54 protein-coding genes and 1 riboswitch are annotated in these 56,042 nt (G+C 66.5%); of the genes, 22 read left to right on the top strand and 32 right to left on the bottom strand.

Annotation, left to right across the window (positions count from 1 at the left end):
• Window positions 1–171: 171 nt before the first annotated feature.
• Entirely contained in the window at window positions 172–1,077 is a 906-nt protein-coding gene (locus tag IP92_RS04580) for a DMT family transporter (RefSeq protein WP_145873376.1), read from the bottom strand.
• 152 nt (window positions 1,078–1,229) lie between these two features.
• Between IP92_RS04580 and IP92_RS04575 the strand changes: the two genes are divergently transcribed.
• Genes IP92_RS04575 through panC form a run of 3 tightly spaced genes read left to right on the top strand, consistent with a single transcriptional unit; the run spans window position 1,230 to window position 3,184 of the window.
• The gene (locus tag IP92_RS04575) at window positions 1,230–1,415 is read left to right on the top strand and encodes a DUF3460 family protein (RefSeq protein WP_229418629.1); all 186 of its coding nucleotides are present in this window, start codon (window positions 1,230–1,232) and stop codon (window positions 1,413–1,415) included.
• 18 nt (window positions 1,416–1,433) lie between these two features.
• The gene (locus tag IP92_RS04570) at window positions 1,434–2,330 is read left to right on the top strand and encodes a segregation and condensation protein A (protein ID WP_371860882.1); all 897 of its coding nucleotides are present in this window, start codon (window positions 1,434–1,436) and stop codon (window positions 2,328–2,330) included.
• Between the two features lie 14 nt (window positions 2,331–2,344).
• Complete coding sequence (panC, locus tag IP92_RS04565) at window positions 2,345–3,184, top strand: pantoate--beta-alanine ligase (protein WP_145873374.1); 840 nt, start codon at window positions 2,345–2,347, stop codon at window positions 3,182–3,184.
• Between the two features lie 188 nt (window positions 3,185–3,372).
• Here the strand turns inward: panC and IP92_RS04560 are convergent, their stop codons facing one another.
• The 17 genes from IP92_RS04560 to IP92_RS04480 all read right to left on the bottom strand — a co-directional run bounded on the left by IP92_RS04560 (window position 3,373) and on the right by IP92_RS04480 (window position 18,217).
• Window positions 3,373–4,581 carry an EAL and HDOD domain-containing protein gene (locus tag IP92_RS04560; RefSeq protein WP_145873373.1) on the bottom strand — a complete coding sequence of 403 codons (1,209 nt, stop codon included), beginning with the start codon at window positions 4,579–4,581 and terminating at the stop codon, window positions 3,373–3,375.
• Window positions 4,582–4,615: 34 nt separating this feature from the next.
• Window positions 4,616–5,233 (bottom strand): protein phosphatase CheZ, encoded by a 618-nt coding sequence (gene cheZ / locus IP92_RS04555; protein WP_229418628.1) that lies wholly within the window; start codon window positions 5,231–5,233, stop codon window positions 4,616–4,618.
• A 51-nt stretch (window positions 5,234–5,284) separates the two neighbouring features.
• The gene (cheY, locus tag IP92_RS04550; protein WP_131144818.1) at window positions 5,285–5,674 is read right to left on the bottom strand and encodes a chemotaxis response regulator CheY; all 390 of its coding nucleotides are present in this window, start codon (window positions 5,672–5,674) and stop codon (window positions 5,285–5,287) included.
• 170 nt (window positions 5,675–5,844) lie between these two features.
• A complete protein-coding gene (locus IP92_RS04545; RefSeq protein ID WP_145873371.1) occupies window positions 5,845–6,915 on the bottom strand; it encodes a protein-glutamate methylesterase/protein-glutamine glutaminase in 1,071 nt (356 codons plus the stop codon).
• A 10-nt stretch (window positions 6,916–6,925) separates the two neighbouring features.
• Entirely contained in the window at window positions 6,926–7,525 is a 600-nt protein-coding gene (cheD, locus tag IP92_RS04540) for a chemoreceptor glutamine deamidase CheD (protein WP_145873370.1), read from the bottom strand.
• 9 nt (window positions 7,526–7,534) lie between these two features.
• Window positions 7,535–8,392: a CheR family methyltransferase gene (locus tag IP92_RS04535; protein WP_145873369.1), complete on the bottom strand. Its 858-nt coding sequence runs from the start codon at window positions 8,390–8,392 to the stop codon at window positions 7,535–7,537.
• Window positions 8,393–8,410: 18 nt separating this feature from the next.
• Window positions 8,411–10,150, bottom strand: a complete 1,740-nt coding sequence (locus IP92_RS04530) for a methyl-accepting chemotaxis protein (RefSeq protein WP_145873368.1) — start codon at window positions 10,148–10,150, stop codon at window positions 8,411–8,413.
• Window positions 10,151–10,287: 137 nt separating this feature from the next.
• Window positions 10,288–10,770: a chemotaxis protein CheW gene (locus IP92_RS04525; protein ID WP_145873367.1), complete on the bottom strand. Its 483-nt coding sequence runs from the start codon at window positions 10,768–10,770 to the stop codon at window positions 10,288–10,290.
• Between the two features lie 27 nt (window positions 10,771–10,797).
• Window positions 10,798–13,017, bottom strand: coding sequence for a chemotaxis protein CheA (gene cheA, locus IP92_RS04520; RefSeq protein ID WP_145873366.1), 2,220 nt, complete (start codon window positions 13,015–13,017; stop codon window positions 10,798–10,800).
• Window positions 13,018–13,057: 40 nt separating this feature from the next.
• Window positions 13,058–13,423 (bottom strand): response regulator, encoded by a 366-nt coding sequence (locus IP92_RS04515; RefSeq protein ID WP_145873365.1) that lies wholly within the window; start codon window positions 13,421–13,423, stop codon window positions 13,058–13,060.
• Window positions 13,424–13,491: 68 nt separating this feature from the next.
• Window positions 13,492–14,040 (bottom strand): chemotaxis protein, encoded by a 549-nt coding sequence (locus IP92_RS04510; protein ID WP_145873364.1) that lies wholly within the window; start codon window positions 14,038–14,040, stop codon window positions 13,492–13,494.
• A 46-nt stretch (window positions 14,041–14,086) separates the two neighbouring features.
• Entirely contained in the window at window positions 14,087–15,010 is a 924-nt protein-coding gene (motB, locus tag IP92_RS04505) for a flagellar motor protein MotB (protein WP_145873363.1), read from the bottom strand.
• Between the two features lie 15 nt (window positions 15,011–15,025).
• Window positions 15,026–15,886, bottom strand: coding sequence for a flagellar motor stator protein MotA (motA, locus tag IP92_RS04500; protein WP_145873362.1), 861 nt, complete (start codon window positions 15,884–15,886; stop codon window positions 15,026–15,028).
• Window positions 15,887–15,978: 92 nt separating this feature from the next.
• Entirely contained in the window at window positions 15,979–16,743 is a 765-nt protein-coding gene (locus IP92_RS04495; protein WP_145873361.1) for an SAM-dependent methyltransferase, read from the bottom strand.
• A 40-nt stretch (window positions 16,744–16,783) separates the two neighbouring features.
• On the bottom strand, window positions 16,784–17,335 hold the full coding sequence (gene flhC, locus IP92_RS04490) for a flagellar transcriptional regulator FlhC (protein ID WP_145873360.1): 552 nt from the start codon (window positions 17,333–17,335) through the stop codon (window positions 16,784–16,786).
• 36 nt (window positions 17,336–17,371) lie between these two features.
• Window positions 17,372–17,689 (bottom strand): flagellar transcriptional regulator FlhD, encoded by a 318-nt coding sequence (flhD, locus tag IP92_RS04485; protein WP_145873359.1) that lies wholly within the window; start codon window positions 17,687–17,689, stop codon window positions 17,372–17,374.
• Window positions 17,690–18,007: 318 nt separating this feature from the next.
• Window positions 18,008–18,217, bottom strand: coding sequence for a hypothetical protein (locus IP92_RS04480; RefSeq protein WP_145873358.1), 210 nt, complete (start codon window positions 18,215–18,217; stop codon window positions 18,008–18,010).
• Between IP92_RS04480 and kynU the strand changes: the two genes are divergently transcribed.
• Genes kynU through IP92_RS04455 form a run of 5 tightly spaced genes read left to right on the top strand, consistent with a single transcriptional unit; the run spans window position 18,216 to window position 23,739 of the window.
• Entirely contained in the window at window positions 18,216–19,460 is a 1,245-nt protein-coding gene (gene kynU / locus IP92_RS04475; RefSeq protein ID WP_145873357.1) for a kynureninase, read from the top strand. The genes IP92_RS04480 and kynU overlap by 2 nt on opposite strands.
• 23 nt (window positions 19,461–19,483) lie before the next feature.
• Window positions 19,484–20,314: a tryptophan 2,3-dioxygenase gene (kynA, locus tag IP92_RS04470; RefSeq protein ID WP_145873356.1), complete on the top strand. Its 831-nt coding sequence runs from the start codon at window positions 19,484–19,486 to the stop codon at window positions 20,312–20,314.
• An 8-nt stretch (window positions 20,315–20,322) separates the two neighbouring features.
• Window positions 20,323–20,994, top strand: a complete 672-nt coding sequence (locus IP92_RS04465; RefSeq protein WP_145873355.1) for a ribonuclease T2 family protein — start codon at window positions 20,323–20,325, stop codon at window positions 20,992–20,994.
• A gap of 50 nt (window positions 20,995–21,044) precedes the next feature.
• Window positions 21,045–23,279: an ATP-binding protein gene (locus tag IP92_RS04460; RefSeq protein WP_145873354.1), complete on the top strand. Its 2,235-nt coding sequence runs from the start codon at window positions 21,045–21,047 to the stop codon at window positions 23,277–23,279.
• A gap of 1 nt (window position 23,280) precedes the next feature.
• Entirely contained in the window at window positions 23,281–23,739 is a 459-nt protein-coding gene (locus IP92_RS04455; protein ID WP_145873353.1) for a response regulator, read from the top strand.
• Between the two features lie 240 nt (window positions 23,740–23,979).
• On the opposite strand, the gene IP92_RS04450 is transcribed toward IP92_RS04455, so the two are convergent.
• Window positions 23,980–25,578 carry a response regulator gene (locus tag IP92_RS04450; protein ID WP_145873352.1) on the bottom strand — a complete coding sequence of 533 codons (1,599 nt, stop codon included), beginning with the start codon at window positions 25,576–25,578 and terminating at the stop codon, window positions 23,980–23,982.
• Between the two features lie 269 nt (window positions 25,579–25,847).
• Between IP92_RS04450 and IP92_RS04445 the strand changes: the two genes are divergently transcribed.
• On the top strand, window positions 25,848–26,447 hold the full coding sequence (locus IP92_RS04445) for a CHRD domain-containing protein (RefSeq protein ID WP_145873351.1): 600 nt from the start codon (window positions 25,848–25,850) through the stop codon (window positions 26,445–26,447).
• A gap of 28 nt (window positions 26,448–26,475) precedes the next feature.
• Here the strand turns inward: IP92_RS04445 and IP92_RS04440 are convergent, their stop codons facing one another.
• Window positions 26,476–27,279, bottom strand: a complete 804-nt coding sequence (locus tag IP92_RS04440) for an SDR family NAD(P)-dependent oxidoreductase (RefSeq protein ID WP_145873350.1) — start codon at window positions 27,277–27,279, stop codon at window positions 26,476–26,478.
• Between the two features lie 160 nt (window positions 27,280–27,439).
• Here IP92_RS04440 and IP92_RS04435 point away from each other — a divergent pair, with 160 nt between their 5' ends.
• Together IP92_RS04435 and IP92_RS04430 are read left to right on the top strand one after the other, a co-directional pair.
• Complete coding sequence (locus IP92_RS04435) at window positions 27,440–28,405, top strand: GlxA family transcriptional regulator (protein ID WP_145873349.1); 966 nt, start codon at window positions 27,440–27,442, stop codon at window positions 28,403–28,405.
• A gap of 326 nt (window positions 28,406–28,731) precedes the next feature.
• Complete coding sequence (locus tag IP92_RS04430; protein ID WP_145873348.1) at window positions 28,732–29,028, top strand: hypothetical protein; 297 nt, start codon at window positions 28,732–28,734, stop codon at window positions 29,026–29,028.
• A gap of 258 nt (window positions 29,029–29,286) precedes the next feature.
• Here IP92_RS04430 and htpG read toward each other — a convergent pair whose 3' ends face one another.
• Together htpG and IP92_RS04420 are read right to left on the bottom strand one after the other, a co-directional pair.
• Window positions 29,287–31,194, bottom strand: coding sequence for a molecular chaperone HtpG (gene htpG, locus IP92_RS04425; protein ID WP_145873347.1), 1,908 nt, complete (start codon window positions 31,192–31,194; stop codon window positions 29,287–29,289).
• 83 nt (window positions 31,195–31,277) lie between these two features.
• Window positions 31,278–32,723, bottom strand: coding sequence for an aminotransferase-like domain-containing protein (locus IP92_RS04420; protein ID WP_145873346.1), 1,446 nt, complete (start codon window positions 32,721–32,723; stop codon window positions 31,278–31,280).
• Window positions 32,724–32,821: 98 nt separating this feature from the next.
• Here IP92_RS04420 and IP92_RS04415 point away from each other — a divergent pair, with 98 nt between their 5' ends.
• The 5 genes from IP92_RS04415 (at window position 32,822) to IP92_RS04395 (ending at window position 38,163) form a co-directional block, all read left to right on the top strand.
• Window positions 32,822–33,799, top strand: a complete 978-nt coding sequence (locus IP92_RS04415; protein ID WP_145873345.1) for a threonine dehydratase — start codon at window positions 32,822–32,824, stop codon at window positions 33,797–33,799.
• On the top strand, window positions 33,796–34,722 hold the full coding sequence (locus tag IP92_RS04410) for a DMT family transporter (protein WP_229418627.1): 927 nt from the start codon (window positions 33,796–33,798) through the stop codon (window positions 34,720–34,722). The genes IP92_RS04415 and IP92_RS04410 overlap by 4 nt, the downstream gene beginning before the upstream one ends.
• Window positions 34,723–34,810: 88 nt before the next feature.
• Window positions 34,811–35,272, top strand: a complete 462-nt coding sequence (locus IP92_RS04405) for a RidA family protein (RefSeq protein ID WP_145873344.1) — start codon at window positions 34,811–34,813, stop codon at window positions 35,270–35,272.
• 117 nt (window positions 35,273–35,389) lie between these two features.
• A complete protein-coding gene (locus tag IP92_RS04400; RefSeq protein ID WP_145873343.1) occupies window positions 35,390–36,583 on the top strand; it encodes an aminotransferase-like domain-containing protein in 1,194 nt (397 codons plus the stop codon).
• Between the two features lie 197 nt (window positions 36,584–36,780).
• Window positions 36,781–38,163: a diguanylate cyclase domain-containing protein gene (locus tag IP92_RS04395; protein WP_145873342.1), complete on the top strand. Its 1,383-nt coding sequence runs from the start codon at window positions 36,781–36,783 to the stop codon at window positions 38,161–38,163.
• A gap of 9 nt (window positions 38,164–38,172) precedes the next feature.
• Here IP92_RS04395 and IP92_RS04390 read toward each other — a convergent pair whose 3' ends face one another.
• Genes IP92_RS04390 through IP92_RS04380 form a run of 3 tightly spaced genes read right to left on the bottom strand, consistent with a single transcriptional unit; the run spans window position 38,173 to window position 42,928 of the window.
• Window positions 38,173–39,735 (bottom strand): FGGY-family carbohydrate kinase, encoded by a 1,563-nt coding sequence (locus IP92_RS04390; protein WP_145873341.1) that lies wholly within the window; start codon window positions 39,733–39,735, stop codon window positions 38,173–38,175.
• 5 nt (window positions 39,736–39,740) lie between these two features.
• Window positions 39,741–41,324: a glycerol-3-phosphate dehydrogenase/oxidase gene (locus IP92_RS04385; protein WP_145873340.1), complete on the bottom strand. Its 1,584-nt coding sequence runs from the start codon at window positions 41,322–41,324 to the stop codon at window positions 39,741–39,743.
• Entirely contained in the window at window positions 41,321–42,928 is a 1,608-nt protein-coding gene (locus IP92_RS04380; RefSeq protein ID WP_145873339.1) for an FAD-binding oxidoreductase, read from the bottom strand. The genes IP92_RS04385 and IP92_RS04380 overlap by 4 nt, the downstream gene beginning before the upstream one ends.
• 82 nt (window positions 42,929–43,010) lie before the next feature.
• Here IP92_RS04380 and IP92_RS04375 point away from each other — a divergent pair, with 82 nt between their 5' ends.
• Window positions 43,011–44,066 carry an AraC family transcriptional regulator gene (locus tag IP92_RS04375; protein ID WP_145873338.1) on the top strand — a complete coding sequence of 352 codons (1,056 nt, stop codon included), beginning with the start codon at window positions 43,011–43,013 and terminating at the stop codon, window positions 44,064–44,066.
• Here the strand turns inward: IP92_RS04375 and IP92_RS04370 are convergent.
• From IP92_RS04370 to IP92_RS04355, 4 genes are all read right to left on the bottom strand, one after another.
• Complete coding sequence (locus tag IP92_RS04370) at window positions 44,041–44,478, bottom strand: hypothetical protein (protein WP_229418626.1); 438 nt, start codon at window positions 44,476–44,478, stop codon at window positions 44,041–44,043. The genes IP92_RS04375 and IP92_RS04370 overlap by 26 nt on opposite strands.
• Before the next feature lie 72 nt (window positions 44,479–44,550).
• Complete coding sequence (locus IP92_RS04365) at window positions 44,551–45,096, bottom strand: SRPBCC family protein (protein ID WP_145873337.1); 546 nt, start codon at window positions 45,094–45,096, stop codon at window positions 44,551–44,553.
• A 99-nt stretch (window positions 45,097–45,195) separates the two neighbouring features.
• Window positions 45,196–45,471: a hypothetical protein gene (locus IP92_RS04360; protein ID WP_145873336.1), complete on the bottom strand. Its 276-nt coding sequence runs from the start codon at window positions 45,469–45,471 to the stop codon at window positions 45,196–45,198.
• A 472-nt stretch (window positions 45,472–45,943) separates the two neighbouring features.
• The gene (locus IP92_RS04355) at window positions 45,944–48,763 is read right to left on the bottom strand and encodes a M16 family metallopeptidase (RefSeq protein ID WP_145873335.1); all 2,820 of its coding nucleotides are present in this window, start codon (window positions 48,761–48,763) and stop codon (window positions 45,944–45,946) included.
• A gap of 99 nt (window positions 48,764–48,862) precedes the next feature.
• A riboswitch (FMN riboswitch) is annotated at window positions 48,863–49,009 on the top strand.
• 122 nt (window positions 49,010–49,131) lie between these two features.
• Between IP92_RS04355 and ribB the strand changes: the two genes are divergently transcribed.
• Window positions 49,132–49,782: a 3,4-dihydroxy-2-butanone-4-phosphate synthase gene (ribB, locus tag IP92_RS04350; protein WP_145873334.1), complete on the top strand. Its 651-nt coding sequence runs from the start codon at window positions 49,132–49,134 to the stop codon at window positions 49,780–49,782.
• 18 nt (window positions 49,783–49,800) lie between these two features.
• On the opposite strand, the gene IP92_RS04345 is transcribed toward ribB, so the two are convergent.
• On the bottom strand, window positions 49,801–51,153 hold the full coding sequence (locus IP92_RS04345; protein ID WP_145873333.1) for an MFS transporter: 1,353 nt from the start codon (window positions 51,151–51,153) through the stop codon (window positions 49,801–49,803).
• Window positions 51,154–51,277: 124 nt separating this feature from the next.
• On the opposite strand from IP92_RS04345, the gene IP92_RS04340 reads away from it, so the two are divergent.
• The 4 genes from IP92_RS04340 to IP92_RS04325 are packed head-to-tail and all read left to right on the top strand — an operon-like array spanning window position 51,278 to window position 54,640.
• Complete coding sequence (locus IP92_RS04340) at window positions 51,278–52,132, top strand: LysR family transcriptional regulator (RefSeq protein WP_145873332.1); 855 nt, start codon at window positions 51,278–51,280, stop codon at window positions 52,130–52,132.
• Between the two features lie 29 nt (window positions 52,133–52,161).
• Window positions 52,162–52,995: an MlaE family ABC transporter permease gene (locus tag IP92_RS04335; protein ID WP_145873331.1), complete on the top strand. Its 834-nt coding sequence runs from the start codon at window positions 52,162–52,164 to the stop codon at window positions 52,993–52,995.
• A 5-nt stretch (window positions 52,996–53,000) separates the two neighbouring features.
• Window positions 53,001–53,963: an MlaD family protein gene (locus IP92_RS04330; RefSeq protein ID WP_145873330.1), complete on the top strand. Its 963-nt coding sequence runs from the start codon at window positions 53,001–53,003 to the stop codon at window positions 53,961–53,963.
• Window positions 53,960–54,640: a hypothetical protein gene (locus IP92_RS04325; RefSeq protein ID WP_145873329.1), complete on the top strand. Its 681-nt coding sequence runs from the start codon at window positions 53,960–53,962 to the stop codon at window positions 54,638–54,640. Before IP92_RS04330 ends, IP92_RS04325 begins: the two co-directional genes overlap by 4 nt.
• Window positions 54,641–54,771: 131 nt before the next feature.
• Here the strand turns inward: IP92_RS04325 and IP92_RS04320 are convergent, their stop codons facing one another.
• Both IP92_RS04320 and IP92_RS04315 read right to left on the bottom strand, forming a co-directional pair.
• On the bottom strand, window positions 54,772–55,623 hold the full coding sequence (locus IP92_RS04320) for an IS3 family transposase (RefSeq protein ID WP_229418681.1): 852 nt from the start codon (window positions 55,621–55,623) through the stop codon (window positions 54,772–54,774).
• Between the two features lie 11 nt (window positions 55,624–55,634).
• Window positions 55,635–56,042: transposase (locus IP92_RS04315; protein WP_206752513.1), on the bottom strand; the 408-nt coding region annotated here is incomplete at its 5' end.

Here is a 56,042-nt window from a genome sequence, read left to right as displayed (position 1 = left end):
ACGGCGGTGATCGGTTTCGGGGGTTTCGGCGGGGCGGATCGATCGCACGCCGTCAGTAATAGCGATGCCGCGGCAAGGGCGGCCAGCATGGTGCGCATGGGACCTCCGGCTTTGGTGACCTTCGATGCCGCAACCATAACAGCAACGCTGCGCCGGGGGCGCACCGCTATTTTATGGTGACCGGCGCGACGATACGACGATGCCGCCGACGATCAATAGAAACGCAATGCCGTGATAAACGTGCGGCGGCTCGCCGAGAAAAGCCGACGATAACAGCGCCGCGAATAACGGCGTCAGATTGCTGAAGAATGCGGCGATCGCGGGGCCGGCCTGTTGCACGCCGGCCCCCCAGCAGCGAAATGCAATGATCGCCGGGCCGATCGCGACGTACGCCAGCGCGGCCATCAACGTGGCATTCCAATGAATGGCGGGCGCCAATACCGCCCACTCGCCGGCCGCGAAAACACCGGACCACACGACGCCGAATCCCACTTGCGCCAATAAAAACGACGCCCAATTCGCCCGCAACGCGCTGGGCTCCGGCGTGCGCGTCAGCAGCCAGCTGTACAGCGACCAGGCGATCGTCGCCAGGATCATGAACAGGTCGCCGGCGACAAGCCGCAATGCCAGCAAGTGCTGCCAGTCGCCCCGCGCCAGCACGACGAGCACGCCGGCGATCGACAGCACGGCGCCGACCACCTGCTTGCGCGACACGGCCGCGCCGAAGAACAGCCAGCCCGTCGCCATCATCCACACGGGCATGCCGGCCGCCACCAATGTGACGTTGATCGGCGTGCTGCTTTGCAGCGCGAGATACTGCAGCGCGTTGTACAGCCCGACGCCGAGCAGCCCCAGCATCGCATAGCGGCGCCAGTACGGCCACAGCCCGCTGCCCGGCCGGAACACGGGCCCGGCGAGCGGCAGCAGGATCAGCAGCGCGATCGCCCAGCGCAGGAAGTTCAGCGTGATCGGCGGGACCAGGTCGTGCACGACCCGCCCGACAATGGCATTGCCGGCCCACAGCAGCGGGGCCAGGGTCAGCAGGAAGGCGGTACGAAGTGTCAGCCGGGAATTCATTGCAAAGAAGCATAACCGATCCGGCAAGACGTCGCAGAAGGACCACAGCGATGCGCCATAGAAATTCCCTGCGGCATGCCGCAGCGCGGTAAAATACGCGCTGGTTTTCACCCTTCTTTCACGATATGAAACTCCTGTTCAAACAACACCGTATGTACGAGTCGGACCACACCCAGTTCATCAAGGGTCTGAAGGAACAGAATCCGCAGATCGAGGCGGGCCAGCAGCAAGGCCGCTCCCTGCTGTGGGACAAGGCACCGCTGTCGCTGGACGAGCAAGCCCGTCTGCGCGAATCCCGCATCAAGCAACAGGCTTACGTCTACCAGACCAAGGGCTGATCCCCAAGGAAGGCACGCATGCTGCCGCAGGACGTGGCGGGCGAAGCGATTGATCCCGCCAGCGCCGCCACGCAGATGCCTGAAGCGCCGGATCCGGCGCAACAGGACGCGACGAGCGCCGAGGCAGCAGCCGACGGCGCCGCTTTCGCACGCCTGTACGGCGAGCCGCTGCTGAAGCTGCCGAACGACCTGTACATTCCGCCGGACGCGCTGGAAATCTTCCTCGACGCATTCGAAGGTCCGCTGGACCTGCTGCTGTACCTGATCCGCAAGCAGAACTTCAACATCCTGGACATCCCGATGGCCCAGGTGACCTTGCAATACCTGAAGTACGTCGAGCAGATCCGCCTGTCGAACCTGGAGCTGGCGGCCGAGTACCTGCTGATGGCGGCGATGCTCATCGAGATCAAGTCGCGCATGCTGCTGCCGCAGCGCCACCACGACATCGAGATCGAAGCCGAGGACCCGCGCGCGGAGCTGGTGCGCCGGCTGCTCGAATACGAGCAGATCAAGCTGGCCGCCTACGACCTGAACGCGCTGCCGCAGGTCGACCGCGATTTCGTCCGCACGCAGATCTTCATCGAGCAGAGCCTGGTACCCGTGTGGCCGGACGTCAGCCCGACGGACTTGCAGGACGCCTGGCGCGGCCTGCTCAAGCGCGCCACGTTGAAGCAGCATCACAAGATCACCCGCGAAGAGCTGTCGGTACGCGAGCACATGACGATCATATTGCGCCGCCTGCAGTCGCAGCGCTTCGTCGAATTCGCGGACCTGTTCGATACCGAAGGCGGCGTGCCGGTGCTGGTCGTGAACTTCGTCGCGATGCTGGAACTGGCGAAAGAAACCCTGATCGAAATAACCCAGGCCGAACCGTTCGCACCGATCTATGTGCGGCTCGCGTATTCGCCCGCCTGAATCAAAAAAATATTATGAAAATCATCTCCTCCATCGAAGAACTGCGCGACCAGCTCTCCGGCCAGCTGCGCACCGCCTTCGTGCCCACGATGGGCAACCTGCACGAAGGCCACCTGTCGCTGATGCGCCTGGCGCGCAAGCATGGCGACCCCGTCGTCGCCTCGATCTTCGTGAACCGCCTGCAGTTCGGCCCGAACGAGGACTTCGACAAATATCCGCGCACGTTCCAGGCGGACGTGGAGAAGCTGGAAAAGGAAGGCGTCTACGTGCTGTTCGCGCCGACCGAGAAGGACATGTACCCGGAGCCGCAGGAATACCGCGTGCAGCCGCCGGACGGGCTCGGCAACATCCTCGAAGGCGAGTTCCGCCCGGGCTTCTTCAATGGCGTGTGCACCGTCGTCACGAAGCTGTTCTCGTGCGTGCAGCCACGCGTGGCTGTGTTCGGCAAGAAGGATTACCAGCAGCTGATGATCGTGCGCAACATGGCGCGCCAGTTCGCGCTGCCGACGCAGATCATCGGCGCCGAAACGTTCCGCGCCGACGATGGCCTGGCGCTGTCGTCGCGCAATATGTACCTGTCCGCCACCGAGCGGGCCGAAGCGCCGGCGCTGTACCAGGCGCTGAACTTCGTCGCCAACGAAATGCGCGCCGGCCACCTGGACGTGTTCCAGCTGGAGCACAAGGCGATGGACGACCTGGCCGCCCGCGGCTGGAAGCCGGACTACATCAGCATCCGCAAGCGCGCCGACCTGCAACCGCCGAACGCCGGCGACCTGGCGCAAGGCGAGCCGCTCGTCGTGCTGGCCGCCGCGAAGCTGGGCACCACGCGTCTGATCGACAACCTGGAAATTTAAGCGAGTCGCCGACGCCAGCAAAACCCAAAGGCAGAGGCCGGGGTCAGACCCACCGGGGCGTAGCAGGGGTTTCGGGGAGCGATGCTCCCCGCCTGCGCAGCGGTGACACCTTGCAAGGCGTCACTCCTGTCTGACCAGGGTTTGCCGTTGGGGTAAATGCTTGCCGCAGCGACCTTCATGCTCAGCTGTTACGCCGTGACGTTCTGCGTCCACGCCAGCGCCGACAGGTGCGCCTTGTTGACGTCTTCCGGCGTCAGGTGCAGCGATGCGGCCAGCGACGAGACCAGCGCGGAGTTCAGCTCGCATGCTTCGGCCAGCGCCAGGTACGGGCCGTATTTGCCGCCCCGGTCCAGCAGCGCGGCGACGACGTCGTCGGACAGCTGGATCGTCTCCAGCACTTCCTTCATCGGGATGCCCAGCAGCCGGTCCAGCAGCGAGAACATGCCGGCCACGAAAATGTTTTCCGCTTCCATCTTGCCCACGGCGCCCTGCCCCAGCAGCTCGGCCAGCCGGCCGCGCACGACGGCCGTTTCCAGCAGCACCGGCGAGTAGCCGCTCGTGCTGGCCGTCGCCAGCAGCAATGTCAGCCAGCGGTGCAGCGGCTGGTAGCCCAGCAGCGTGATGGCTTGCTTCAGCGACTGCACCTTCTCGCGGCCGGCACCGACGCCGACGGAATTGATGTAGCGGAGCAGCTTGTACGACAGCGCCGCGTCGCGCTTCAGCACGCCCTCGATCTTCGGCACGTCCGCATTCGCCTGCACCATCTGCATCAGCTGCAGGATGATCGTCTGCGCGGGGTTCAGGCCCTTGATCTCCGGACCAGGCCGCGGCGTCAGATGCAGCTTGCCGACGAAGGCGTTGATGCCCAGCGCGGCGCAGGCGTCGAAGTCGTACCACGTCGTCACCGGGCGGCCCACCATCGCCACCTGCGACTGCTTCAGCGCCGCATAGGTGCGGGCCTGGGCTGCCACGTCGGCGCCGGAGAAGCGCACCTCGACATAGGACGCGAGCGTCGGCAGCCGGTTGCCGGCGCGGGCGATGTCGCAGTTGCGCAGCAGGATGCCCACGCCGCCGGCGCGCAGCGCCTGCACGGCCGCCATTGTGTCCGGGTTCGCCAGTTCCTTCGTGTGGATCGACAGCACCGTGTGCTCGGGCGGCATGTCGTACAGCGCGTCCGTCGACAGCATCGCCGGCACCGCCTGCAGGAACAGTGTCTTGTCGCGCAGCAGCCAGCCGTTGGCGTCGTTGACGTGGGCGGCGACGAAGCCGACGAGGTCTTCCAGCTCGGCCTGCGTCGGCGTGACGCCCGGATTGTGCTGCCACGTGAGTTCATAGCCGACCACGCGTTGCTGCGGGTCCAGCAAGGGTTCGCGAACGAGGAAATTCGTCTGGTGCATATGAAAAAAGCGGGCTGAGGTGCCCGCTTTGCGATCAGAATCCGAGACTGTCGAGCAGGTCGTCGACCTGGCCCTGGTCGGCGACGATGCCGTCCGCCGTCTTGTCGATCTGCGGGCCGTTCAACAGGCCACTGTCGAGCTCTTTCTTCAGCTGCTCCGGTGCGAAATCGATCAGCGTCTGCACCAGCTGCTTCTCGAGGTTTTGCGCGATGCCGGTGACGCGCTTGATCACCTGGCCCGTCAGGTCCTGGAAATCCTGCGCCATCATGATGTCCATCAGGTGGCCCTTGGTGGCACTGGTGGCCTCGGTGGTCGTCGACAGCGTGGCGATCGTGCGCAGTGCGAGCGCGCGCCAGTCCGCGTCGGACGTGCCCTGGCCATCGAGCAGCGCCTGCCAGGCACCGGACAGGTCCTTGGCATCGCTGCAGATCCGGTCCTGCAACGGACCCGCCTCGTCGGTGGCATTGAGCACCTTCTGCGCCGCGTCTTCGGAAAGGCGCGCCACGTAATCGAGGCGATCGCGGGCGTCCGGGATATCCTCGGCCGCCTTTTCGATCAACTTGTCCAGCCCCAGGCCACGCAGGTTCTCGTGCAGCGCACGGGTCATGTGGCCGATCCGCGCGAGAAATTCCTCGTGCGGATCCTGCGGCATGGAGGTTCCTGCGGCGGCCGCTGCGGCTCCCGCTACTTGCTCGACCATCGATCAGGCTCCGAGCTTTTCAAAGATCTTGTTCAGCTTCTCGTCCAGCGTCGCTGCCGTGAAGGGCTTGACGACGTAGCCGTTGGCGCCCGCCTGCGCGGCGGCGATGATGTTTTCCTTCTTCGCCTCGGCGGTCACCATCAGCACCGGCAGCTTGGCCAGCGCGGGATCGGCACGGATGTTCTGCAGCATGGTCAGGCCATCCATGTTCGGCATGTTCCAGTCGGACACGACGAAGTCGAACTGTTCCGAGCGCAGCTTGGCCAGCGCCATCACGCCGTCCTCGGCTTCGTCCACATTGGCATAACCCAGTTCTTTCAACAGATTCCGGACGATACGACGCATCGTCGAGAAGTCGTCTACAACTAAAAATTTCATCTTTGGATCAGCCATGAATTACTCCGTTGATTCTTTACGCGGTTATAAGTAATGAGAGTCTCGGTCAGTGCGGGGCACCATCAGCTTCGAAGGATAGCATCTTAGTTGTCCGTAGGGAATGAAGCTATCCCAAAACCACTGGTAAAAAGCGTTCTTCGTCGTGTGTTTGATACTTAATCGGACACTTAAACGCGCAAAGCGCGCATACCATGTTGCGCCAGATAACCCAACACCATGCCGGGCAATGCCTGCAGCGAACCGACCTCGTGCGTAGCACCCACGGCAATCGCCTCGCGGGGCATGCCGAATACCACGCAGCTGGCCTCATCCTGGGCAAAATTATACGCCCCGGCCGCCTTCATCTCCAGCATCCCTGCCGCGCCATCCTTGCCCATGCCGGTCAGGATCACGCCCACCGCGTTCTTGCCGGCGAACTGCGCCGCGGAACGGAACAGCACGTCCACGGACGGACGGTGCCGGTTGACGGGCTCGCCCTGGTCCAGCTTCGTCATGTAGTTCGCGCCAGAACGCGCCAGCAGCAGGTGCGAATGGCCGGGGGCGATGTACGCATGGCCCGGCAGCACGCGCTCATTGCCTTGCGCCTCCTGCACCGAAATCTTGCACAACGAATCGAGCCGCTTCGCGAACGAGCGGGTGAACCCTTCCGGCATGTGCTGCGTGATCAGGATGCCCGGGCAGTCGGACGGCATCTGCATCAGGAATTCCCGGATCGCTTCCGTGCCACCGGTCGACGCGCCGACGATGATCAGCTTCTCCGACGACGTCAAAGGATTGCGTAATTGTGGCAGGGGCGCCGCGCCTTCGGCGCCCGCTTGGGGCAGCGTGCGCGCACGGATGCGTGCCTTCGATGCGGCGCGGATCTTGTCGGCGATCAGGTCCGTATATTCGCGCATGCCCGTCTGGATCGAGATCTTCGGTTTCGTCACGAAATCCACGGCGCCCAGCTCCAGTGCCCGCATCGTGATCTCGGAGCCGCGCTCCGTCAGCGAGGATACCATCACCACCGGCATCGGCCGCAGGCGCATCAGTTTTTCCAGGAAGTCGAGCCCGTCCATCTTCGGCATCTCGACGTCCAGGGTCAGCACGTCCGGGTTGTGCTGCTTGATCAGTTCGCGCGCCACCAGCGGGTCCGGGGCCGTGGCCACCACCTCCATGTCCGCCTGGCTGTTGATAATCTCGCTCATGACGCTGCGGATCAGCGCCGAATCGTCTACGACCAATACCTTAATCTTCATACAATCCTCGTCAAAACAGCTCGATCTCGCCGGCCACCGGCTGCACCTTCAGGCGGCTCGCGTATTCGATCTCGCGTTTCGCCAGCGTGTCGTTATGCGACTGCATCAGCTTCTTCACCAGCACCTTGCCGGTGCGGGGGAAGAAATACACCTTGCGCGGGTAGATGTCGTTCAAGTCTTCCGCGACGATGCGGATGCGCTCGTTCTTCAGGAACGACTGCACGAACGCCGCATTGCGCTCCCCCACGTTCATCGCCGTGAAGCCCTTCAGCACGGCACCGCCGCCGAACACCTTGGCTTCCAGGTTGTCGCGTCGCGCGCCCGACTTCAGCAGGCTGTTGATCAGCACTTCCATCGCATAGGTGCCGTAGCGGGCCGAGGCCGACACGGGGCTGTTCTGGTCGGCGCCGCCGTCGGGCAGCATGAAGTGGTTCATCCCGCCCAGGCCGGACACCCGGTCGCGGATGCAGGCCGAGACGCAGGAACCCAGCACCGTCACGATCAGCATGTCCTTCTGGGTGAAGTAGTACTCGCCCGGCAGGATCTTGGCCGCCTCGCAATCGAAGGTGCGGTCGTAATAAACGTTGGTTGCTAAGTGGTCGGTATCCATGGTGTCTCTTTACGCTCGTTGCGGCAGTACCCTGTGCGCCGCGGGATCGAGTTCGTAGACCGTCTTCCCGCGCAGCTTCAAAGCGTCCGACACGTACAGGAAATTCTCGGAATGCCCCGCGAACAGCAGCGCATCCGGTTTCATCAGCGGCACGAAGCGCGACAGGATCTTGCGCTGCGTGGCCTTGTCAAAATAAATCATCACGTTGCGGCAGAAGATCACGTCGAACGGACCACGGATGTCCCAATGGTCGTCCAGCAGGTTCAGCTGCCGGTACGTGATCAGCTGGCGCAATTCGGGGCGCGCCCGTACCATGCCCGCCTTGTCGCCCTTCCCCTTCAGGAAGAAGCGGCGCTGCTGTTCCGGCGTCAGCTTGTCGATCCGGTCGATCGGATAGATGCCGTTGGCCGCCGTGGCCAGCACGTTGGTGTCGATGTCGGTGGCGATGATGTGCACGGGCGGCGTCAACGTGTTGAACGCCTCGCACACCGTGATCGCGATCGAATACGGTTCCTCGCCCGTCGAGCTGGCCGAGCACCAGATGTTGAGCGTCTCGCCGCGGTGCTTCTTCACGTGTTCCGCCAGCAGCGGGAAGTGATGGGCCTCGCGGAAGAACGACGTCAGGTTCGTCGTCAGCGCGTTGGTGAACGATTCCCACTCGGCGGGCATGCGGCCCGCTTCCAGGTCGTCCAGGTATTTCACGAACGACGTGATGCCGGTCGCTCGCAGCCGGCGTGCCAGCCGGCTGTACACCATTTCCTGCTTGCTGTCGGCCAGCGAGATGCCGGCCCGTTTGTAGATCAGTCCCCGGACCCGTTCGAAGTCGCGGCTGTTGAAGTCAAACTCCTTGACGGTGTCTTTGGACATCTTCTCTTCCCGGGTCGATCAGAACTCTTCCCACTCGTCGCCTGCCGGCGCGGTGGCTGCCTTCTTTGCCGGTGCCGGCACCGCCGCCGCCGGGCGCGCGGCCGGCTTCACAGCGGGCTTCGCAGCAGGCTTGGACGCCTTCAGCGCCAGCGCCGTGGCCGGCTTGGCGGCTGCGCGCACCGGTGCCGCCATCGTCGCCACGGCCGCCTGTTCGGCGCCCAGCTTGAAGATCGCCACCGCCTCGGCCAGCTTCTGCGCCTGCTCCTGCATGCTCTCGGCAGCCGCGGCGGCTTCCTCGACGAGCGCGGCGTTCTGCTGCGTCATCTCGTCCATCTGCGTGATCGACTGGTTCACTTCCTCGATGCCCTGGCTCTGCTCGGCCGTCGCGGCCGTGATCTCGCCCATGATGTCGGCCACCTGGCGGATCGACGTCACGATCAGGCCCATCGTCTGGCCGGCCTCGTCGACCAGCTTGCCGCCGGCGTCGACCTTCGTCACGGAGTCGTCGATCAGTGCCTTGATTTCCTTCGCGGCGCTGGCCGAACGCTGTGCCAGGCTGCGCACTTCGGATGCCACGACGGCGAAGCCGCGGCCCTGCTCGCCCGCACGGGCCGCTTCCACTGCCGCGTTCAGCGCCAGGATATTGGTCTGGAAGGCGATGCCGTCGATGACGCCGATGATGTCGACGATCTTCGACGAGCTTTCCTTGATCGAGCCCATCGTGTCGACCACCTGCGACACGACCTGGCCGCCCTTCTCCGCCACCGACGATGCCGACACGGCCAGCTGGTTGGCCTGGCGGGCATTGTCGGCGTTCTGGCGCACGGTCGACGTCAGCGTGCCGATCGAGCCGGCCGTCTCGCCCAGCGAGCCGGCCTGCGATTCGGTGCGCGCGGACAGGTCGGCGTTACCGGAAGCGATCTCGCGCGACGCCAGGGCGATCGTCTCGGTGCCGCTGCGCACCTGGCTGACGGTCGACACGAGGCTGTCGTTCATGTCCTTCAGCGCCTGCAGCAGTTCGCTCGTCTCGTCCTTGCCTTCGACGGTGACGCGCGAGGTCAGCTCGCCGGCCGCCACACGTTGGGCCACCGCGACGGCGCCGGCCAGCGGCACCGTGATCGAGCGGGTCGTGAATATCGCGCAGACGACGCCGACGGCGACGCCGAGCGCGCCCAGCACGAGCGTGATCATCAGCACGCGCGCATCGGCCTGCACCGAGCGTTCCTGCAGCGCCTTCATCGCCGCGTCCTGCATGCCGACCAGGCGGTTCAGCGCCTCCAGCGTACGGGTGTTCAGCGGGTCGATGCGGCCGGAGATGATCTTCGTCGCGCCTTCGGCATTGAACGCCATCACCTGCGCCATCGCATCCTTGAACGCCGTATCGACGTCCTTGTCCAGCGTGGCCAGTTCGGCCAGCACCTTCTTCTCGGCGTCGTCCAGGCCCAGGTTTTCCAGCTTCGTGCGCGCCGCCTCGTAGCGGGTGCGCTGCGCCTTCACCTTGCCTTCTTCCTTCTGCATCAGCTCAACGTCCGACTGCAGGCCGATGTTGCGCATCGCGATACCGGATTCCAGCATCGCGCTCTTCATCTCCGATGCTTCATGGTTCTTGGCGCCGGTGAGCTCGAGGCCCGCCGTCAGTTGCGCCTTGTTGCGATGGTTCAGCCCATTGGCCGACAGCACCAGCGCGACAAGGATCAGCAGGATGATGCCGAACCCCACTCCCAGTCTCGTGCCGATCTTGTAATCCCGAACGTTCATAATGAATCCCGTACCCTCGATGTAATGTAATAGTGTGCCGGCCCGCCCTCTGACGGGGCGTCGGCCGGTAATGCAGGTAAAGCTTTTCAGGTCTATCCCATGCGCCGCGACAGGCACGCGGCACATCGTTCGGTGCCTTATGCGGCAGCCTTGTCCATCAAGCCCATTTCCGGGCTCGACATCAGCTTGTCGATGTCCATCAGGATCAGCATGCGGTCGCCGACGGTGCCCAGGCCGATCATGTATTCGGTCGAGAACACGGTGCCCATTTCCGGCGCCTGCTTGATCTGTTCCGGTTCCAGCGTCGTCACGTCGGACACGCTGTCGACCACCATGCCGACGACGCGGCCGCCGATGTTCAGGATGATCACGACCGTGAACTGGTCGTACACGGGCTCGCCGAGCTGGAACTTGATGCGCATGTCCACCACCGGGATGATGATGCCGCGCAGGTTGATCACGCCCTTGATGAACTCGGGCGCGTTGGCGATGCGGGTCACCGCCTCGTAACCGCGGATCTCCTGCACCTTCAGGATGTCGATCCCGTATTCTTCCTTGCCGAGCGTGAAGGCCAGGTACTCGTGGCCGGCGATGTCGGCATGCTGATTTGCGTCTGCCATAAGTCTTCCTTGTCTAACCTAAAAAATTCAGCCCAGCGTGTTCAGCGTGGACTCGTCCACCAGTTGGCGCGAGGAGCGGATCAGTGCCGCCACGTCCAGGATCAGCGATACGCCGCCGTCGCCCAGGATCGTGGCGCCGGAGATGCCGGCCACCTTGCGGTAATTCGATTCGAGGTTCTTCACCACGACCTGCTGCTGGCCGACCAGTTCGTCCACGAACAGGCAGGCCTTCTTGCCTTCCGTTTCCAGGATCACGCAGATACCTTCCCACGGTTCGCGGAAACGCGGCGCGATGTCGAACATCTGGTACAGCGGGATCAAAGGCAGGTACTCGCCGCGCACCTTGACGACGCGGCCCTTGCCCGAGATCTCGCGCACGTCGGCCTGCACCGGCTGCAGTGATTCGACGACGAAGCCCAGCGGCAGGATGTACACCTCCTCGCCGACGCGGATCGACATGCCGTCCAGGATCGCCAGGGTCAGCGGCAGCGAGATCGAGATCGTCGTGCCGAAGCCCTTCGCCGAACGGATGTCGACGGTGCCGCCCATCGCCGTGATGTTGCGCTTCACGACATCCATGCCGACGCCGCGGCCCGACACGTCGGTCACCTGCTCGGCCGTCGAGAAGCCCGGCGCGAAGATCAGCTGCCACACGTCGGCATCCGCCATCGTGTCCGACACGGGCAGGCCGTTCTGCTTCGCCTTGGCCAGGATGCGCTCGCGGTTCAAGCCGCCGCCATCGTCCGACACCTCGATGATGATGTTGCCGCCCTGGTGCGTCGCCGACAGGAACAGCCGGCCCGCATCCGTCTTGCCCGCGGCGCGGCGCACTTCAGGCATCTCGATGCCATGGTCGATGCTGTTGCGCACCAAGTGCGTCAGCGGATCGACGATGCGTTCGATCAGGCCCTTGTCCAGCTCCGTGGCGGCGCCGTTCGTGATGAAGTCGACCTTCTTGCCCAGCTTGTGCGCGAGGTCGCGCACCATGCGCGGGAAGCGCGAGAACACGAAGTCCATCGGCATCATGCGGATCGACATCACCGCTTCCTGCAGGTCGCGGGTGTTGCGCGTCAGCTGGCTGACCGATGCCAGCAGCTTCTCGTGCAGCATCGGGTCGAGCGTGTCGGCACGCTGCTCGATCATCGCCTGGGTGATCACCAGTTCGCCGACCAGGTTGATCAGCTGGTCGACCTTCTCGATCGACACGCGGATCGACGACGACTCGGCGCCATGGCCCTGCGCGACGCCGGCGGCGGCCTTTTCGACCTCCTTCTTCAGCGCCTTCTTCTCCTCGACGACCGTCTCGGCCGGCGTGTCCTTGATGCCGGCCGCGGCGCGGATCTGCTCCACCGGCTGGAAGAAGCCGTAGCCGCGCGCGTCGTCGCCTGCCTCGGTCGCGTTGGCGCGGATCTCGTCGAGCGGCTGGAAGAAGCCGTAGCCTTCGCCGGACTGCGCGGCGGCCGTCGTTTCCGCCTTCGACAGCGGTTCGAAGAAGCCGTAACCCAGGTCGCTCTCGACCTTGCTGCGTTCGGCGTGTTCCAGTGCCAGCTGCTCGTCGGTTAGCGGCGGCAGGTCGATGATCTTCATCTCGTCCGTGTTCAGCACGAACGAGCAGATGGCCACGATGTCGTCCAGGCTTTCATGCGTGGTGACGACCATCGCATTGCGGTCGGCGTCGATCGGCGTGACGACGACGTGCGCCAGCAGGCCCAGTTCGGCCGCCAGTGCCGTCACTTCGCGGTGCGCCATCTTCGGCAGCTCGAGACGGTAGCGGCGCCCGCCGCTGTGATCGACCGTCTGCTCGTCGGCGGCCGCGCCCTGGAACGCGGGCGCCACGTGGGCGATCGCTTCCACCTGCACGTCCTGCGCGAGGTGCTGCAGCATCATGCGCACGTCGCCGACCGCATCCTGGTCCACCGGCGTGCCCAGGCGATGGCCGTCGAGCTGCATCTTCAGCGCGTCCTTGGCCGCCAGGAAGGCGTCCACGTGGTCGGAGGTCAATGCCATCTCGCCCTTGCGGATCCGGTCCAGCAGGGTCTCGAGGATGTGCGTCACCTCCGTCATGTCGGTCAGGCCGAACGTGCCGGCGCCACCCTTCACCGAATGGGCGGTGCGGAAGATCGCGTTCAGATCCTCCTCGGTGGGTGCGGCGACGTCGACCGCCAGCAGCAGCCTTTCCATTTCAGCCAGCAGCTCCTCGGCTTCATCGAAGAAGACCTGGAAGAACTGGCTAATATCGATCGTCATGGCGCGACTCCGTCGGGTGCTATGCTCTCGGCACGCATGATCAGCCGATGACCTTCTTGACCACCTCGATCAGGCGCTGCGGGTCGAACGGCTTGACCAGCCAGCCGTTGGCGCCGGCGGCGCGGCCCTTGGCCTTCATCTCGTCGGACGATTCGGTGGTCAGCATCAGGATCGGCGTCTTCGCGTAAGCAGGCAGCTCGCGCAGGTGCTTGATCAGCTGCAGGCCGTCCATCTTCGGCATGTTCTGGTCCGTCAGCACCAGGTCCACGGTCTGCTGCTTCGCCTTTTCCAGGCCGTCCTGGCCGTCGACCGCTTCCACCACCTGGTAACCGGCCGCCTTCAGGGAGAAAGCCACCATCTGGCGCAGGGAGCTGGAGTCGTCAACTGCAAGAATCGTTTTAGCCATTTTGTTATCTCACTTATCTAAATTCGGGCACTTTTTTGGGCCCACAGTGTTTTCCTAATAATTCCTAATCAGAACAGCTCGATGTCGCCGCTCTCGAGGTGCTTCTGGCTGACGGCCTTGCGCAACACGTTGCGCAGTTCGAGGCTCTGGATCGCCAGCGCCATGCTGACCTTGCCCAGCAGGTCGACGATCTGGTCGTTGTCGCTGTCCGGATCCATCTCGGCGCCATGAGCGCCCAGGGTGGCAAGGAACTCGCGCAAGCCCGTCACGCGCTTCAGCGTGCGGTCGATCAGCTGGCTCGTCATGTCCTGGAACTGCATGCTGGTGATCGCCGCGTTGACGTACGTGCCGACCTGCTCGTTCATCGCCTCGAGCTTTTCCTTGTCCTCGGCCGACGGCGTGCCGCCATCGAGCAGCAGGCGGATCGTTGCCTGCTGCGCGTTGACGGCGTCGTGGATCGCCATGAAGTTCTGCGACAGCTTCTCGATCGCCTCTTCCAGCAGCAGGTTCGTCTGCAGCAGGTCCGTCTCCACTTCCGTCAGGTGCCGCTTACCGTGATCCGACACGCCGGACAGCAGGCGCTTCACGTGGGAGCCGAGGATTTTTTTTCTGTTCATGTGCATCTCGCGTTGATTCTCGTGGTGCTTGTAGGCGCAGGCGCTGTCAGCGCGGCTTCGCCGCGGCGTCGATCGCGCCTTCCGTGCCGGTACCGACTTCCAGCTTGCCGGCGTCGCGCATCAGGCCCTCTTCCGTCTTCTTGTTCATCACGATGATGGAAATGCGCCGGTTGATCGGGTTGAACGGGTCATTGCGGTCCAGGTACACGGCCGAGCCCAGCCCGACGACGCGCATCACCTTATTGTCGTTCATGCCGCCCTGGACGAGCGCGCGCCGCGACGCGTTCGCGCGGTCCGCCGACAACTCCCAGTTACTGTAGCCCGTTTCCGTGAAATACGGGGTCGCATCCGTATGGCCGGACAGGCCGATCTTGTTCGGCACATCGTTCAGCACCGGCCCGATCTCGCGCAGGATCTCGGCCGTATACGGCGCCAGCTCGGACTTCGCCACCTGGAACATCGGGCGCTTCTGCTCATCCACGATCTGGATCCGCAAGCCTTCGCTGGTGAAGTCCAACAGCAGCTGGTTCTTGAACTTCTGCAGCGCCGCGCTGCTTTCGATCTTCTGCTCGAGCTTTTCCTTCAGCGTCATCAGGCGCTGGCTTTCCTCGCGCTCCAGCTGGGCCTTGGCCGCCGTCAGGTTGTACGTCTTCTTCACGGTCGACTCGTCGCCGGCCTTCACCTGGCCGTCCTTGCGGGTCAGGTCCTTGCCGCCGCCGGGAATCACGGACGAGCTGTCGCCGCTGCCCGAGCCGCCCTGCATCGCCACCTTCAGCGGCGTCTTGAAGTATTCCGAGATGCCGTTCAAGTCGCCCTTCGTCGTCGAACCGAGGAGCCACATCAACAGGAAGAACGCCATCATCGCCGTCACGAAGTCGGCATAGGCGATCTTCCAGGCGCCGCCATGATGGCCGCCGCCGCCCTTCTTGATGCGCTTGACGATAATCGGCCGCAGGCCTTCATCCGCCATGTTCGTTCCCCTGCCTTACTTGGATTTCGACTTCTTGATGTGGTCTTCCAGCTCGGCAAACGTCGGCCGCTCCGTCGAATACAGCACCTTGCGGCCGAATTCCACGGCCAGCGCCGGCGCGTAGCCGTTCAGGCTCGCCAGCAGCGTCACCTTCACGCACTGAAACATCTTGGTCGACTCTTCCAGCTTCTGCTCCAGCAGGCTCGCCAGCGGGCCGACGAAACCGTAGGCCAGCAGGATGCCGAGGAACGTGCCGACCAGCGCGTGCGCGATCAGCATGCCCAGCTCGGACGGCGGAATGCCCACCGATTCCATCGTGTGCACCACGCCCATCACGGCCGCGACGATACCGAACGCCGGCAGGCCGTCGCCCAGCTTGGCGATCACGTGGGCCGGCACGGCGCCCTCGTGGTGGTGCGTCTCCAGCTCGTTGTCCATCAGATTCTCGATCTGGAACGCGTCCATGTTCCCCGACACCATCAGGCGCAGGTAGTCCGTCATGAATTCCACGACGTGATGGTCCTCGAGTACCGTCGGGTACTTCGAGAACAGCGGGCTCTGTTCCGGCGATTCGATATCGCCCTCGATCGACATCAGGCCTTCTTTCCGCACCTTGGAGAGGATGTCGAACAGCAGCGACATCAGCTCCATGTACAGTTCCTTCGTGTAGCGCGATCCCTTCAACAAGGTCGGGAGAGCGGCCAGCGTAGCCTTGATCGATTTGCCGTTATTGCCGACGAAGAAGGCGCCCGCTGCGGCGCCGCCGATCATCAGGAGTTCCAACGGCTGGAACAGTGCGGCCAGGTGTCCCCCTGACAACACAAAGCCCCCGAATACGGAGGCCAGCACAACGACATAACCAATAATTACTAACAAGCCTGCAAACTCCCATAAAGTCGGCAAACACCGAATGATTCCACAGGGAACTACAATAGCGTGAGAAAGCGTGCCCGGCAAGAGAAAGGCATCTAAAACGCCCAAACATAGAGTGGCGGAGCGCCCTCTGTGGTAAGTATGGTCTTGTCTGGCTTGAAACCCGGGATATTAAACTCGTAACTGATAAGCAAACTTCCAACTTTCATTTCGCGCCGCGCCTTGTCAAATAAAGCAAGCATTACCGCCGGTGACAGATAAGCAAACACCACGTCATAGTCGCCGAAATCGATTTCCTCATAATCGCCGCGGATGAATATCGCGCCATTCTTTGTCAATTTGGCACGCAATCTCGAATATAAATATGGCAACGGTGCAAGCTCAATTCCGGCAGATTTGATGTCGGGCCGGACCCGCGCCAGGTACAGCGCAAGGCCGCCCAGCCCACTGCCAACGTCGATCGCGGAGATGCCCTGCCGGTCCGGCAACAGCGCCGCCACGGCGCGCCATACGGAGGGGTTGGACGGAAAATACGGCACCTGCGTGCGGAACGTCGACCAGTACCAGCCCAGCAGTACGACGAACACGGCAAGAAACAGCAGCGGCGGCAGTCCCAGCCCCAGCGCGGCCAGCAGTGCGACGGGAAACAGCAGCTGGATGATGCGCCACCACGGCGCGAGGCCGAGCTTCCACGTGATCAGCATGGCAACAAGCCCCTGCAAAGCGGCCGCGTGCAGCAAGGTCAGGCCGGCGCCAAAGCCTTCCGCCACGTAGGCCAGGGCCGCCGTCGGCAGCAGCGCGGCGCCCTGGGCGCACAGAGCGCGCACGGCCGGCAAACGAAAAAGCCGGGATGGCGTCATGCGCCACCCCGGCTTTTCGTAACGGAACGATCGTCGAAGATCACGCGGCCACGGCTTCTTCTTTGGCTTTTCTGGTCTTGCCGGCACGCGAAGGCATGTGGCACAGGCCGCAGTGGTAGTCGCCGTTCAGGTCCATGCCGTTGACGACGAATTTGCCCTGGCATTTCGTGCAGGGTTTCAGTTCCAGCATCCTGCTGGAGAAGAAGCGCACCAGGGTCCAGGCACGGGTCAGCGACAGCAGCGGCTCTTCGCCGGGCGCGGGCGGCATCTGCTCCAGATACAGCTGGTACGCCTTCATGACGGCCCGGATGCCCGTCGCACCGGCGTGCTGGACGAGGAAATCGTGGATATTGATGAACAGGGAAGCATGGATGTTCGGCTGCCAAGTCAGGAACCAGTCCGTCGAGAACGGCAGCATGCCCTTCGGCGGCGACACGCCCTTCAGCTCCTTGTACAGCTTCAGCAGGCGCTCGCGCGACAGCGACACTTCGGATTCCAGCAATTGCAAGCGCGCACCCAGATTGATCAGCTCGATTGCCAGGCCGATTTCCTGCGCTTCGCTGACGACGCTCTTTTTCCCTGCGTTGCTCATGTTCCCGCTCCCGGATCTATTTTTGTAGTGTAGCGCTCAGACGATTTCTTCGACGCCCTGACCAGCCATCAGGATCGCCGCATGCGATTGCGCCAGCGAGCGGTCCTTGTTGTAGTTGGTCAGCATCGACAGGATCGCGCCATCGTCGAAGCGGAAGCGGGCCAGCATCATGTTGCCGCCTGCCAGTTTCAGGATCTGGGCATTGCTCATGCCTTCGATCAGGTCGGCGATGTCCGCCGAGATGCCCAGGCGGAAGATCGCCGTCACCTTGTCGGCGCGGATCATCTGCTGCGCCAGCATCAGGTAGGAGAGGTTCGCGTCGCGGATCTCGGCCATCATATCGTTCGCAGTCATTTCTGTGCTCCTCAATTCGTTTCCGTTGAGACACATTCTGCTGTAGCGCCCCGAGCACGAGAAGAGGCCGCCGTCTGTATTTGAGGTAGGGAAATGGCGATCGCACCCTGTCGGCGTTTGTCTGACAAACGCAGGGCGATCATAGCGGCGCGCCAGGATTGGCGCGGGTTTGCGGGTTGTAGCGGCTCGCGGAAAACCAGCGGGAGCGAGCCTTTTTGTGATGTCGCGCTGACGCTTTTTAGCGACATCTAACCAGGTAACGGCAGCCTTTTTGGAAACTTTAGGGTCGTCAGCAAAAAATTTTAAAGTTTTTTTCTGTCATCCAAAGCAACGAACAGAGGCGCTTTCCTGGACATCTGAACCGGTTACGGCACCGTCGCCAGGAACTTTAGGGTGATTTTGAAAAAAATTTGCGATTTTTTTCTTGTCGCGGCGGCAAGCAAACAGCCCCCGGGCCGCCGATAACTTTCTGTCATGGCAGCGTGCTACACTTCCGGCCTTCGCCGCCATGGAGAACGAGAGCGACATGACTTATTCCCGCACCGCCTGCCAGGCGCTGGACGCCGCGGACCCGCTGGCCGCCCTGCGCGAACAGTTCGACCTGCCCGCCGGCATCATCTACCTGGACGGCAACTCGCTGGGCGCCCGGCCCAAGGCCGCGCTGACCCGTGCCCAGCACGTCATCACCCAGGAATGGGGCAAGGACTTGATCAAGAGCTGGAACACGGCCGGCTGGGCCGACCTGACGAAACGGCTGGGCGACAAGCTGGCGCCGCTGGTCGGCGCCCTGCCCGGCGAGATCGTCGTGACCGACACGACGTCCGTCAACCTGTTCAAGGCGCTGGCCGCCGCGCTGGCGCTGCAAGCGGACGCACCGGCGCGCAAGGTGATCGTCACCGAGCGCCACAACTTCCCGAGCGACATCTATATGGCCGAGGGCCTGGCCGGCTGGCTGGAGCGCGGCCATACGGTGCGCCTGATCGACACGCCGGACGAGATTCCCGCCGCCATCGGGCTTGACACGGCCGTGCTGATGCTGACGCACGTGAACTATCGCACCGGTTACCAGCACGACATGGCCGCGCTGACCGCCCTCGCCCACCAGCACGGTGCCGTCACCGTGTGGGACCTGGCCCACTCGGCCGGCGCCGTGCCGATGGATCTGCATGGCGCGCAAGCCGACTTCGCCGTCGGCTGCACCTACAAATACCTGAACGGCGGCCCCGGCGCGCCCGCCTTCATCTGGGTGCCCCAGCGGCACCAGGGGACGTTCCACCAGCCGCTGTCGGGCTGGTGGGGCCACGCCAGCCCGTTTTCGATGGCGAGCGCGTTCGCCCCCTGCGACGGCATCGGCCGCGCACTGTGCGGCACCCAGCCGATCGTTGCGCTCTCGCTGGTCGAATGCGGGCTGGACGTGTTCGCGCAGACGGACATGGCGGCGCTGCGGGCGAAATCGCTGGCACTGACGGACCTGTTCATCGCACTGGTCGAGGAACGCTGCGCCGGCCATCCGGTCGAACTGGTGACGCCACGCGCGCACGCGCGGCGCGGCAGCCAGGTCAGCTTCACGCATCCGCATGGCTATGCGGTGATGCAGGCGCTGATCGAACGGGGCGTGATCGGCGATTACCGCGAGCCGCACATCATGCGCTTCGGCTTCACGCCGCTGTACACCAGCTTCACGGACGTGTGGGACGCCGTCGACATCCTGCGGCAGGTGCTGGACGAGCAGGCGTACGATGTGCATGCCGCGCGCAGCGCGGTGACGTAACACGCAACAGCGCAAGGAATACCATGAGCGAAGAAAAAAGCTGGCACGGCGCCCAGATGGATTTCACGAAGTCGATGAGCTATGGCGACTACCTGGGCCTGGACCAGATCCTGTCGGCCCAGCACCCGCTGTCGCCGAACCATAACGAATTGCTGTTCATCGTGCAGCACCAGACCACGGAATTGTGGATGAAGCTGATGCTGCACGAGATGCACGCCGTGCGCGAACACATCCGCCGCGACGACCTGCCGCCCGCATTCAAGATGCTGGCCCGCGTCGCCCGCATCATGGACCAGCTGGTGCACGCGTGGGACGTGCTGGCAACCATGACGCCGCCCGAGTACAGCGCGATCCGGCCGTATCTCGGCGCGTCGTCCGGCTTCCAGTCCTACCAGTACCGCGAGATCGAATTCGTCCTCGGCAACAAGAACCCGAAGCTGCTGACCGTGCACGAGGCCACGCCCGAGACGCATGAAAAGCTGCAGCGGGCACTGCACGAACCCTCGGTGTACGACGAGGCGATCCGGCTGCTGGCCCGCAACGGCCTGCCCGTATCAGAAGCCCGGCTGGCGGTCGATCCCACCCAGCCGACGGCCGCCGACGATTCCGTCAAGGCGGCCTGGCTGGAAGTCTATCGCGACCCGACGCGCCATTGGGCGCTGTACGAACTGGCCGAGAAACTGGTCGACCTGGAAACGGCGTTCCGCTTCTGGCGCTTCCGCCACGTGACCACGGTGGAACGGATCATCGGCTTCAAGACGGGCACCGGCGGCACCGCCGGCGTCAGTTACCTGCGCAAGATGCTCGACGTGGTGCTGTTCCCCGAGCTGTTTGCGCTGCGCACCGAATTATAGGAGTCACCATGCATACGTCCCGCATCCATCTGGCCGCCCTGCTGGCCGCCGCGCTGCTGTGCGGCGCCGCCGAGGCGAAAAAGCCGAAGAACGTCGGCGAACCGGGCGAATTCGATTACTACGCGCTGTCGCTGTCGTGGTCGCCGGCCTATTGCGCGACCAACGGCGGCCGCGACCCGAACCAGTGCGGCAGCGGCCGGCGCCTGGGCTTCGTGCTGCACGGCCTGTGGCCGCAGTATGAGAAGGGCTATCCGGAAAGCTGCTCGCGCGAGGAGCTGCCGGGCGCGGTGCGCCGCAAGTACGAGGACATCTATCCGTCGCCGAAGCTGATCACGCACGAGTGGGCCAAGCACGGCACCTGCTCGGGCCTGGCGCCGGAACAGTACCTGGCGCTGTCGGCGAAACTGAAGGACGGCCTGGCGGTGCCGGCCGCATACCGGGCGCCGGAGCAGCCGGTGCGCGTGACGATCGGCGAATTCCAGCAGGCGTTCCGCGCCGCCAATCCCGGCCTGGCCGAGAATGGCGTGGTGCCGATCTGCACCGGTGCCGGCCGCTTCCTGCGCGAGATCCACGCCTGCTACACGAAGGACGGCAAGTCGCGCACGTGCGCGCCGGCCGAGGTGAAACGGGCGCAGAAAAGCTGCGGCCAACCGTCGTTCCTGCTGCAGAGTGTACGTTGAATCGTGCCGGCGATGCGCAGACGGCCGCGTTTGCCGGTAAAATTCTGTCCATGACACAGGCCAGTCCAACGATCGACCTCAGCAGCTGCGACCGGGAAGCGATCCGCATGCCGGGGAGCATCCAGCCGCACGGTTTCGTGCTGGCGCTCTCCCCGCAAGGTACCGTCGTGCAGGTGAGCGACAACCTGGAGCGGCATCTGGGCAAGCACCCGGAAGCCGCGCTGGGGCGCACCCTGGCGGACGTACTGGGCACTGACACCGCCGCGCAGCTGGAACCGGAATTGACCCGGGTTGGCGCGCGGCCATCGTTTGCCGCCACCGTGCGGGTCGGCGCCAGCAGCTTCGACGTGCTGGTGCACCGCTACGATTCCCTGCTGATGCTTGAATTCGAAGCCGTCGACCGCATCGGCGCGGCCGACTTCCGGCACCTGTATCCGCTGGTCGGCGACTTCCTGCTGCAGCTGAGCGATGCCGAGACGATCGAGAAGATGAGCGCGAAGGCGGCGGACGAGATCCGCGCCGTCACGGGATTCAACCGCGTGCTCGTCTACAAATTCGACGAGGAAGGCCATGGCCACGTGCTGGCCGAAAGCAACGACGGCGTGCTGCCCTCCTACCTCGGCCAGCGCTTCCCCGCGTCGGACATTCCGAAGCAGGCGCGCGAGCTGTACGTGGCGAACCGGATCCGCCTGATCCACGACGCCAATTACGCGCCGGCGCGGCTCGTGCCGCAGAATAACCCGCTGACGGAGGCGCCCAACGACCTGTCGTTCGCGGCGCTGCGCAGCGTCTCGCCCGTGCACCTGCAATACATGCGCAATATGGGCACGCTGGCGTCGATGTCGGTGTCGCTGATCGTCAAGGGCGAGCTGTGGGGGCTGATCTCCTGCCATAACGCCGCACCGCGCCACATCACGTTCGACAAGCGCACCGCCTGCGAGCAGCTGGGCCAGATCCTCGCGCTGCGCATCCAGAGCCGCGAACTGGCCGACGAGCTGCAGTTCCGGCTCGAGGTGCGGCGCATCATGGTGTCCGTGCTGGCCGGCCTCACACAGGGCTCGGACTTCATCGAGAACATGGGCAGCGTGTTCCCCGAGCTGCTGCAATTCGCCCGGGCGAGCGGCGCCGCGATCGTCGTCGACGACCGCATCGTCAGCTACGGCGACACGCCGAACGAGACGCAGCTGCGCGAGCTCGTCGCGTGGCTGCAGCTGAACACCCACGACGACCTGTATTACACCGACAAGCTGCCGGAGCAATACCCGCCGGCGCAGGCGTACCAGCGGACCGCCAGCGGCCTGCTGGCGATGCCGATTTCGCGCATCCACGAGCATTACCTGCTGTGGTTCCGGCCGGAGTTCGTGTACACGATCGACTGGGCCGGCAATCCGCATGCGAAAGACCCGGCGCAGGATGCCCCGCCGGCCCCGCTGACGCCGCGCACGAGCTTTGCATCGTGGCGCGAGACGGTGCATGGCGCCTCGGCACCATGGCACCCGGGCGAGATCGAAATGGCGCTGGAGTTTCGCACGGCGCTGCTCGGCATCGCGCTGGAGCGCGCCGAGCAGATGGCTGAACTGGCCGAGGAACTGGGCCGCGCCAACAAGGAGCTCGAGGCGTTCTCGTATTCCGTGTCGCACGACCTGCGCGCGCCGCTGCGCCACATCGTCGGCTTCTCCGACCTGCTGCTGGAGGCGGCCGGCAACGACACGCTGGAAAAGCGCCAGCGCTTCCTGAAGAACATCAAGGAATCGGCGCGCCTGGCGGGCAAGCTGGTCGACGACCTGCTGAGCTTTTCGCAGATGGGCCGGGCATCGCTGCGGCCCGTGCCGATCGATATGAATGAACTGGTGCAGTCCTGCATCGACAAGCTGGCGATCGACGTCGGCGAACGGCGCGTCGAATGGCACGTCGGCGCCCTGCCGGCGATCACTGCCGACCCCACGTTCATCCAGCTCGCGCTGTACAACCTGCTGTCGAACGCGGTGAAGTTCACGGGCCAGAAGGACCCGGCCGTGATCCGCATCGACGGCCGGCGCGAAGCCACCGAGACCGTCTTCACGGTGGCCGACAACGGCATCGGCTTCAACATGGATTACGTACACAAACTGTTCGGCGTGTTCCAGCGCCTGCACCGGATGGAGGATTTCCACGGTACCGGCATCGGCCTCGCGAACGTGCGCCGCATCGTCGAGCGCCATGGCGGCCGCGTGGCGGCCGAATCGGTGCCTGCGCACGGTGCGACGTTCACCTTCACCATTCCTCACTCATTACCGAACGCCTGACATGCTGAAGCCCATCCTGCTCGTGGAAGACAATCCACACGACCTCGAACTGACCCTGATCGCGCTGGAGAAAAGCCAGCTCGCCAATGAGGTGATCGTCGTGCGCGACGGTGCCGAGGCGCTCGATTACCTGCACTGCCGCGGCGAATACGCGACGCGCCAGAAAGGCAACCCGGCCGTCGTGCTGCTCGACCTGAAGCTGCCGAAGGTGGATGGCCTGGAAGTGCTGCGCGAGATCCGCAACGGCCTCGAGCTGCGCAGCCTGCCGGTGGTGATGCTGACGTCGTCGCGCGAGGAACAGGACCTGGTGCGCAGCTACGCGCTGGGCGTCAACGCCTATGTCGTCAAGCCGGTGGACTTCAAGGAATTCGTGCGCGCGATCTCCGACCTGGGGATCTTCTGGGCCGTGCTGAACGAACCGCCGCCGGGGTCGCAGCGGTATGTAAGGCCGAATAACTAAGTAGCCGGGCCTCAGCTTTCGCCAATCCGGCCGATGATGTTGGCATTTGGGCTCACCTACGCGCGCCGCGATCGCATGCTTTCAACCCAACGGCAGAGGCCGGGGTCAGACCCGGCGGGGCTTTGCCGGGGTCTCGGAGAGCGTGCTCTCCGCCGGCAAAGCGGTGACGGCCTGCAAGCCGTCATTCCTTCCTGACCCCAGGGTTTGCGTTTGGGTTGAACTTATGAGCTAGCCGCCCCGTCACGCGGCCTTCCGCCGCCGCAGCAGATGCCGGATCCGCGCGCTCAGCACATCCGGGTTGTACGGCTTCGGCAACAGGCTGACGCTCGGGTCCATCTTGCCTTCGTGCGTCAGCACCCCTTCCGCATAGCCCGACGTGAACAGGATCTGCGCGTCCGGGCAGTGCCGGCGCACGACGTCGGCCAGTTCCAGGCTGCTCATCCTGCCGGGCATGATCACGTCCGTGAAGAGCAAGTCCACGCGCGTGCCGTTTTCCACCATCCGCGCCGCCTGATCGGCGTCCGCCGCCTGCAGCACGTGGTAGCCCAGCGCCGACAGCAGCTGGGCCGTGGCGTCGCGCACGTCGTCCTCGTCCTCGACGACGAGGATCGTCTCGATGCCGCCGAACAGCGGCGTCACGCCGCTCTCCTCCTCGGGCGCGGTGGCCTGGGCGGCACTGCGGCGCAGGAAGATCTTGACGCTGGTGCCCTCGCCCGGCGTGCTTTTCAGGATGATCTCGCCGCCGGACTGCTTGACGAAGCCATACGCCATCGACAGGCCGAGGCCCGTGCCCTGGCCCGTCGGCTTGGTCGTGAAGAACGGCTCGAACGCGCGCTGCAGCACTTCGGCCGGCATGCCGTTGCCCGTATCGGCCACTTCGATCATCACGTAGTCGCCCGTGCCCACCTCGGCCAGTTGCGGCGCGCCGGCCGGCACGTTGCGGGCACGCAGGGTCAGCGTGCCACCGCCCGGCATCGCATCGCGCGCATTGATCGCCAGGTTCAGGATCACGTTGTGCAGCTGGCTCGGATCGACCGCCGTGCTCCACACGCCAGGCGCGATGTCCGTTTCGATTTGCGCCTGCGGGCCGAGCACGCGGCGCAGCATCTCTTCCATGTCCGTCAGCACGACGGAAGGATCGATGACGACCGCCTGCAACGGCTGCCGGCGCGCGAACGCCAGCAGGTGCGACGCGAGCCGGCCGCCGCGCTCGACGCCGGCCAGCGCCGCGTCGATGCGGCCGCGCGCCATGTCGGACACGCCGCCCATCAGCTTCACCAGCTGCAGGTTGCCGCCGATGATCTGCAGCACGTTGTTGAAGTCGTGCGCAACACCACCAGTAAGCTGGCCGATCGCTTCCATCTTCTGGGCCTGGTGCAGCGCCGCCTGGCTCACCCGCAATTCCTCCTGGCTGCGCGCCAGCGATGCGAACGCCTCGTCGCGCTGGCGCCGCGCCACGCAGGCGGCGCTGTGGTAGCGCAGCCGCGCCACCAGCTCGCGCGGGTCGGGCCATTTCACCAGATAGTCGTTGGCGCCGGCGGCGAACGCCTGCACCTTGATGTCGGCATCGTGCTCGGACGACAGCATGACGATGGGGATGTGTTCCGTGCGGGCGTCGGCGCGCAGGCTGCGCACGACTGCGAAACCATCCGTGCCGGGCATACGCAGGTCGACCAGCACGACGGTCGCGTCGATGCGCAGCGCCAGCTCGACGGCGCGCTCGGCGCAGTGCTCGTAGCAGAGGCTGACGTCGGCATGTGCTTCCAGGCAATGAAGAAGATAATCCTGCGCCAGGGGTTCGTCGTCGATCAGCAGGACGGAACAGGAACTGTGGTGCATAGCGCGTGCGGCGACCCGGTATATTAATGAACTGACAGCAAGATTGCATTCTACATTAGCCCTGCCGGCGCCGCGCATGGCGATTTCAACCGTGCGCACCCTTGACAGCGGGCTGGCAGCGGGCTAACCGCACCGGGACGGCTGTCGGATTTTTTTACACCTGCGGCCGGCTGGCGCGGCCGCCATCATCCAAGTACTTGATTGTGCAATGACTGCGCATGCAGGCGCGCGGCTTGCTTCGGTCTAGTCTCCACCACAAGGAGACAACCATGAAATCTGTGTTGATCAAAGGGGTCGCCACGCTCGCGCTGGCGCTTGCCGGGCTGTCGGCCCAGGCCGGCGTCTACACCGCCACGCTGACGGGGGCCATGGAAGTGCCGCAGAACGATTCGCCCGGCATGGGCAACATCACGGTGAACTTCGACATGGCGGCCCATACCATGACCATCGACGTCACGTTCTCCGGCCTGGAGTATGCCTCGACCGTCGCGCACATTCACTGCTGCACGGCCGATCCGATGTCCGGCACGGCGATGCCCGCCACGCGCACGCCGACCTTGGCAGGGTTCCCGCAGGGGGTCATGGAAGGCACCTACCACCAGGTCTTCGACACGTCGGACGCCAGCTTCTGGAACAACGGCTTCATCAACTCGCACGGCGGCACGACGGCCGGCGCGGAAAGCGCGCTGCTGGCCGGCATGGAAGCCGGCACGGCGTACTTCAACATCCACAGCAGCGGGTACCCGAACGGCGAGATCCGCGGCTTCCTGCAGCCGGTGCCCGAGCCGGCCCAGGTCGCGCTGCTGGCACTGGGCGCGCCGCTGATGCTGTTCGCCGTGCGCCGCCGCCGCGACCGGCCGTTCGCCTGACCGGCCGCGCCCCGGCGCCCAAGCGCGATCAGGCGGCGTTGCGGTAACGGGGCGCCGGCGTCGCGTGGCCGAACTGCTGCGCCAGTGCCTTGCGGGCCGCCTCATAGGCGGTCCACCCTGCGCCGTCCTGCAGCGGCGGGATCGTGACGACCTCACCGAGATCGAGCCCGACCAGCGCGGCATCGACCATCGCGTCCGCCGGCATCACGATGCCGTCGGGCAGGTGCGCGTGCGGCAGGCCGGCCGTGTCCCAGAAGTCCGTCGCCGTCGCGCCGGGCAGCACGGCTTGCGCGCGCACGCCCTTGTCCGCCAGCTCGTGGTGCAGCGACTGCGTCAGCGCCAGCACGTAGGCCTTGCTGGCGCCGTACACGCCGTTCATGATCTCGATGCCGATGCCGACGATCGACGCGATGTTGACGATCGTGCCGCCGCCGCGCGCCACGAATGCCGGTGCCGCGGCATACGCGAGGCGGGTTGGCGCCGTCACGTTAATGTCGATAATCCGCTCCATCCGGTCGACGTCGGTCTCCAAGAGCGGCGTGACGGCGCCGAAGCCGGCATTGTTGACGAGCAGCGTGATGGCCGGGTCGGTGCGCAGGATCTCCTCGACGCGGGCCAGGTCGTCGCGGCGGCCCAGGTCCGCCCGCACGATCGTCACGCCGCGGCCATGCGCCTGCCGCACGCGGCCCGCCACGTCTTGCAGGCGCTCCTCGTTGCGGGCAACGAGGATCAGGTCGTAGCCGCGGGCGGCCAGGCGGTCGGCATAGATCGCGCCGATGCCGGACGATGCGCCGGTGATCAGGGCCGTACCGGGTTGGCGGGACTGGTTCATGTCGTTCTCCTTCAGCGTTGTTGGTGTGAGTGAATTATCGGTCCGGACCACATTGGCCGAAACGACCAAAACCCCTCGTTTTCGGACATCGCGCCAGGCGCTTACCGCACACCCCGCGGCGGCGCTACAATCGCAGCGTTATCCCTCCTCACAGGACATCATGGCCGCCCGCATCGCCCTCGTCGTCTTCCCCGGATTCCAGATCCTCGACTTCGCCGCGCTGACGGTATTCGAACTTGCCAACCTCGTTCACGGCACGCAGCGCTACCAGGTCGAAACGATCTCGCACGGCGGCGGCATCGTCGCCAGTTCGGCCGGCGTGCCGGTGGCCACGCAGCCGTTCGGCCGGCGCGCCTACGACACGCTGTTGATCGCCGGCCCCACGGTCGTCACCCCGCCCGAACCGGAACTCCTTGCCGCGTTGCGCCGCGCCAGCCCGCGCGCCCGGCGCACCGGGTGCCTGTGCACGGGTGCGTTCGTCGCCGCCGCGGCTGGCCTGCTGGCGGGCCGCCGCGTGACGACGCACTGGGCCCTCGGCAATGAGCTGAAGAAGCTGTACCCGGACATCGAACTGGACGACGACAAGATCTACGTGAACGATGGGCCGATGTGGACGTCCGCCGGCATGAGCGCCTGCATCGACCTGGCGCTGGGCCTCGTCGAGGCGGACCTGGGCGTGGAACTGGCGAAGGCGGTGGCGCGCAAGATGGTGATGTACCACCGCCGCACCGGCGGGCAGTCGCAGTTTTCGATGCTGTCGGAGATGGACGGCGGCTCGGACCGCATCCGCAGCGCGCTGCTGTACGCGAAGGAGAACCTGCACCGGCCGCTGTCGGTCGAACAGTTGGCCGAACACGTGCACTGGAGCCCGCGCCACTTCTCGCGAGCATTCCGCGAGCAGACGGGCCACTCGCCGGCCAAGGCGATCGAGAAGCTGCGCCTGGAAGCGGCGCGCGCGCTGATCGAGGACGGCCACGCATCGATCGGCCGGATCGCCACGCAGACGGGATTCGGCGACGAGGAAAGGATGCGGCGCGCCTTCGTACGCACACTGGGCCGGCCGCCGCAGGCGCTGATGCGGGAGGCGCGCATGCGCATTGGGTATGACGTGCCGGGCGCCGCATGAGCGGGCCCCAACAGCAGAGACCGCGTCCCTCTGGGGTCAGACCCCGACAGGACACGAGCTCGTCCGAATGACTGCCGAGCTCGTGTCCTGGGGTCAACCCCGAAAACGGACACAAGCTCATGGGCACAACTGCCGAGCCCGTGTCCTCCTGGGGTCAGACCCCGACAGGACACGAGCTCGACCGGCGCACCGCCGCATCGATCAAGGCCAGGGCATATACGGACGGACGGAACTTCGTACACGGTCGCGGGTTCCGGCCCAGCGACCGGATGTTAGACTGCCAGCGACTGCGTGCGGCAACAGCGCGCGGATGACGGAGCGGATGGATGAGGAAAACACCGCAGCAAAAGAAGAGCGCAAGCTACGCCAAGGACCGGCGCAACGGCGATGGCGAAAACAGCAAGGCGTCGCGCAAGAACATTCCACGATCGAAAGCCCGGTCGATCCGTGCCGACCGTCGCGCCAAGGAAGGATTGCTCGGCAGCCTACGATCAGTTGCGGATGCCGATGCGCTCGAGGGCATCGACAACACGATCAGGGCCGCCAAGCCTCGCGAGTGGCGCAAGCACCCCGACATGCCATTGGGCGAGTGGCTGAAACGACGGCGCAGGCAGAGGCCGTAACGGCTGCGCCCCCGCCACCTCTGCGAGATCGGCTCACCAGCGCCGCAAACCTTGCGGAACATAGGCTTATCAACAGCTGAGGCCGTGTCCGATTCGGCCAATGTCGGGGTCTGCCCCCAACACCGGTTCCCAACACCGGCCCCCAACACCGGCCCCAACACCGAAACGCACCCGATAAAACGGCAGAGGCCGTGTCCACTTTCAGGGTTGACCCCAAGGTGGACACGGCCTCGGCCTTACACCGGAACGATCAGCGGCTTACTTCAGCAGCATCTCATTGACCCGCTTGACGAACGACGCCGGATCGGCCAGCGCGCCGCCCTCGGCCAGCAGCGCCTGGTCGAACAGGATGTGCGACCAATCGGCGAACTTGCCGTCTTCGGCGTTCTCGTACTTCAACCGCGTGACGAGCGGGTGCGACGGGTTGATTTCCAGGATAGGCTTGCTTTCCGGGGCGTTCTGGCCGGCGGCCTTCAGCATGCGCAGCAGGTTGCCGGACAGCTCGTGCTCGTCCGCCACCAGGCAGGCCGGCGAGTCGGTCAGGCGGAACGTCACGCGCACGTCCTTGGCCTTGTCGGCGAGCGCCGTCTTCATCTTCTCGACGAGCTCCTTGTACTGCGCCTCGGTTTCCTCGTGTTCCTTCTTCTCGGCCTCGTCTTCCAGCTTGCCCAGGTCCAGGCCGCCCTTCGCGACGGACACCAGTTCCTTGCCGTCGAACTCGGTCAGGAACGACAGCATCCACTCGTCCACGCGGTCCGTCAGCAGCAGCACTTCGACGCCCTTCTTGCGGAAGATCTCCAGGTGCGGGCTGTTCTTCGCCGCCGTGAAGCTCTCGGCCGTCACGTAGTAGATCTTGTCCTGGCCTTCCTTCATGCGGCCCACGTAGTCGGCCAGCGCCACCGTCTGGTCAGCCGAGTCGTTGTGCGTCGACGCGAAGCGCAGCAGCTTGGCGAGACGGTCCTTGTTGGCGAAGTCCTCGCCGATGCCTTCCTTCAGCACCTGGCCGAACTCGGTCCAGAAGGTCTGGTACTTGTCCTTCTTGTCCTGCTCGTCGGCGTTCGCCAGCTCTTCCAGCATGCCCAGCACGCGCTTGGTCGAACCTTCGCGGATCGCCTTCACGTCGCGCGACTCCTGCAGGATCTCGCGCGACACGTTCAGCGGCAGGTCGGCCGAGTCGATCACGCCTTTCACGAAGCGCAGGTAGGTGGGCATCAGCTGTTCGGCGTCGTCCATGATGAACACGCGCTTCACGTACAGCTTGATGCCGCCGCGCTTGTTGCGGTCCCACAGGTCGAACGGCGCCTTGGCCGGCACGTACAGCAGTTGCGTGTATTCGCTGCGGCCTTCCACGCGGTTGTGCGTGTAGGTCAGCGGCGCGCCGAAGTCGTGCGACACGTGCTTGTAGAATTCCTCGTACTGTTCGGGCGTGATGTCGCTCTTCGAACGGGCCCATAGCGCGCTGGCCTGGTTGATGGTTTCCAGTTCGTCCTTCGTCACCATCTCCTTCTTCTCTTCGTCCCACTCCTCTTTCGCCATCTGGATCGGCAGCGAGATGTGGTCGGAATACTTGGTGATGATGGATTTCAGCTTCCACGCCGACAGCAGCTCGTCCTCGCCTTCGCGCAGGTGCAGGATGATGTCGGTGCCGCGATTGGTCTTCTCGATCGCCTCGACGGAGTAATCGCCCTCGCCGGTGGATTCCCAGCGCACGGCGTCACTTGCTTCAAGCCCCGCGCGGCGGGTCTCGACGGTGATGCGGTCGGCGACGATGAAGCCGGAATAGAAGCCCACGCCGAACTGGCCGATCAGCGCCGCGTCCTTCTGCTGGTCGCCGGACAGCTTGCCGAAGAATTCCTTCGTGCCGGACTTGGCGATCGTGCCCAGGTGGCTGATGACCTCGTCGCGGCTCATGCCGATGCCGTTGTCGGAAATCGTGATCGTGCGCGCGGCCTTGTCGAACGACACGCGGATCTTCAGTTCGTGGTCGTTGCCGTACAGCGCATCGTTATTGATGGCTTCGAAGCGCAGCTTGTCGGCCGCGTCCGATGCGTTCGAGATCAGCTCGCGCAGGAAGATTTCCTTGTTCGAATACAGCGAGTGGATCATCAGCTGCAGCAGCTGTTTCACTTCCGCCTGGAAGCCCAGAGTTTCTTTCTTTTCGGACATTTTTTCCTCGAATAGTCTTATAGCGGTGTTGTTGAGCGGAAAATTTTTCGTCTGCCGGAATATGGGGTTGGCGTATCGCTATTTCAAGAGCCTGCCGACAGCGCTTTCTCAAGGAAGCGCCAGATGGCCGGATCCTGCATTGCGGCCACGTTCAGCCGCATGAACGTCGACGGCAGCTGGCTTGGCGAGAACAGGCTGCCGGGCGCCAGCAGGATGCCCTGCGCCATCGCCCGTTCGGCCAGCGCATTGGTGTCGCGGCCCGTGTCGACCCACACGAACATGCCGGCCGGCGGCGCCACCGGCACGGTCAGGCCGACCCGCTCCATCTGCCGCACGGTGCGGGCGCGCAGGCCGTCCAGCCGCGCGCGCATCCGCTCGGCATGCTTGCGATAGGCACCCTCGGACAGGATGCGGTGCACCGCGCGCTCGCCGATGTCGCTCGTCGTCAAGGTCTGCAGCATCTTGCGGTCGGCCAGCCTGCGCGCCAGCTCGGGCGACGTGGCGATGAAGCCCACCCGCAGGTTGGCCGCCATCGTCTTCGAGAAGCCGGACAGGTAGATCACGCGCTGCAGCTGGTCGAGCGCGGCCAGCCGGGTTGCCGGCTGCACCGTGCTGCCGGGGTGCAGGTCGCAATAGATGTCGTCCTCGACGATCATGAAGTCGTGCTCCGCCGCCAGGCGCAGCACCTGGTAGGCCTTCGCGGCGGACAGCGACGTCGAGCTGGGATTGTGCAGCACCGAGTTGATCACGTACAGCTTCGGCTTGTGCAAGGCCGCCAGTTCGGCCAGCCGCGCCAGGTCCGGGCCGTCCGGCAGCCGCGGCACGCCGATGACCCGTGCGCCCAGCGCAGCGAACGAGCCGAACATCAGGAACCAGGCGGGATCGTCGACGAGGATCGTGTCGCCGGGCCGCGTGAACTCGCGCGCGACGACGTCCAGCGCCTGCGTCACGCCGGCCGTCGTCACGAACTGCTCGGGCGCGGCGCCGATCTCCAGCTCCGCTAGCTTGCGCTGCAGCTGTTCGCGCAGCGGCAGGTAGCCTTGCGGCGTGCCGTAGTTCAGCAGGAAGTCGCCGTTCTGCCGCGCCACCGCGCGCAGCGCATTGGCCACGCTTGACGCATCGAGCCACTCGCTCGGCAGCACGCCCGTGCCGGGCATCTGCTGGTGCGGCATCTGGCAGAACATGTTCCGCACCAGCCAGACGACGTCCAGCGCCTGCGCGTTCTGCCCGTTCTGTGCTTCCTGCACGGCCGGTGCCGGGGCCGCGGCCGGGCCGGGCGCCGTCGCCCGGGCGCGGATGAAAAAGCCGGCGCCGCGCCGCGATTCCAGGTAGCCGCGCGCCACGAGCTTGTCGTACGCCGCGACCACGGTGAACGGCGACACGCCGTGGCTCTCGGCAAAGCGCCGGATCGACGGCATCCGGCTGCCGCTTTTCAGCACGCGCTCGTCGATGCGCGCGGCGACGGTGCGCACGATCTGGTCGGTCAGCGATTCGCCACCACCCCGGCTCAACGTCGGCGTATTGGTCATTTGTCCATCACAGTTATGCAGATCATGCGGGAAAGTGTATAGGCGCTGTACTGGTCACTTGCTCTACGATACACCCATCCCACCACGAAAGCCAAGCCATGACGCGCCTCCCCGACCTTGCCGACATCGAAGCCGCCGCCGCCACCGTGTACCAGGCGATGCCGCCCACCCCGCAATACAACTGGCCCCTGCTGGACGAGGCGCTGAGCACCCGGGCCTGGATCAAGCACGAGAACCATACGCCGATCGGCACGTTCAAGGCCCGCAGCGGGCAGGTGTACGTGCAGCGGCTGGCGCGGCGCCAGCCGGACATCCGCGGCCTCGTGTCGGCCACCCGCGGCAACCATGGCCAGGCGCTGGCGCTGGCCTGCCGCCGCGCCGGCGTGGCGCTGACGATCGTTGTCCCGCATGGCAACAGCGTGGAAAAGAACGCGTCGATGCGCGCGCTCGGCGCGCAGCTGATCGAGCATGGCGACGACTTCCAGGCCGCGCGCGAGCACGCGATCCTGCTGGCCGAACGCGACGCGCTGCAACTGGTGCCCTCGTACGGCCCGGACCTCGTCGCCGGCGTGGCCACCGGCTGGCTCGAACTGCTGCGCGCCTGTCCCGACGTGCGCACGGTGTTCGTGCCGATCGGCCAGGGCTCCGGCATCGCCGGTGCGGCCGCGGCGCGGCAGGCGCTGGACCGCGACGTGCGCATCATCGGCGTCGTCTCCGCGCAGGCACCGGCGGCACTGCTGTCGTGGCAGCAAAAGCGCGTCGTCGAGGCCGCGGTCGGGCCGACGATCGCCGACGGCGTCGCCTGCCGCGTGCTGCCGCAGGAAACCGTCGACGTGCTGGTGGAGCATGTGGATGACGTCGTCGCTGTCACCGAAGCCGAGGTCGCGGCGGCGATCCGGCTGTACTACCGGGCCACCCACAATGTCGCCGAAGGCGCCGCCGCCGCGGCGCTTGCCGCCGCGCTGCAACGCCGGGACGACCCGCGCGTGCGCGGCCGCGTGCTCGGGCTGCCGCTGACGGGATCGAACATCGATACGGCCGTGCTGCGCGGCGTGCTGGCCGAGGACTCGCCATGAGCGCGCCCGCCGTCACGCGCATCCCGACCGTCACGCGCAGCGCGGAGACGGGCGGCATGCTGCTGGGCCTTGCCGGCGTGGCGATCTTCAGCCTGACGTTGCCGTTCACGCGGCTCGCCGTGGCCGGCCTCGATCCGCTGTTCGTCACGGTGGGCCGGGCCGTCGTCGCCGCCTTGCTGGCCGCAGCCTGGCTGTGGTGGCAACGCGCGCCGCTGCCGGCGCGCGCCCAGTTGCCGGCGCTGGCGGGCGTGGCGTTCGGCTGCGTGCTGGGCTTCCCGCTGCTGACGTCGTTCGCGATGCGCACCTTGCCGGCGTCGCACGGCGCCGTCCTCGTCGGCATCCTGCCGCTCGTGACGGCGTTGTGTTCCGCGCTGCGCGGCCACGAGCGCCCGTCGGCCGGCTTCTGGTGCGCCGCCCTGCTGGGCTCGAGCCTCGTGATCGGCTTCGCGCTGTCGCAAAGCGGCGGCACCTTGCACCTGGCCGACGTGCTGATGCTCGGTGCCGTGCTGTGCGCCGGCATGGGCTACGCCGAGGGCGGCCGGCTGGCGCGCACGCTGGGCGGCACGCAGGTGATCGGCTGGGCACTGCTGCTGTCGCTGCCGGTCGCACTGCCGCTGACGATGTGGCAGTGCTGGCAGCACGGCGCCGCGCTCGCCGCCGCCAGTGCCGCCGCATGGGCGGGCTTTGCCTACACCGGTGTGTTCTCGATGTTCGTCGGCTTCGTGTTCTGGTACCGCGGCATGGCGCAGGGCGGCGTCTCCCGCGTCGGCCAGGTGCAGCTGCTGCAGCCGTTCCTGTCGCTGTTCGGCGCCGCGCTGGTGCTGGGCGAGCCGCTGCAGGCAACTCACCTGGGCTTCGCGCTGGCGGTGCTGGCCACCGTGGCGCTGGGCCGCCGGATGGCCGTGCGGCCCGGGAAGGTCTGAGGCGGGCGGAAGGCTCGCTGGCCCGCCCGCCAGGTCGTACAATACCGGTCTTGCCGCAACGGCGGCCGAACCGAATCATGGAGACGAAATGTCCGTTTACGAAAAACTGAAGTCGCTCGATATCACGCTGTCCGCGCCCGCCGCCCCGGTTGCCGCCTACGTCATGTACGTCCAGACGGGCAACCTGGTGTTCATCTCAGGCCACATCGCGAAGAAGCCGGACGGCTCCGTGTGGGCCGGCCAGCTGGGCAAGGACATCGCCACGGTCGAAGGCCAGCAGGCCGCGCGCGCCATCGCGATCGACCTGATCGGCACGCTGCAGGAAGCGTGCGGCGGCGACCTGAATCGCGTCAAGCGCATCGTCAAGGTGATGAGCCTCGTGAACTCGACGCCCGACTACACCGACCAGCACCTCGTCACGAACGGCTGCTCCGAACTGCTGGGCGAAGTGTTCGGCGAGGCCGGCAAGCATGCGCGCTCCGCCTTCGGCGTGGCGCAGATTCCGCGCGGCGCGTGCGTGGAGATCGAACTGATCGCCGAGATCGCATAAGCGCAGCGCCATCCAGATACACGGGCGGTGCCTACCCGGCGCCGCCCTTCATGAGCCGCCACAAGCGCGCTTGTCCGTGGTCGGGCGCCGCCCACCCTATTTCCGAGAGAGAGACGTATGAAAATCGAAAACCCCAACCCGATCCAGTGGCGCTTTTCCGAACGCGCCCAGCAGCTGCAAAGCTCGTTCATCCGCGAGATCCTGAAGATCACGCAGCAGCCGGAGATCATCTCGTTCGCGGGCGGCCTGCCGTCGCCGGCCACCTTCCCGGTGGACGTGATGAAAGCGGCGTTCGACAAGGTGCTGACCACCACGGGCAAGACCGCGCTGCAGTACGGGCCGACGGACGGCTACATGCCGCTGCGCCAGTGGATCGCCGATTCGCTCTCGAAGGACGGCGCGAAGATCGTGCCGGAACAGGTGCTGATGGTGTCCGGCTCGCAGCAGGCGCTGGACCTGCTCGGCAAGGTGCTGATCGACGAAGGCAGCCGCGTGCTGGTCGAGACGCCGAGCTACCTGGGTGCGTTACAGGCGTTCTCCGTGTACCGTCCGGAATTCGCGTCCGTGCAGACGGATGACGACGGCCTCGTGCCCGCGTCGATCGCTCCCGTCGCCGAGGGCGCGCGCCTGCTGTACTCGCTGCCGAACTTCCAGAACCCGACCGGCCGCACACTGTCGATCGCGCGCCGCCAGGAACTGGTGGAGACGTGCGCCCGCATCGGCCTGCCGCTGATCGAGGACGATCCGTACGGCGCGCTGTCGTACAGCGGCGCGCCGATGCCGAAGATGGTCGCGATGAACCCGGACGGCGTCATCTACATGGGTTCGTTCTCGAAGGTGCTGACCCCGGGCATCCGCCTGGGCTACGTCGTCGCCCCGCTGCCGCTGGTGCGCCGCCTCGAGCTGGCCAAGCAGGCGGCCGACCTGCACACCGCGCAGCTGACGCAGATGGTCGTGCACGAAGTGGTCAAGGACGGCTTCCTCGACCAGCACATCCCGACGATCCGCGAACTGTACGGCAACCAGTGCCAGGCGATGCTGGACGCGATGGCCGAGCACTTCCCGGCCGGCGCCACGTGGACCAAGCCGCAGGGCGGGATGTTCATCTGGGTCACGCTGCCGCAGCACATCAACGCGATGGAACTGCTGGACGAAGCGATCAAGCAAAAGGTCGCGTTCGTACCGGGCGCGCCGTTCTACGCGAACGAGCCGGAAACGAACACGCTGCGCCTGTCGTTCGTCACCGTGCCGCCGGAGCGCATCCGCCAGGGCATCGCGATCCTCGGCAAGCTGATCGCCACGCGCATGTAAGCGCCGCCCGCGCCGCGTCTGGCCTTTCCAATGCAAGTCGGAAAGGCTTTTTTCTTATGGGAACTGGAATCGTTACCGGGCGGCGTGGACGGGAGGTAACACTACGTCTCTTTTTGTCCAATGCAAACCTTTTTACAACCCTTTTTATATTTCCTAAAGGTATGATTTCAGCATAGTCATCTTGGAACAATGCCAGCATGGATCTACCTGGAAGTGTAGGCAACGCCGCGCGCGACTCAGGCCCGACCGGCCGGCGCGACGCGGCGATCCTGATCGTCGACGACGCTCCCGACAGCCTGGCCACGCTGCGCGCGCAGCTGGCCGCGCACGGATACCAGACGTTCGTCGCGCAGTCCGGCGAACGCGCGCTGGAGCTGGCACGGCGCGTGCACCCGGACCTGATCCTGCTCGACATCATGATGCCCGGCATGGACGGCTACGAGACGTGCCGCCAGCTGAAAGCGCATCCCGTCACGCAGCGCATCCCCGTGATCTTCGTCAGCGCGCGCACCGAGACGCACGACGTGGTGGCCGGCTTCGACCTGGGCGCCGTCGACTACATCCGCAAGCCGCTGTCGCTGGACGAGGTATGCGCCCGCGTGCGCACGCAGCTGCAGATCCGCGCCAGCAGCGAGACCCAGCAGGAGCAGGCGGAGCGGCTGCGCACGATCGTCGACAACATGGCCGAAGGCCTCTTGATCATCGAGGCGAACGGCCGCATCCAGTTTACCAATCCGGCCTGCGACCAGTACCTGGGCTATGGCGCGAACGAGCTGGCGGGCCGCTACATCGGGGACCTGCTCAATCCCCTCGTCGCTCAAGAGTACCTGGACTATTTCGCGCGCTACGCCGCCAACCCGACGGAGGCGCACAGCCACGGCACGCGCGAGGTGATCATCCGGCACAAGCACGGCCAGTCCGTCTGCATGGACCTGACGCTGACGCCGATGTTCCTGCGCCAGCCGCTGTTCATCGGCCTGCTGCACGACATCACGCACCACAAGCTGTCCGAGGATGCGCTGCAGCGCGCCGCGATGGTCGACCCGCTGACGAAGATCGCCAACCGGCGCCACTTCGACAGCTTCCTGGAGAAGGAATGGCAGCGCGCGCTGCGTACCGGCGCGCCGCTGTCGCTCGTCGTGCTCGACGTCGACCACTTCAAGCTGTACAACGACACGCTGGGCCATGCGGGCGGCGACGTATGCCTGCGGCAGGTCGCGCAGGCGATCGGCACGCATGCGCTGCGCGTGACGGACCTGGCGGCGCGCTACGGCGGCGAGGAATTCGTGCTGCTGTTTGCCGAAACGGACCTGGACGCCGCCGCCAACCTGGCCGAGTCGATCCGCGCCCACATCGAGGAGCTGCGCCTGCCGCACCCGAAGTCGCCGACGTCGGCCTGGATCACCGTCAGCATCGGCGTCGCCACGATGCACCCGACGCAGCTCGACAACATCGAAACGCTGTTCGTCGCAGCCGACCGGGCCATGTATGCGGCCAAGGAAGGCGGCCGCAATCAGGTGCGGGCGACACGGCCGGGCGACGACGGCATCGAGGCGTTGCGCACGCTGGCACACCGTTGACGACTGGGGTCAGCGGCGCTCCGGGTACCCCGTGATCGCCGCGATCTCCTCATACAGCGGCTGCAGCTGCCGGTACATCCGCAGGTACACGCGCCGGTACAACTGCTCGTAGATCCCGCTGTGCGCCGGGTCCGGCGTGAACGCGCGGCCGGGCCGCGTCATCGCCCCGATCGCCGTGGCAAAGTCCGCATGCAGCCCAAGCCCGACGGCCAGCGCGATCGCCGCACCGAGGCCCGACGTTTCGTACACGTGCGGGCGCACGGCCGGCAGGCCGAAGATGTCGGCCGTCAGTTGCATCGCCGCGTCGCTCTGCGAGCCACCGCCGGCCACGCGCAGCTGCGTGATGCGCGTGCCGCTGCGCCGCTCGATGCGCTCCTTGCCCTCGCGCAGCGCGTACGCCAGCCCTTCCAGGATCGCGCGGTACATGTGGGCTCGTGTGTGCACGTCGCCAAAGCCGATCATCGCGCCCTTCGCTTCCGGCCCCGGCACGCGCACGCCTGGGCTCCAGTACGGCTGCAGCATCAGGCCCATCGCGCCGGGCGGCACGGCCTCGACGAGCCGGTCGAACAGCGCTTCCGGCGCCACGCCCCGTTCCTGCGCGCACGCCTCTTCGCGGTCGCCGAACTGCTCCTTGAACCAGTTCACCATCCAGTAGCCGCGGAAGATCTGCACCTCGGTGCTGTACGCGCCCGGCAGCGCGGCCGGATACGGCGGGATGAACGGCGTGACCTCGACGTATTTCGGGGTGGTCGTGTTGATCGTTGCCGTGGTGCCGTACGACAGGCAGCCGATGTGCGGCGCCAGGCCGCCGGCGCCGATCACCTCGCAGGCCTTGTCGGCCGCCGCGGCGACCAGCGGCAGGCCGGCCGGAATGCCGGTCGCCGCGGCCGCCGCCGGCGTCACGGTGCCGATCACGGTGCCGGGCGGCGCCAGCTCGGGCAGCATGTCCGGCCGCAGCGCGAGCGCCTGCCACTTCCAGTCGCGCGACGCCGCCCAGCGGTGGCGGCGGTAGTCGAACGGCACGTAGCCGACCTGCGAACCGGTCGAATCGACGAAGCGGCCGCACAAGCGCCAGTTCAGGAAACCGGACAGCAGCAGGAACTTGTGCGTGCGCCGCCACACGTCCGGCTGGTGCGCGGCGATCCAGTTGATCTCCGCCTCGCGCTGGAAGTAGCGCACGGTGCGGTCCACGCGCGCGAGCCGGAATGCCGCGCGCCACAGTGGCCCCAATGGCGGCACCTGGTCCGTGCGGCGCTGGTCCAGCCACGTGATCGCGGGCCGCAACGGCTTGCCGTCGGCATCGACGTTGACGACGGTGCCCCGCTGCGTCGTCACCGCCACGCCCGCAACACGGGCGCGCAGCGCCGGTTCCGCCTCCCACAGCTGGCGGCAGGCCGTGCAGACGGCTTGCCAGTAGCCTTCCGCATCGTGTTCGGCCCAGCCGGGCTGGATCGCGAAGTATGGTTGCAGCGGCACCTGGCTTTTCGCCAGCAGGTTGCCGGCCAGGTCGAACAGCAGCGCGCGCACGCTCTGCGTGCCGTTATCGATCGCGAGCAAGCAGGATTCCGGCATGGGCATCAGGGAGTGCGGCGGCGTGCCGGCAGGCTGTGGTGGGATGCGCATAATGCCAGATACGCGGCGTGTTCGGACGCCCAGCGCGCATCGCTCCAGCCCAGCTCCGGCTTGCAGATCGCCCGTACCCGCGCCAGCACGTGGGCGCCGCCGCCGTCGCGCAGCAGGATGCCCAGGCGGGTACGGCGCAGCAGCAGGTCGTCCAGGTGCCGCACGGCTTCATGGCGGGCGGCCCAGCGCAGCTCGGCCCACAAGGTGTCGGTGCCGGCGATCGTCTCCAGTTCGTCGTCCGCGGCCGCACCGACCAGGGCCGCCGCGTGCGCGCCATAGCGGCCGGCCAGCCGGCGCGCCTGGCCCGGCGGCAGGCGGCGGTCGCCTGGCGGTGCGACGGGCGCGAACACGGGCCCGGGAGCGAGATCCGCATGCCAGCCGGGCAGCGCGGGACGGGCCGCGCGCAGCACGTCCAGCGCCATCGCGCGGAACGTCGTCAGCTTGCCTCCCGTGACCGTCAGCATGCCGTCGTCGCGCCACAGCGCATGCTCGCGCGCTTCCTTCGACGGGTCGGCGGCGCCGGTGCCCACGCCGGTGCCCGCGATTGGGCGCACGCCGGCAAACGTGGCGATCACGTCGTCTTCGCCGAGCCCCAGCGTGGGGAATTGCCAGCGCAGCGCGGCCAGCAGGTAATCCGCTTCCGCCTGCGTGATCGACGGCTCGCGGGCCAGGTCGCCGGCGTGGTCGAGGTCCGTCGTGCCCACCAGGGTCGCGCCTTCCCACGGGAACGCGAACACGGGCCGGCCGTCGGCCGGGTGCATCAGGCTGACGGCCTGCGCCAGCGGCAGGCGCCACGCCGGCAGCACGAGGTGGCTGCCGCGCAGCGGCCGGATGCGGCGCGGGCCGGGCCGCAGCGCATCGGCCGCGGCGCCGGTGGCGTTGACGATCAGCCGCGCACGTACCGTCGCGCTGCCGCCGCCGGCCTGGTCGCTGAGCAGCGCACGTCCACCATCGGCCTGGGTGACGGCCACGTAGTTCAACGCCGTGCCGCCGAGGCGCTGCGCTTCCTGCAGCACGCGCAGCACGAGACGGGCGTCGTCCGTGCGCGCATCGCGATAGCAGATGCCGCCGCGCAGGCCGGCCGTCGCGATGCCCGGCGCCAGCGTGAGGAACTCGTCGCGCCCGTGCCAATGGCGCGCGCGCTGGCCCGCCATCCGGTCGTACAGCGCAAGGCCCAGCAGCAGCGCGTGCCGGCCCGGCTTGCGCCCCGCATAGGCGCCGAGCGCGAAGCCGAGCGGTTCGACGAGGCCGGGCGCGCCCGCCAGCAAGGCCTCCCGCTCGCGTACCGCTTCGCGCGTCAGCGCAAAGCGCCCTTCCTTCAGGTAGCGCAGGCCGCCGTGCACGAGCTTGGACGAGCGGCTCGACGTGCCCCACGCGAAGTCGCGCCGCTCGACCAGCAACGCCTTCAGGCCGCGGCGCGCCGCTTCCAGCAGCACGCCGGCACCCGTGATGCCGCCGCCGACGACCAGCAAGTCCCACTGCTGCGCCAGCACGCGATCGAGGTCGCGCGGCCCGGGGCTCCAGTGCGCGCCGTTCATCCCCCCTCCTCCATCAGCAGCTTGCCCGGATTGCAGAGGCCCTGCGGATCGAAGTGCGTCAGCACGGCGCGCAGCGCGGCGATGCCGGCCGCGCCTTTCTCCGCTGCCAGCCAGGGCGCGTGATCCGTGCCCACGCCATGCTGGTGGCTGATCGTGCCGCCCCCATCGACGATCGCCCCGCTCGCGGCATCCTTCACCGCGCGCCAGCGCGCCATGTCCGCGTCGAAGTCGCCGGCCAGCCGCCACACGAACGTCGTGTACACGCTGGCCCCTTGCGGATAAACGTGCGATAGATGCGTATAGGCATGCAGCGGTTCGCCTGCGGCGCCCAGCGCCTGCCGCGCCGCCGCTTCGATGGCCGTCATCATGTCCGTCACGCCGCCCCAGCCGACGGCCGTCTCGACGGTGTCGATCGCATAGCCATGCCGCCACGCCGTGTTGCGCAGGTAGACGTTGCGAAAGCGGCCCTGGCGCCATTTGTCGCCCAACCTGCTGCCCACGTGCACGCCTCCATGTGCGCGGCAAGCGGCCAGCGCCTGGCGCAGCGCATGGCGCACCTGCGCGCGGCTGCCGCTGGCACCGACCAGCAGCATGCACTTGCCGGTGCCGCAGCCGCGCAACCGCAACCACGCCTGCAGCAGGCCGACGGCGCGCGCATGGCCGGCCAGCGCCAGCATCGTCTCCGTCTCCACCGCGTTTGACAGCCGCAGCAGCGACAGGCCCGTGGTCCTCTGCGCCTGCGCCAGCGTGCGCGCAGCGCCGATGGCGGCCTCCCAATCCGCGAAGAACACCGCGTGGAATGCCTCCCGCTCCGGCAGCGGGGAAACCCGCACGGTGGCCTCGGTGATCACGCCGATCCGTCCTTCCGAGCCCAGTACGAGTTCACGCAGGTCCGGGCCGGCCGCGGAGGCGGGAAAGGCGGGAATGCGCAGCGTGCCGCCGAACGTTTCCACGGTGCCGCCCGCGAACAGCTGCTCGATGCGGCCGTAGCGCAGCGACTGCTGGCCGGACGAGCGCGTGGCGATCCAGCCGCCCAGGGTAGAGTACTCGAACGATTGCGGATAGTGCCCCAGCACATAGCCGTGCGTGCGCAGCTGCGCCTCCAGGTCCGGGCCCAGCACGCCCGCCCCGAACGTGGCCAGCTGCGCAGTGCTGTCCAGCGCCAGCAGGCGGCGCATGCGCGTCATGTTCACCGCCAGCACGGCGCGGCCGTCGGGCACGGACAAATGGCCCGCCACGCTGGTGCCGCCGCCATGGATAATGAGTGCGATGCCATATGCACGCGCGTAATCGAGCAGCTCGCGCACGTCGCCCGTCCCTTCCGGGTACGCGACGCCGTCCGGCACCGGGCCCACGCGGCCGTAGCGCAGCCGCAGCCAGTCCGGCAGGCTCTGGCCGTGAGCATGGCGCACACGCGTGGCGGCATCGGTGACGACCAGCCGGTGCGGCGGCAGGCGGCTTGCAGGCACCTCGGCACACACCGCTTCGAACGTCGCATCCGGAAATGGCGTCCCTGCCCCCAGCCGGCCGGCGAGAAACGCCAGCGCGCCCTCGTGCAGCACGTGCTCGACCGCCTCGTCGCCCCAGCCGTTCCATCTGCGCATTGCCGCTCCCCGTGCTTGTGAGTCTCGTGATTGCTATACTGCCGCAGCTTACGCCGCCAACCTCCAACGGTCTTGCGCATTCATGACAACCGTCTTGTTCGAACACGCCAGCGCGGCCGGCACGACCCCGCGCGTCGCCGGCTCCTACCTGCAACCGCTGCTGGAAACGGCGGCCGCGCGCGGCGTCGATGCGGCCGCGCTGGCCGCGCAGGCGGGCTTGCCGGCTGGCGCGCTGGCCCCGCTGCCCGATCACTTGCCGGCCGATGCCTATCCCGGCCTGCTGGACGCCGGCGCCGCGCTGACGGGCGATCCGCATTTCGGCCTGCACGTGGGCGAGCGGGTGCGGCCCGGCACCTACACGGTGTACGGCATGATCCTCTTGAGCTGCCGCGATATCGGCCAGGTGTTCGAGCAGACGTTGCGTTACGAAGCGCTGGCGCATGACCTGGGCCGCTCCACGCTGACCGTCGACGGCGCCGAGGCGCACTATCGCTGGCACAGCGCCGGCGCGCCGCACCGCCACCTGATCGACAGCGTATTCGCCGGCATCCGCGTGTTCGGCAACTGGCTGACGGGCGCCGACCTGCCGGCCAACGCGCTGGAGCTGGTCCACGATGGCGGCGATCCCGCCGGCCATGCGGAGTACGTGCGCGTGTTCGGCACGCTGCCCCGCTTCGGCGCCGCCGGCAACGCGGCCCGCTTCGACGCGGCGCTGCTGGCATTGCCGGTGCCGAACGCGGATACGAGCCTGTACCCGCTGCTGCGCCAGCATGCCGATGAACTGCTGCGGTTGCGCCAGGTGCCGGCCGTGACGGCGCAGGTGCGCGCTGCGCTGACGGCGAACCTGGCCCATGGCGGCGCGAAGCTGGCAGCGATCGCCACGCAACTGGCGGTCACGCCGCGCACGCTGCAACGCAAGCTGGCCGACGCCGGCACCAGCTTCCAGCAGGTGCTGGACGGCGTGCGCTTCGACCTCGCGCGCGGCTACCTGGCGCGGCCGGAACTGTCGCTGGTGGATATCGCATTCCTGCTGGGCTATGGCGAACAGAGTGCGTTCAGCCATGCGTTCCGCGACTGGGCCGGCGTCACGCCGGGCGCTTACCGCGAGGCGCTCAGATGTCCTGCGTCGGTATCCTGACCAGCGGGCCGATGCACGCGCGCGTGTTGCGGTCGCGGCACATCAGCAACTGGTCGCCGGATGGATGGAACAGGATGAACGCCGGCATCGCCTGCCCCGGCTGGGTGACCTGGCCGGCGCAATCGCGCTTGCCGTTGTCCTTGACGATGCGGTTGACGGACGCGTAGAAACCGTCCGCGCCCGGCTCGTCGTCGATCTGGAATTCCGCCTCCGCCACTTCCTCGGCACTGGTGATGCGGGCATGGCCGTCGCGCCCGATGCGGTAGATTTCGACGCAGGCGTCATCGAGCTCGAGGCGCCACGCGCCGACGATCGGATGGTCCGCGCGCAGCGGCGCGGCGCTGGCGGAAGAGACGGCGGCAAGGTGGCACGCGGCAAGCGCGGCAACGGCGCAATACGGCAATATCTTCATGATGACTCCCGCAGGCAGAGGGCCCAGTATAGCGCCGTCGCGCCGGCGCCATTTTCCCCTTGCCAGCCGGCGTTACGGCGTTTGCCCGCGCGGCGCCTCGGCCGCTTCCTTCAGGTAGGCCAGGCCCTGTTCGAAATCGGGACCGGCCATCTGGTCGGCGCTGGCGAACACGCCGATGAGCTTCAGCACGAACGGGCTGTCGCCGGACATCGTCCACGTGACGAGCGTGCCCTCGGGCCGCGGCTGCAGCACGAAGCGCACGTCGTTATGGGCCTTGAACGGCTTGACGAAATCCAGCGCGATCGCCAGCGTGGTGGGCGGGCGGCTCGCCACGATCTCCATGCGGCCCTGGCCCACGTCGTCGTTGCCGTTCCACGCGTAGACGGCGCCCGGCCCTTTCGGCGGCCCGCTGAACGTGCGCCGCATCGCCGGATCGAGCCGTTCCCACGGCGACCACACGGGCCACTGGTGAAAGTCGTCCAGGTAGCCGAACACCTTCTCCGGCGGCGCCTTGACCAATGCGCTGCGCTCGACCCGGAACGTCGCGGGTTGCAGCAGCGCGAGGCCGACGACGATGGCGACGATGACGATGAATGCGAGCAGGACCCTCTTCCACATGACGCTCTCCTGACGTTGCGGGACGGGTCAAGGCTAGCACGGGCTGCGCGGCAGTCAAGCCGCGTTCCCACACGTGCGCGCCGCCGTCGTTCCGGCAGCTCATTCGATAAGGTCAAGCAGGCGTACGCCGAGCAGCAGCCGGACAAACAAGTCCGCCACCACATAGGCCCCCAGCAGGCCGGGAATCAGCGCAACCAGCGCCAGCGGGGATTTAGCGCGGAAGAAATACACGGCGCAGCCGGCCGCCAGCAAGCCCGAGGCGATCGTCGCAATGAACACCACCAGGTAGGTCGGCGTGCTCAGCAGGCTGAGCGACAGCGCGAGAAAGCCCGCCGCGACGGCGAGGCCGAGTGTCAGGTATGGCAAGCTGATCATATTTCCCACCTATGACGAAAATATTCAGGTAGTCGATCGCAATACCGCTGTCTTGAGTCGTTGTTTATAAAAGCCGGCGCCGGGCATTCAAACCACGCGAGCTTGTCTTGGACATTTTCGCAGCCGCCAGGGGCGCCCATCGATCAATACATCTTCGTCGATCCAGGTGCCCGACGCAAGCGCCATTGCTGCTCAACCATGCCGCGATGCGACAGGCGTCGGCATTCTCGCACACACCGTTTCGGATGGCGTTTCAATTAATCCGCGACTTTTATCGGACGACGCACGGAGATTTTGATGGCAATACCCGGGAGTATCACGGCCGCGCATGCGGATTATTTGCCACGGCCGATGGCGGCAAATACGAAACACCGGCATGGCCGGCTGTAACGCGACCACTCATTGCGACTACTCATTGCGACCACTCATCGCAACCATTAGCGCAACCATGCGGAGTTCGTTCGACGATTTGCTATTTGGCTTCGGGATACAGCACGACCTGCACGTAGTTTTCAAAGTCGAAATAACGCCGCGCGGCCGCCTGCACGTCCGCCGCCGTCAGCGCGGCAACGCGCTGCTCGTACTCGAGGAACCTGCCGGGCGGGTCGCCATTCAGCCGCGCCGTCTGCAGCTCGCTGAGCCAGTAGCCGTTCTCGCGCAGCGCGCGGCGCTGGTTCGTCAGCCAGTTCTGCTTTACCTTGGCCAGGTCGTCCGCGTCCGGCCCGGCCTCCTGCAGCTTGCGGATCTCCGCGAACGCGGCGGCGATGACCTTGTCCACGTTCTCCGGGCCGCACGGCATGCCCAGGCCCACCGTGTAGTGGGCATACGGCAGCCGCGCGACCGCGCCGCTGGCGCCACCGCCGTAGATCAGGCCGAGCTGCTCGCGCAGCACCTCGGTCAGCTTGAGGTTCAGCACCTCGACGAGCGCCTGCATGCGCATCTGTTCCGCCAACGAGAATTCCGTGGTGCCGGTAAACGTGATCGACACATTGCTCTTGGCTTCCTTGCCGCGGCGGACTTCCTTCCTGACGACGCCGCGCACGGGCCGCACGCCCAGGTCGCGGTAGGCGACCGGAATGTCCGGCGTCGGCAGCGATCCGAGCCAGGTGGCGACGAGCGGCCTGACCTTGACGGGATCGAAGTTGCCGACGAGGAGGAACACCATGCCCTTCGCACTCGCGAAGCGCTCGCGGTAAACCTGCTGCACGCGGTCGAGCTGCACCTTGTCGAAGTCCTCCGGCCGCGGGGCACGGGGCACGCGTGGATTGTCGCCGTACAGCGCGGCGCGGATGGCTTCGGCGAATTCCGCTTCCGGCCGCGCCAGCGCATTGCGCGCCAGGTCGCGCTGGCGGCCAACGAAGGAGTTGAACAGCGCCTCGTCGCGGCGCGGCTGCGTCATCTTCAGCCAGGTCAGTTGCAGCAACGTCTCCAGGTCGGCGCTGCCCGCGCTGCCGCCCACGCCTTCGGTCAGTTCGCCCAGCACGGCGCCAGCCGTGACGCTCTTGCCGGCCAGGACCTTCTGCAAGTCCGCCGGCGCGTAGTTCGCCACGCCCATCTGCGCCGCCAGCGCGCCGGCATAGCGGGCATTGAACACGTCCTCCACGCCGAACAGCGACTGGCCGCCGAAGCGTACGGCGCTCATCAGCACCTGGTCGTTGCGGAAGTCGGTGGGTTTCAGCACCACCTTGACGCCGTTCGACAACGTCAGCTCCGTGGTGCCGAGCACCTTGTCTTCCGTCTCGGCGACGATGCGGCCCGGTGCGGGCGGCTTGTCGACCAGGCTGGTGGCATAGGCCTTGTCCGCGCGCGCCGTCACCGGCACCTTGCGGGCTGTATCGATGGCGGCCAGCAGATCGGCCGCCGCCGGCGCCGGGGTGTCCTTCAGGCTGCCCATCAGGATCACGAGCTTCTTGTCGTCGAACGGAATGGCCTGGCGCACGGCGGCGTTCACCTCGTCCAGCGTGATGCCGGGAATGAGCGCCTGGGCATACGCGTACTCGTTCTCGATGCCCGGCATCGGCTCGCCTTCGAGGAAGTTGCGCACGTACTCCGCCACGAAGGCGCCGGAGTCGGACTTGTCGCGCTCCGCGTACATGCGCTCGTAATTGCGCAGCATGGTGCGCTTGGCCCGTTCCAGTTCCGACGGCGTGAAGCCGAACTGGCGCGCCCGTTCATCCTCCTGCACCAGCGCGTTCACGGCCGGCACGTAGCCGCCCTTGCCCAGCAGCGCCGAGATCGAGAACGAGCGGTGGCCGCGCACCACCTTGCCCATGCCGCTGCCGCCCTGGATGAACGGCGGGTCGGCCTGCTGCGTCAGCTCGATCATCCGCTGGCTCAGCATCATGCCGTACAGCTTCTCGACGAGGTCCTTGCGGTAGCCGCCATACGTCGGGTCTTCCGCGTGCGGCACGATCGGATAGCGGATGTACAGCACGTCCGCGGCGGCCTCGCGGTCGGTGATCACGAGCCCTTCGGATACCTTGCGCTCGGGGATCGCCGCGTACTCGCGCGGGCGCGGATTGTCCGGGTTCTTCAGCTTGCCGAAGTGCGCCTTGATCAGCTTTTCCGCTTCCTGCGGGTCGATGTCGCCCACCGCGATCACCGCCATCAGGTCGGGCCGGTACCAGTCCTGGTAGAAGCGCCGGATCGCTTCCGGCTTGAATGTGCGCAGCACGTCGGCCTTGCCGATCGGCAGGCGCTCGGCATAGCGCGAGCCGTTGAACAGTTTCGGCAACAGCACCTGGTTCATCCTGTCGTTGGCACCGCGGCCGAGCCGCAGCTCTTCCAGGATGATGGGGCGTTCGCTGTCGATGTCGGCGTCGTTGAACGTGATGCCGTGGGCCCAGTCCTCCAGCACCAGGAAGCCCTTCGCCACCGCCTCCTTCGAATCGGTGGGAATCGGCAGCATGTACACCGTCTCGTCGAAGCTCGTGTAGGCGTTCAGGTCCCGGCCGTACTTCACGCCGATCGATTGCAGGTAGGAGATCAGTTCATGGCGCTTGAAATGCGTGGAGCCGTTGAACGCCATGTGCTCGGTGAAGTGCGCCAGGCCGCGCTGGTCGTCGTCCTCGAGGATCGAACCGGCCTTCACGACGAGGCGCAGCTCGAGCCGCTTCTCCGGACGGGCATTCTTCTGGATGTAGTACGTGAGCCCGTTGGGCAGCCGGCCCACCTTCGCGTACGGCGCGACGGGCAGCGTGTCGCCCGGTGCCGGCAGCGGCGCGGCCTCGGCCAGCAGCGCCACGCCGAGCAAGGCCGTTGCGGCAGCGAGTCTGAGGGTGGTGAGCTTCATGGCGCGGGTCCGGACGGTGGAAATGCGCCACGATACACCAGAACCGCAAAGCCCTGCTACAATCGCCCCGCCCGTCGCATGGTGCGACGGGTTCAATCAATACGTCTTCGGGGCGGGGTGAAATTCCCCACCGGCGGTATGGCTTCCACGAAGCCGAGCCCGCGAGCGCCCACCGCATGCGGTGGGGTCAGCAGACCTGGTGCGAGGCCAGGGCCGACGGTATAGTCCGGATGAAAGAAGATGTACGCACCCGTGTGCCCCGGCACCCGGGTTCTCTCGTGCTGGCCACGTGCGGCGTCCTGCCGCCCGTGCCGGCGCGTGCGTAGCGTTTGCCCTGATGCGTTTTTCGCCATGCGAGGAGCGTTTCAATGTCTGTTCAAGAAGTTACCACCCCTATCTGTCCCACCGATCTCGACGCCCGTATCGACGCCGCGCTCGACGCGATGCGCGCCGGCGTGCCGGTGATCCTGCTCGACGACTTCGACCGCGAGAACGAGGCCGACCTGATCGTCGCCGCCGACAAGCTGACCGTCGAGACGATGGCCCTGTTGATCCGCGAATGCAGCGGCATCGTGTGCCTGTGCCTGACGGCGGACCGCGTGCGCGAGCTGCAGCTGCCGCCGATGGCGGCGGAGAACGGCAGCCGCTACGGCACGCCGTTCACCGTGTCGATCGAAGCGCGCCACGGCGTGACGACGGGCGTTTCCGCGGCCGACCGCGTGACGACGATCCGCGCCGCCACCGCGGCCGATGCGCGGCCGGAAGACCTGGTGCGGCCCGGCCACGTGTTTCCGCTGCGCGCGTCGCCCGGCGGCGTGCTCGCGCGTGCCGGCCACACGGAAGGTTCCGTCGACCTCGCGATCATGGCGGGCCTGAACCCGGCCGCCGTGCTGTGCGAGTTGATGAACCCGGACGGCACGATGATGCGCGGCGACGCGATCGATGCGTTCGCCCGCGAACACGGCATGCCGATCCTGACGATCGCCGAGATGATCGAGTGGCGCAAGCGCCACGGCTGAAGGTGCCTGCTTGCCCGATTACTCGGTGACGAGGGCCGGCGCGGCGGCACGCGCCGGCTGCACGTTGTGGAACACGGCCAGCCACGCAATCGCATAGCCGATGGCGAAGGCCGCGTAGGCGATCGTCAGGCGCAGTTCCCACGCCTCGACGGCATGCAGCACGGTTCCCGCGGCGGCCACGCCAAGCAGTGCGCCGACCTGGCGGTTGGCGTTCAGCGCAGCACCGGCGGCGCTCGCATGGGCCTTGCCGCCGGCCTGCATCACCGTCGACGTCATCGCCGGAATCGCGAAGCCGATCGCGAGGAACATCAGGGTGCCGCCCGCAACGACGAGCCACGGCGGCGTGGCGCCCCCCGCCTGCATCAGCAGGAAAGCGGCGAGCGCGCCGCCCCCCATCCCCACCAGCAGCGGCAGGCGTGCGCCCCGTGCCGCGATGACGCGGCCGGACAGCACGTTCGACACGCCCGCCGCCGCCGTCATCGGCAGGATCGCCAGGCCGGTGCCGAGCGCGCCGATGCCATGCGCCTGCTGCAGCAGCAGGCTGACGACGAACAGGTGGCCGAACGAGCCGAAGTTGATCGCCAGCCCCGTCAGCACGCCGGCACGGAACGGCGGCAGCGCATACAGCGCGCGCGGCAGCACCGGCTGCGCGCTGGCCCGTTCGCGCTGCACCAGCAGCACCGCCGCCAGCACGGCGCCGGCCAGCGCCGCGGCGACGGGCAGAGAAGTCCATCCCAGTACCGGCCCTTCGATCAGCGCGAATGCCAGCGCGCCCAGCGCGGCCACGCCATAAAAGTGCGTGACGATGCCCAGCGGCCGGTCGTGCGGCGCGGGCGCCGGGGCCCTGGCCTGCGCCAGCGCGATGCCCAGCACACCCAGCGGAACATTCATCCAGAAGATGCTGCGCCAGCCGAACGTTTCGACGAGCACGCCGCCGGCCAGCGGGCCGATGGTGGCCGCCGCGCTGACGATCGCGGCCCATACGCCGAACATCTTCGCGCGGCGGCGCTCGTCGTCCTCCGCGTGGGTCAGCAGCGCGAGGGAGCTGGGCATGAACAGCGCCGCGCCGCAGCCCTGCAGCAGCCGGGCCCAGACCAGCGCGGCGCCGGAAGGCGCCAGTGCGCACAGCGCGGAACCCAGCACGAACACGGCGAGGCCGCCCTGGTAGGTCTGCTTCGGGCCGAGGCGGTCGGCCAGGCCGCCGCCGGCCAGCAGCAGCGCGGCGAACGTCAGCGTGTAGCCGTCGACGACCCAGACCAGGCCGTCCAGCGGCACCTGCAGGTCGGCGGCGATGTGCGACAGGGCCGTGTTCACGGCCGTCACGTCGATCATCGCCATCACGAAACCGATGGCGAGGGTGAACAGCAACATGGGCACTCCTGTGAAGATAACAATGACGGGAAGGCATCGTAGCCCCCTTGCCTGATGCGGTAAAGACGCATATCATCAGCGCCGTGATGCAAAAATGCATCATGGTCCGTATCGGGGAGGCAGGATGGATTGGGACGACGCCAGGATCTTCCTGGGGATCTACCGCGCCGGCACGCTGCGCGGCGCCGCGGCTCGCCTTGGCATCGACCAGGCGACGGCGGGCCGTCGCCTGGCGGCGCTGGAGACGGCGCTGCACGCGAAGCTGTTCCTGCGCACGCCCGGCGGCTATGTGCCGACGCCGGCCGGCGAGGCGGCGGCCCGCTCGGCCGAGAAGATGGAGCAGGCGGCGCACCAGCTCGAGCGCGAGATGCAGGGCATCGACCACCGGCTGTCCGGCGTCGTGCGGCTCGCGACGACCGACACGATGGCGCAGCATTTCGTGCTGGACGCGCTGCGCCTCCTGCATGAACGGCACCCGGACATCCGCGTGGTGCTCCACACAACGACAACCGTATCCAACCTGACCCGGCGCGAGGCCGATTTGGCCGTGCGCACGCTGAAACCCACCGACCCGGACCTTGTCTCGCGCCACCTGGCCAACCGCGCCTCCGGGCTGTACGCCAGCACCGCCTACCTGCAGCGGTGCGGCATGCCGGACGGTGGCCTGGCCGGGCACGACCTGCTGATCTACCACGCTTCGGTGGCGCCGCGCCAGGCGAGCCACGTGGCCGGCATGCCGGTGGCCGGTGCGCGCGTCGCGCTGGAGGTCAACACGGGGCTGATGCTGCTGGAGGCGGCGCGCCTGGGCATCGGCATCGCCGAGCTGCCGATCCATATGGCCGAGCAGGACCCGCGGCTGGTGCGCATCTTCCCGGGCAAGGAGCACCGCTACGACATGTACCTGGTGATGCACGGCGACCTGGCGCGCAGCGCGCGCGTGCGGGCGGTGGCGGACGCGATCGTCGAATCGGTGCCATGACGATGCGCGCGGGATGCTAAGATCACAATATGATCACCCATGCATCGCTTTTCCCCGCGCTGACACGGCTGCACCGCTCCACCATCGTATGGCTCACCAGCTGGTGGCGCCTGCTGCAGTTCGCGGCGCTGATCCTGGCCCGGGGCGTCCACCCGTCCACGTACCGGCGCGACAACCGCGCCAACCTGGCCAGCCACCTGGTGACCGGCACGGCGCCGAACCTCGTGTGGTTCTGCGTGCTGTCCGCGCTGATCAGCCTTGTCATCATCCGCATCGTCGTCGTCACGGCGCTGTCGTACGGCCTGTCCGGCTACGCGCTGGAGATGGTCGTGCGCGTGCTCGTGCTGGAGCTGATCCCGCTGACGGCCGCCCTGTTCGTCGCGCTGCGCAGCACGTTGCCGGCCGGGGTGGAGTTCGCGCAGCGCCGGCTCGCGGCGGCCGCCGCGGCACCGCAGGGATCGGCCGGGCCGGCCGTCAGCGCGGGGGAAGCGCTGCGGCGCGAGTTCTTCCCGCGCGCCGCGGCCGGCATCTTCGCCGTGTGGCTGCTGGCCGCCGTCAGCTGCATCCTGACGCTGGTGCTGGCCTATCTCGTCATCTACGGCTTCACGCCGTATGCGCTGCCGGGCTATACCCGCGTCGTCGGCCAGATCTTCAATCCGGCCGTGTCGCTGATCCTGCTGCTGAAGATCGGCTTCTTCTCGCTGGCCGTCGGCATCATCCCGCTGGCGTCGTCGTACTACGATGCGGCGGCCAACCCGTTCGCGGCGCGGCTGCGCGTGACGCACGGGCTGGCCGACATGGTGCGGATGTTCTCCGTGCTGCTGCTGATCGAAGCCGCCTCCCTGATGGGCAACTACTACTGAAACACATGACCGATACGACGACTCCCCCCGCCCCTGCCGAGCCGGCGCCGGTGCGCAACGCCGAACTGAAGGCGGCTCTGCTCCTGATCCTGATGGTGGTACTGATCGCCGGCGCGGCGCTGTACCTGATGTATGCGCGCGGCGCGTTCGAGGCCACGCAACGCGTCGTGCTGACGGCCGACGACTCGGAAGGCGTGGCCGTCGGCATGGACGTCACGTTCGCCGGCTTCCCGATCGGGCGCGTGCGTAGCATCGAGCTGTCGCGCGAAGGCAAGGCGCGCGTGCTGGTGGACGTGCCGAAGAAGGATGCGCACTGGCTGCGCACGAGCAGCATCTTCACCTTGGAAAAAGGCATCGTCGGCGGCGCCAAACTGCGCGCGTTCACCGGCATCCCCACCGACCCGCCGCTGCCGGAAGCGGCCGAGCGCCCGCTGCTGGTGGGCGACGTGGCCGCCGAGATTCCGCGGCTGCTGTCGGCCGCGCAGGAGATCCTCGCCAACGTCTCGGCGCTGACGTCGCAGGACTCCGCGCTCGGCATGAGCCTGAAGAACGTGCAGGGCGTCACCGAGAAGCTCAATGGTCCGGGCGGCGCGATGGGCCTGATCGCCGGCGAAGACCAGAAGGCGCGCGAGCTGCTGGCCAACGCGAACGCGCTGATCGTGCGCGCCGACCGGCTGGTGGGCAATGCCGATGCGAAGGTCTTTGGCGACAAGGGCGTCGCCAACGATGCGCAGGCGGCGATCGTGCAGCTGAACGGCCTGCTGGCCGATGCGCGGCAAAGCCTGAAGAAGATGGATGCGGTGCTGGAAGAGGCGCAGGCGGTCGGCAAGAACGCCCGCGTCGCAACGGAAGACCTGGGCGCACTGCGCGCCGACATCGACAGCAACCTGCGCAAGATCGAACAGCTCGTCAACGAGATCAATCGCAAGTGGCCGTTCAAGCGCGAGACGGAGATCAAGCTGCCATGAAACGACTCGCCCTGCCCCGCGCCGCCGCCGCTGCCGCTGCCGTTGTTGTCCTGTGTGCGCTGTCCGCCTGCAGCAGCGGGCCGCCGGTGCCCGACTGGAAGATGAACGCGCAAAGCTCGCTGGAGCGCACGACGGCCGCCTACATGGACGGCCGCGACCTGATCGAGAAGACGGAGTTCGCGCGCGCCCGCGACCAGATCGCCGCGACCGGCAAGATCGACCTCGTCATCCGCGCCGAATTGATCCGCTGCGCCGCGCGCACCGCCGCGCTGGTGTTCGACGACTGCGCCGGCTTCGACGCGCTGCGGGCCGATGCGACACCGGCGGACGTCGCCTACGCGAACTACCTGGCCGGCCGCGCCACCCCGGCCGACGCGGCGCTGCTGCCGGAACCGCAGCGCGCCGTCCACGCGGCCGGCTCCGACCAGGCCGCGGCAAGCGCCGTCAAAGGCATCGCCGACCCGCTATCGCAACTGGTCGCCGCCGGTGCGCTGTTCAAGGCAAACCGCGCGACGCCGGAGCTGATCGCCCAGGCGATCGACACGGCATCCGACCAGGGCTGGCGCCGCCCGCTGCTGGCGTGGCTGAACGTCCAGGCCCTGCGCGCGGAAAAAGCCGGCGATCCCACCGAAGCGGCCCGCATCCGCCGCCGCATCGCCCTCGTCGGAACCCGCTAAAACATTTCCCAGAATCGGGGTCAGACCCCGTTTTTGAGAAACATTTCCCAAATCCGGGGACTGTCCCTCGATTCAGGAAATATTTCCGAAAACGAGGGACAGTCTGAGATAGCCCGGATTCCGTAGACAGTCTAATTTGGCATCGCGTGCCGTTTTTCGACTTCGATTGGACTGCGGTAGCCCAGCGTTTGGTGGGGCCGCCGCAGATTGTAGTACAGCTCGATGTAATCGGAGATTTCGGCGATGGCTGCTGCTCTGGTGGCGAAGATGCGGTGACGGGTTAGTTCGTTCTTCACTGTGGAAAACCAGCTCTCCACCACGGCGTTGTCGTGGCAGTTGCCGCGCCGGCTCATGCTTGGTCGTACGCCGTGCTCCTCGAGCATGGTGCGGTAGTCCTTCGACCCATACACGGAGCCTTGGTCGGTGTGGCAGATCAGTCCTGCGGCCGGCTGACGCTGATCAAATGCCATTATCATGGCCGCAATTGGCAGGTCTGCATTCTGTCGAGCGCTCATCGCCCAGCCGACGACACGACGCGCAAACAGGTCCAGCACAATGGCTAGATGCAGCCATCCTTCGCGCGTGTTGATGGTCGTGATATCGGCGGCCCAGACTTTGTTCGGCATCGGCACCATAAACGCTCTCTTGAGCAAGTCTGGGGCTGGTGGCTCTGTATGCTGATGGGCGTGCATGACTCGGAACTTGGCTTTGCGCGACGCTTCAATACCGTCGAGTCGACGTAGGCGTGCCACCTGATGCTTGCCACAGTCAATTCCTTCCCCCTTCAGGACCTTCCAAGTCTTCACCGCACCAAGAGCTTGGCGATGTGATTGATGGATGCGCAGGATGTGTGCGCGCAGAGCTTGATCTTCCTGGCTGCGCTGGCTCGGCAGCCGTTGTTGGGAGGCGTAGAAGCCGCTCCGACTGACCCGTAGCGCCCGGCACAGCGCCTTCACCGGGTACCGCTTCCTGTACTTTTCAATACACGCGTACTTTACCGCTTCATCCGCTTCAAGTACACGTCGAACTTTTTTAGGATTTCGAGCTCCTGCTTGGCATTGGCAAGCTCGCGCCGCAGGCGCACTACCTCGTCTTCCTCGCTTGCCGGTTTGCGCCCGCGCGCATTGAAACTGCCTTCCGTGCCTTTCTGCTCCAGCGTCTTTGCCCACTTGTACAGCTGGTTGCGCCTGATCCCCAGCTCCAGGGCCAGCGACTCGGCACTCTGCTTGCCGTCCTTCAGGCGAGCGACAGCGGCGATCTTGAATTCTTTGGTATAGACAGAACGATGCTGCCGCTCGGCGGCGGCATCTTCCGTTGGGGTATTGGATGGTTTGATTGTCATGGATTCCTCAAGACGTATTGTCTCTTGTTTAGGATGTCCACGAAACCCGGACCACCTCAG

The organism is Pseudoduganella flava (assembly GCF_007830495.1).
In the GTDB taxonomy this organism is placed as follows: Bacteria; Pseudomonadota; Gammaproteobacteria; order Burkholderiales; family Burkholderiaceae_D; genus Rugamonas; species Rugamonas flava.
Note: the sequence above shows the minus strand (reverse complement) of the source record. Positions and strands in the feature narration are given on the sequence as shown.

Excerpts from the sequence above, each read along its gene's own strand:
- IP92_RS04580 (WP_145873376.1), bottom strand. The coding sequence starts at position 1,077 with ATGAATTCCCGGCTGACACTTCGTACCGCCTTCCTGCTGACCCTGGCC.
- IP92_RS04575 (WP_229418629.1), top strand. The coding sequence starts at position 1,230 with ATGTACGAGTCGGACCACACCCAGTTCATCAAGGGTCTGAAGGAACAG.
- IP92_RS04570 (WP_371860882.1), top strand. The coding sequence starts at position 1,434 with ATGCTGCCGCAGGACGTGGCGGGCGAAGCGATTGATCCCGCCAGCGCC.
- panC (WP_145873374.1), top strand. The coding sequence starts at position 2,345 with ATGAAAATCATCTCCTCCATCGAAGAACTGCGCGACCAGCTCTCCGGC.
- IP92_RS04560 (WP_145873373.1), bottom strand. The coding sequence starts at position 4,581 with ATGCACCAGACGAATTTCCTCGTTCGCGAACCCTTGCTGGACCCGCAG.
- cheZ (WP_229418628.1), bottom strand. The coding sequence starts at position 5,233 with ATGCCGCAGGATCCGCACGAGGAATTTCTCGCGCGGATCGGCCACATG.
- cheY (WP_131144818.1), bottom strand. The coding sequence starts at position 5,674 with ATGGCTGATCCAAAGATGAAATTTTTAGTTGTAGACGACTTCTCGACG.
- IP92_RS04545 (WP_145873371.1), bottom strand. The coding sequence starts at position 6,915 with ATGAAGATTAAGGTATTGGTCGTAGACGATTCGGCGCTGATCCGCAGC.
- cheD (WP_145873370.1), bottom strand. The coding sequence starts at position 7,525 with ATGGATACCGACCACTTAGCAACCAACGTTTATTACGACCGCACCTTC.
- IP92_RS04535 (WP_145873369.1), bottom strand. The coding sequence starts at position 8,392 with ATGTCCAAAGACACCGTCAAGGAGTTTGACTTCAACAGCCGCGACTTC.
- IP92_RS04530 (WP_145873368.1), bottom strand. The coding sequence starts at position 10,150 with ATGAACGTTCGGGATTACAAGATCGGCACGAGACTGGGAGTGGGGTTC.
- IP92_RS04525 (WP_145873367.1), bottom strand. The coding sequence starts at position 10,770 with ATGGCAGACGCAAATCAGCATGCCGACATCGCCGGCCACGAGTACCTG.
- cheA (WP_145873366.1), bottom strand. The coding sequence starts at position 13,017 with ATGACGATCGATATTAGCCAGTTCTTCCAGGTCTTCTTCGATGAAGCC.
- IP92_RS04515 (WP_145873365.1), bottom strand. The coding sequence starts at position 13,423 with ATGGCTAAAACGATTCTTGCAGTTGACGACTCCAGCTCCCTGCGCCAG.
- IP92_RS04510 (WP_145873364.1), bottom strand. The coding sequence starts at position 14,040 with ATGAACAGAAAAAAAATCCTCGGCTCCCACGTGAAGCGCCTGCTGTCC.
- motB (WP_145873363.1), bottom strand. The coding sequence starts at position 15,010 with ATGGCGGATGAAGGCCTGCGGCCGATTATCGTCAAGCGCATCAAGAAG.
- IP92_RS04495 (WP_145873361.1), bottom strand. The coding sequence starts at position 16,743 with ATGACGCCATCCCGGCTTTTTCGTTTGCCGGCCGTGCGCGCTCTGTGC.
- flhC (WP_145873360.1), bottom strand. The coding sequence starts at position 17,335 with ATGAGCAACGCAGGGAAAAAGAGCGTCGTCAGCGAAGCGCAGGAAATC.
- flhD (WP_145873359.1), bottom strand. The coding sequence starts at position 17,689 with ATGACTGCGAACGATATGATGGCCGAGATCCGCGACGCGAACCTCTCC.
- kynU (WP_145873357.1), top strand. The coding sequence starts at position 18,216 with ATGACTTATTCCCGCACCGCCTGCCAGGCGCTGGACGCCGCGGACCCG.
- IP92_RS04480 (WP_145873358.1), bottom strand. The coding sequence starts at position 18,217 with ATGTCGCTCTCGTTCTCCATGGCGGCGAAGGCCGGAAGTGTAGCACGC.
- kynA (WP_145873356.1), top strand. The coding sequence starts at position 19,484 with ATGAGCGAAGAAAAAAGCTGGCACGGCGCCCAGATGGATTTCACGAAG.
- IP92_RS04465 (WP_145873355.1), top strand. The coding sequence starts at position 20,323 with ATGCATACGTCCCGCATCCATCTGGCCGCCCTGCTGGCCGCCGCGCTG.
- IP92_RS04460 (WP_145873354.1), top strand. The coding sequence starts at position 21,045 with ATGACACAGGCCAGTCCAACGATCGACCTCAGCAGCTGCGACCGGGAA.
- IP92_RS04455 (WP_145873353.1), top strand. The coding sequence starts at position 23,281 with ATGCTGAAGCCCATCCTGCTCGTGGAAGACAATCCACACGACCTCGAA.
- IP92_RS04450 (WP_145873352.1), bottom strand. The coding sequence starts at position 25,578 with ATGCACCACAGTTCCTGTTCCGTCCTGCTGATCGACGACGAACCCCTG.
- IP92_RS04445 (WP_145873351.1), top strand. The coding sequence starts at position 25,848 with ATGAAATCTGTGTTGATCAAAGGGGTCGCCACGCTCGCGCTGGCGCTT.
- IP92_RS04440 (WP_145873350.1), bottom strand. The coding sequence starts at position 27,279 with ATGAACCAGTCCCGCCAACCCGGTACGGCCCTGATCACCGGCGCATCG.
- IP92_RS04435 (WP_145873349.1), top strand. The coding sequence starts at position 27,440 with ATGGCCGCCCGCATCGCCCTCGTCGTCTTCCCCGGATTCCAGATCCTC.
- IP92_RS04430 (WP_145873348.1), top strand. The coding sequence starts at position 28,732 with ATGAGGAAAACACCGCAGCAAAAGAAGAGCGCAAGCTACGCCAAGGAC.
- htpG (WP_145873347.1), bottom strand. The coding sequence starts at position 31,194 with ATGTCCGAAAAGAAAGAAACTCTGGGCTTCCAGGCGGAAGTGAAACAG.
- IP92_RS04420 (WP_145873346.1), bottom strand. The coding sequence starts at position 32,723 with ATGACCAATACGCCGACGTTGAGCCGGGGTGGTGGCGAATCGCTGACC.
- IP92_RS04415 (WP_145873345.1), top strand. The coding sequence starts at position 32,822 with ATGACGCGCCTCCCCGACCTTGCCGACATCGAAGCCGCCGCCGCCACC.
- IP92_RS04410 (WP_229418627.1), top strand. The coding sequence starts at position 33,796 with ATGAGCGCGCCCGCCGTCACGCGCATCCCGACCGTCACGCGCAGCGCG.
- IP92_RS04405 (WP_145873344.1), top strand. The coding sequence starts at position 34,811 with ATGTCCGTTTACGAAAAACTGAAGTCGCTCGATATCACGCTGTCCGCG.
- IP92_RS04400 (WP_145873343.1), top strand. The coding sequence starts at position 35,390 with ATGAAAATCGAAAACCCCAACCCGATCCAGTGGCGCTTTTCCGAACGC.
- IP92_RS04395 (WP_145873342.1), top strand. The coding sequence starts at position 36,781 with ATGGATCTACCTGGAAGTGTAGGCAACGCCGCGCGCGACTCAGGCCCG.
- IP92_RS04390 (WP_145873341.1), bottom strand. The coding sequence starts at position 39,735 with ATGCCGGAATCCTGCTTGCTCGCGATCGATAACGGCACGCAGAGCGTG.
- IP92_RS04385 (WP_145873340.1), bottom strand. The coding sequence starts at position 41,324 with ATGAACGGCGCGCACTGGAGCCCCGGGCCGCGCGACCTCGATCGCGTG.
- IP92_RS04380 (WP_145873339.1), bottom strand. The coding sequence starts at position 42,928 with ATGCGCAGATGGAACGGCTGGGGCGACGAGGCGGTCGAGCACGTGCTG.
- IP92_RS04375 (WP_145873338.1), top strand. The coding sequence starts at position 43,011 with ATGACAACCGTCTTGTTCGAACACGCCAGCGCGGCCGGCACGACCCCG.
- IP92_RS04370 (WP_229418626.1), bottom strand. The coding sequence starts at position 44,478 with ATGAAGATATTGCCGTATTGCGCCGTTGCCGCGCTTGCCGCGTGCCAC.
- IP92_RS04365 (WP_145873337.1), bottom strand. The coding sequence starts at position 45,096 with ATGTGGAAGAGGGTCCTGCTCGCATTCATCGTCATCGTCGCCATCGTC.
- IP92_RS04360 (WP_145873336.1), bottom strand. The coding sequence starts at position 45,471 with ATGATCAGCTTGCCATACCTGACACTCGGCCTCGCCGTCGCGGCGGGC.
- IP92_RS04355 (WP_145873335.1), bottom strand. The coding sequence starts at position 48,763 with ATGAAGCTCACCACCCTCAGACTCGCTGCCGCAACGGCCTTGCTCGGC.
- ribB (WP_145873334.1), top strand. The coding sequence starts at position 49,132 with ATGTCTGTTCAAGAAGTTACCACCCCTATCTGTCCCACCGATCTCGAC.
- IP92_RS04345 (WP_145873333.1), bottom strand. The coding sequence starts at position 51,153 with ATGTTGCTGTTCACCCTCGCCATCGGTTTCGTGATGGCGATGATCGAC.
- IP92_RS04340 (WP_145873332.1), top strand. The coding sequence starts at position 51,278 with ATGGATTGGGACGACGCCAGGATCTTCCTGGGGATCTACCGCGCCGGC.
- IP92_RS04335 (WP_145873331.1), top strand. The coding sequence starts at position 52,162 with ATGATCACCCATGCATCGCTTTTCCCCGCGCTGACACGGCTGCACCGC.
- IP92_RS04330 (WP_145873330.1), top strand. The coding sequence starts at position 53,001 with ATGACCGATACGACGACTCCCCCCGCCCCTGCCGAGCCGGCGCCGGTG.
- IP92_RS04325 (WP_145873329.1), top strand. The coding sequence starts at position 53,960 with ATGAAACGACTCGCCCTGCCCCGCGCCGCCGCCGCTGCCGCTGCCGTT.